This is a genomic window from Streptomyces sp. NPDC030245 (assembly GCF_055572995.1).
This window is the reverse complement of record NZ_JBVICF010000008.1, coordinates 176,880-232,200: the sequence shown is the minus strand read 5'-3', so window position 1 is coordinate 232,200 and position 55,321 is coordinate 176,880. Positions and strand designations below refer to the sequence as shown.

Sequence of the window (55,321 nt, the reverse complement as noted above, 5' to 3'; positions counted from 1 at the left end):
CTGCTGCGGCTCGACGCCGACGGCGTCGTGCAGTACGCGTCGCCGAACGCGCTCTCCGCGTACCACCGCCTCGGCCTCGCGTCGGATCTCGTCGGCCTCCACCTGGGCACGGCGACGGCCGAACTCGCCCCGTCCCGCGGGCCGGTGGACGAGGCCCTGGCCAAGCTCGCGAGCGGCTGGGCGCCGCGCGAGTTCGAGATCGAGGGCGGCGACGGCGTGATCCAGCTGCGCGCGATCCCCCTCAAACCCAAGGGACCGCGCATCGGTTCGCTCGTCCTGGTGCGGGACGTCACCGAACTCCGCCGCCGCGAGCGCGAGTTGATCACCAAAGATGCGACCATCCGGGAGATCCACCACCGGGTGAAGAACAACCTACAGACGGTCGCCGCGCTGCTGCGGTTGCAGGCCCGCCGCATCGACTCGGACAAGGGCCGCGAGGCGCTGGAGGAGGCCGTGCGCCGGGTGGGCTCCATCGCGATCGTCCACGAGACGCTGTCGCAGAATCTCGACGAACGCGTGGAGTTCGACGAGATCGCTGACCGGGTGCTCGCGATGGTCGCCGAGATCTCGCCCGGCAAGGTGGCGGGCCGGCGCACCGGCCGCTTCGGGATCCTGGACGCGGAGGTCGCGACGCCGCTGTCGATGGTGCTCACGGAGATCTTGCAGAACGCTCTGGAGCACGGCTTCCGCGAGGGGGACACCGGCACGGTCGAGGTCTCCGCGGTGCGGGGCGGCACCAGCAAGGAAGCACGGCTGCTGATCACCGTCCAGGACGACGGCATCGGCCTGCCCGAGGACTTCGACCCGCACCGCTCCGGCAATCTCGGCCTGCAGATCGTCCGCACCCTGGTCGAGGGGGAGCTGGGCGGCACCTTCGACATGGTCCGCGCCCCGGAGCGCGGCACGCGGGTCGTCCTGGACATTCCGGTGCGCGCCGACAAGTAGCACCCGCACAGGGAAAAGCAGTGAGCCCCGGACCTGAGTGGTCCGGGGCTCACTGCTCACGTTGCGATGCGCATCGGGGGTACTGCGCGGCTGCGGCTCGGGGGCGGGAGTTGCGTACTCGCTGTACGCGCCGCCAAGCTCAGGCTCGTGGGGGGGTGTGGGCGTCAGGCGCTGGCCTGGCGTGCACGGTTGCGAGCGGCGCGGCGCTTCATCGCACGGCGCTCGTCCTCGCTGAGGCCACCCCAGACGCCGGAGTCCTGGCCGGACTCGAGCGCCCACTGCAGGCACTGCTCCATGACGGGGCAGCGGCGGCAGACGGCCTTGGCTTCCTCGATCTGCAGCAGCGCAGGACCGGTGTTGCCGATGGGGAAGAAGAGCTCGGGGTCTTCCTCGCGGCAAACGGCGTTGTGACGCCAGTCCATGGCTGCTACCTCTCCTTGGTATTACATGCGGGTTGCTTGTGAATGTGAACGCTTTCACGAATCCCCCCGCACGGGAAGGGCCGACGCCCAGTTGCCTGGTGTGGACCTGTGGTGGAGGAGGGGTTCTGGCGATCTGTGGGGCCGATGTTGCGGGCCGTCCCGATCGCCATGTAGAGATTCGCAAACCTCGGCGGCGGATACAACCCCTTCAGGAAAGTTTTTTTTGATTCCTCAGTGTCGGCTGGGTCACAGCCGTACTTCCATGGGGTGGACCCTGGCCTAAACGTTCGAGTGAAAGGACTTTAGCCCCTTCCACTCACACAATCACACGCAGTGCACGGCGTACGCCTGTGAACGTCACGCTCGTCCGGAGCCCCAAGTGGTCACCGTCCATCTGGAGGGGCAGGGGCACCTTCGAATGCAAGGTGAAGTCCGTGAGGTCGTGGAGCGTAACCGCGTGCTTACCGTGCGGTCCGCGCTCCGGTGTCGAGGTCAGGAGCTGGGTGCCGTACCGGGCCACGGCGGCCGTCGACAGCTTCTTCAGACCGAGCACGTCCAAGCCCGTGTCGAAGGAGGCCCGCGGAGACGCGTACAGAGGACGATTGCCCAGGTAGGAGTAGGGGGAGGTGTTGCAGACTATCGACATCACCAGGTCCGTCACCGGGTCCTCGCCCGGCCGCTCCAGGGTGATCATCCCGTGCCGGCGATGGGGCTCGTCGATGAACTGGCGCAGCACCTGGCGCACATAGAGGGCGTGCGTCGAGCGGCGCCCGAGCTCGCGCTGCTGTTCGACTCTGCCGACCACTCCGCCGTCGAAACCGAGACCCGCGCAGAACGTGAACCAGCGCGACGGCACGGCCTCGTCCTCCGTGCCCGGTGTGCCGCCCGCGATGCCGAGGCCCACCGTGCGCTCACTGCCCTCGCGCAGGGCGTCCAGCAGCGCCCCAGTGGCCTCCACGGCGTCGTTGGGCAGCCCCAGGGCGCGCGCGAAGACGTTGGTGGAGCCGCCGGGGACGACGGCCAGCCGGGGGAGGCGGTCCGGATCGGGGCCGTGGTGCAGCAGGCCGTTGACGACCTCGTTGACGGTGCCGTCCCCGCCGAGGGCGACGACCAGCTCGACGTCCTTGCTCTCCGCGGCCTGCCGGCCGAGGTCCCTGGCGTGGCCGCGGTACTCCGTGGTGACCGCGTCGAGCTTCATCTCGCTCGCCAGTGCGTGCACCAGCACATCACGCGTACGCGCACTGGTGGTGGTAGCCGCCGGGTTGACCACGAGGAGTGCACGCATGCGAAGCAGACTACCTAGCGGTCCTGGGACGGCCTAGACCGAGGTGCCGGGGCGGAAGGCCCCGGAGCTACCCTGCTGGGGTGAGTACTGAGCGGAAATCCACCCCCGAAGCCCCGGAGTCGCCCGAGCCGGGCCAGCGACCCGCGCGGGTGACCGCCGCCGCGGCCCTGGTCGCGCTGGAGGGCGTCGCCCTCCTCGCCGGGGGCGTGTACATGCTCGTGATGGGCCTCGCGGGATCGCCCGACGACCCGCGGTCGGCCGAGACCGGCGGCATCACCCTGATCGTCCTCGCGCTGCTCCCGCTGCTCGCCGCGCGCGGGCTCCTGAAGCTGCGCCGGTGGAGCCGCGGACCCGCGATCATCACCCAGATCATGGCGCTGCCGGTGGCGTGGCAGATGCTTCAGGCCGACAGCGTGGCGATCCCGGCCGGCATCGTCCTCGCGATCACGGCTGTCGCCTCGCTCGTCCTCCTGATCAACCCGGCGACGACCGAGGCCCTCGGCATCCAGGGCCCCGGCAACGTACAGGGTCAGAAGTAGGCCGCTCGGGAGACGCCCGGCATCAGGAGCGGCGACCCGCGCGGGACCAGGGAAAAATGAGGCGCTACGGAGAGTGACTACTCCTCGACGAGCAGCTTCTCCCGCAGCTGCGCGAGCGTGCGCGCAAGGAGCCGGGAGACGTGCATCTGCGAGATGCCGACCTCCTGCGCGATCTGCGACTGCGTCATGTTGCCGAAGAAGCGCAGCAGCAGGATGCGCTTCTCGCGCGGGGGCAGGTCCTCCAGGAGGGGCTTGAGCGACTCGCGGTACTCGACGCCCTCCAGGGCCTCGTCCTCGGCGCCCAGGGTGTCCGCGACGGCCGGTGACTCGTCGTCCGTGTCGGGGACGTCCAGGGACAGCGTCGAGTACGCGTTCGCGGACTCCAGGCCCTCCAGGACCTCCTCCTCGGAGATGGCCAGCTTCTCGGCCAGCTCATGCACCGTGGGGGAGCGGCCGTGCAGCTGGGACAGCTCGGCCGTCGCCGTCGTCAGCGCGAGCCGCAGCTCCTGGAGGCGGCGCGGGACGCGGACCGCCCATCCCTTGTCGCGGAAATGCCGCTTGATCTCGCCGACGACCGTCGGGGTCGCGTACGTGGAGAACTCGACGCCGCGCTCCGGGTCGAAGCGGTCCACGGACTTGATCAGGCCGATCGTGGCGACCTGGGTGAGGTCGTCGAGGGGCTCGCCGCGGTTGCGGAAGCGGCGGGCCAGGTGCTCGACGAGCGGCAGGTGCATGCGGACCAGCTGGTTGCGCAGCTCCGCGTACTCCCGACTGCCGCCGTCCAGGGTGCGCAGCTCGATGAACATCGCGCGTGCGCCGCTGCGGTCCTGCGGATCGTGCCGGCCGTGCTGGTGCTCGCTCATGTTTCCCGCCCGTCGCCCGCCGCCCCGGCCGGAGAGCTGCTCGAGCTCGTCCTTGGCGGTCGGCTCTGCCTGCTCCGACACATCGGCCACCCTCAGCGGACCCGGCTGGTCCGGCTCCTCCGGGTGCGGTTTGGCCTGCTGCTCGGGGATTCCGGTGGTCATGCGGCGCATCCCCTCCCTGCCGGCGGCGGGCAGCCCTTGTGTGCCGCGCTCTTCGTCCCGCACCGGCCCGTCCCCGTCCTTCACGCCGGCCCGGGTCCCGCGCCGCGCTTCTTGTAGAGGCTGATCGAGACGGTGTTGTCCTCGGCGACCTTCGAGTCCACCTGGCCCGCGAGGGCCGACAGCACAGTCCAGGCGAAGGTGTCCCGCTCCGGGGCCCGGCCGTCGGTCGTGGGTGCCGAGACCGTCACCTCCAACGAGTCGTCGACGAGCCGGAAGACGCAGCTGAGCACCGAGCCGGGCACGGCCTGCTGGAGCAGGATCGCGCAGGCCTCGTCGACCGCGATGCGGAGGTCCTCGATTTCGTCGAGAGTGAAGTCCAAACGCGCCGCGAGACCGGCAGTCGCCGTCCGCAGCACCGACAGGTAGGCACCCGCAGCAGGAAGGCGGACCTCCACGAAGTCCTGATTCCCGGGCTCGCCTGCGATCTGGGACACCCTCACCTCCAAGGTGGTACAAGCACTTTCGGGGTTCCGGGACCGCCGCCCAGCGGTGGTCCGGACTGCGTCACACGGGTAACGCACCACGTCGTTCTGCGGTGACGCTACCGCGCTCCCCAGCTCCGTGTCCCGGGGACCCCGCCTTGATGCTGTCACTCATAGTAAGCATATGAGTACGGACAGTGGCTAGGGGTCGCGCAAGCCCAATTGGAAACAACAAGCGCCGGGTTGACGTACCCAGGCGTCAGACGATCGAACCGTCCACGAAGCACCAGCGCCAGCTCTCCCCGGGCTCGAAGGTCCTCATCACAGGGTGTGAGGTCTCCTTGAAGTGCGCCGTCGCGTGCTGGAAGGGCGAAGAGTCGCAGCAGCCGACATGACCGCACTCCAGGCACAGCCGCAACTGGACGGGGTGGCTGCCGGCCGCCCGGCACTCCAGACACGTGTCGCTCAGCGGGGCCACCTCGGGGTGCGGCAGCGCCGCGACGTGCGGGCACTCGTTCATGATTGCCAGGTTACGACGGGAACGCGGAGGGCGGAGGGGTCTGCCGATGGATGTATTGCCCTTGGTGGGGCTGATCGCGGCGAGCGCCGTGGTGGCCGGGGCGGCGCGCAGGACCCCGGTGCCGGCGCCGCTGCTCCTGGTCGGAGCGGGGCTCGTCGCCTCGTACGTGCCCGGAGTGCCCGACTACCACCTCGATCCGCACATCGTGCTGCCGCTGATCCTGCCGCCACTGCTGCACACGGCCGCCCTGGAGAGCTCCTATCTGGACCTGCGCGCCAACATCAGACCTGTCGCGCTGCTCTCCGTCGGGTACGTCCTGTTCGCCACGGTCGCCGTCGGCTGGCTCGCCTATCTGCTCGTCCCCGACCTGCCGCTGACCGCCGCACTCGTCCTCGGCGCGGTGATCGCGCCCCCGGACGCGGTCGCCGCGACCGCCATCGCGCGCAGGGTGGGACTGCCCTCACGGATCACCACGATCCTCCAGGGCGAGTCCCTGGTGAACGACGCGACCGCGATCACCGCCTTCAAGGTGGCCCTCGCGGCGGCGGTCGGCGAGGGCGCGAGCTGGTCGGGCGGGGTCCGGGAGTTCCTGATGGCCGCGGTCGGCGGGGTCGGCGTCGGGCTGCTCCTCATGGTGCCGATCCACTGGCTGCGCACCCACCTGAAGGAGACGATGCTGCAAAACACGCTGTCCCTGCTCATCCCCTTCGTCGCGTACGCCGCCGCGGAACAGGTCGGCGCCTCCGGAGTGCTCGCCGTGGTCGTCGTCGCCCTCTACCTCGGCCACCGCTCCTGGCAGGTCGACTTCGAGACGCGGCTCCAGGAGGCCGCGGTGTGGAAGGTCGCCGGGTTCATCCTGGAGTCGGCGGTCTTCGCGCTCATCGGCCTGCAACTGCCCGTGGTGCTCAAGGGGCTCGGCGAGTACAGCGTGGCGCAGGCGGCCTGGTACGCCGTCGGGGTCTTCGTCTTCGTCGTGGTGGCGCGCTTCGTGTGGTCGTATCCGGCGACGTACCTCCCGCGCGTGCTGTCGGCGCGCATCAGGGAGCGCGAGGGCGACATGGACTGGCGGCGGCCGCTGATCGTCAGCTGGGCCGGGATGCGCGGCGTGGTGTCACTGGCCATCGCCTTCTCGATCCCGCTCACCATGGAGGACGGGGAACCCTTCCCGGCGCGCAACCTTGTCTTGTTTCTTACGTTCACCACCGTCATCGGAACGCTCGTCGTGCAGGGTCTCTCGCTGCCCTGGCTGATCCGTGTCCTGAAACTGCCCGGACGTGACGCGCAGGCGCAGACGCTCGCCGAGGCGCAGGCGCAGAACGCCGCCTCAGAGGCCGCGGAGGCCCGGTTGGCGGAACTCATGCAGGACGAGCGCAATGGCCTGCCACAGCCCCTCCAGGACCGTCTGCGCACCGTCCTGGAGCGGCGGCGCAACTCGGTGTGGGAGCGGCTGGGCCAGGCCAACCCGGTGACCGGGGAGTCCGCGGACGAGACCTACCGCCGCCTGGCGCGCGAGGCGATCGCCGCGGAGCGCGAGGTCTTCGTGAAGATGCGGGACGAGCGGCGCATCGACGACGAGATGATGCGGACGCTGCTGCGCAAGCTGGACCTGGAGGAGGCGGCCGCCCACCGGGAGATCGAGGAGTGAGGCGGTCTACTCGGCGCCGGACGCGGCGGCAGGCCCGGCAGGCTTCTCTCGGGCGCCGGTGATCACCGCGGTGAGGCGCGTGCCGGGCGGGAAGACGCCCTCTTCGGAGAGGACGGTCAGGGCGTACAGGAGCTTCGCGACGTAGAGGTGTTCTACGGAGAGACCGATTTCGCGGCCGTGCCGGTCCTCGAAGTCCTCGGCGAAGGCGATGAGCTCCGGTGGGGTGCGGGCGTAACCGCCCCAGTGGAAGCGGTCGTCCAGGCGCCAGTTGGCGGTCGGCCCGCCGAACGTCCGCCGTTGCAGGGCCGCTATGTCGTCGCCCAGGAAGCCGCCTTTGAGCACCGGTATGCCGAGGGCCCGCCGGTCCGGGCCGAGTCCGGCGGCCAGACCCGCGAGGGTGCCGCCGGTGCCGCACGCGACGGCCGCCACGTCGGTGTGCTCGCGCAGCTCCTCGCCGAGGGCCGTGCAGCCCCGCACGGCGAGGGTGTTGCTGCCGCCCTCGGGGATCACGTAGGCGGCCGGGGCGTCGGCCTCGCGCAGAATTGCCGCAAGGGTCTCCGGCTCGGCCTTCCATCGGTACGTGGCCCGGTCGACGAAGTGCAGGCGCATGCCGTCGGCCGCGCAGCGCGTCAGAGACGGGTTGAGGGGGCGCCCGGCGAGTTCGTCGCCGCGGACGACGCCGATCGTGGCGAAGCCCAGGAGGCGGCCCGCCGCGGCGGTGGCGCGCAGGTGGTTGGAGTAGGCGCCGCCGAAGGTGAGGAGAGTGCCGTGGCCGGCGTCGGCGGCGGCCCGCAGGTTCAGGGCGAGCTTGCGGTACTTGTTGCCCGGCAGGTCACGGTGGATCAGGTCGTCCCGCTTGAGGAGCAGCTGGACTCCGCGACGGGCGAAGCGGTCGTCCGTTATGGGCTGCAACGGGGACGGCAGCCGGGGGTGCAGGTCGGACCGGGGGTGCGGGCCGGTGGGCGGGGTGGGACACACCCCGCCATTGTCTCCCGCGGCACGGGGGCCGACAGGGGGGAGCCCTTCGCCGGGGGCTCCCCGGGTGTTCCTCGGCGCCGGGGACCTGCGTGGCCTGCGGGGCCTGTGGGCGTTACTTGAGGCGCTCCCCGATGCGCTCCCGCATCGAGTCCATCGTGAAGCCGCGAGGGTCTATCTTACCCGGCTGCCACTCCAGGTGACCGATCACCGAGCGCTCCGTCCAGCCGTGCACGCGGCACACCGCCGCCGAGGCCTTCTCGATGGCGGCCAGCTGTTCCTCGGGCCACGGGTCCTCGCCGTCGCCGAGGTTCTCGCACTCGAAGCCGTAGAAGTGGCGGTTGCCGTCGGTGTTCGCCTCGTTGTCCGGAGGCAGCCGCTTCTCGGCGATGACCGCGCGCAGGACGTCGTCGTCGCCGAGGCCGGCGTGGTTGGCGCGGCCGTAGCCGACGAGGTGGACGCGGCCGTCCTTGGTGATGACGCCGTGGCAGAGCGGGCCGGGGAGCGAGGCGTAACCGTCGCGGCAGATCTCCACCGTGCGCTCGCTGCCCGAGGTCACGGTGTGGTGGATCACCACACCGTGCACGGGACCCCAGGGCCCCTTGTGGTTGCGGTTGTGGTGCGCCCAGTCGCCGACCTCGACGACGGTCAAGCCTTCGTCCTGCAAGGCCTGTAGAAACGCGCCCGCGGACATGGGTGGGGCCATGACCCCTCCTTTTGCAAGGCGGACGGCCGCCGGTCGCGGCCGCCTCGTATGCCCTGCTTGTACCGGAACTCCGGTGCCCGGACCAGTTGTTCGGAATCGAACCGAGGCCTGTTCGGGCACCGTGCGAGCCGATCCGGTCAGTTGCCGTGCAAGAAGGCGTCCCCGTGCGTCGCGACATGGGACTCCACGGCTTGCAGCGCCTCCTGGGTGGCCTGCGAGGAACCGGTGCCCCGGCGCTCCGCGAAGTACGCGGCGCCGAGCTTCTTCAGGAGGGCGTCGCCGGCCCGCTTCTCCTGGACCTCGTCGATCTTCTGCCTGCCCTGGGTGAGGCCCCGCTGAGCCTGCTCTTTCGCGCGATCCAGGAAGCCTGCCATTGCTGTCTCCTGCCGGTCGGTGCGGTGCGTTTCCCGCGTGGGGTTCAACGGTGTCGCGGATCTTGGAGTTCCCCGCGACTCCCGAGCCCATCAGGCTGCCCGGCGCGACACCTCCCGAGTTGCGCCGAACGGGTGGAAACACCCCGCGTGCCCCGCAGAAGCGTGATCCATTCCCGCTCGTTTGTGTAATGGCGCCGCCACGATCCGTGCTGGAAGGCTTGGGCGGGCACATCACCGCATGCACCGATCACCGCAGGCACCACATCACCGCAGGCAGATCACCGCAGGTATTTCGGGAGGGCAAAGCCATGTCGGTAGGCGAAGAGATCCGGACCGAGTCGGATCAGCCGCAGCAGAGCCTCGGCACATCCGCCGCACGGAATCTGGCCACCACCACCAAATCCGCGCCGCAGATGCAGGAGATCAGCTCCCGCTGGCTGCTGCGGATGCTGCCCTGGGTCCAGGTGCAGGGCGGCACGTACCGGGTGAACCGCAGGCTGAGCTATTCGGTCGGTGACGGCCGGGTGACGTTCGTGAAGACCGGCGACCAGGTGCAGGTCATCCCGGCGGAGCTCGGCGAGCTGCCGGTGCTGCGGGACTTCGACGACCAGGACGTGCTGGGGGAGCTGGCACAGCGCTGCCAGCAGCGCGAGTTCGCCGCGGGCGAGGTCCTGACGTCCTTCGGCAGCCCGGCGGACCAGGTGTTCCTGCTCGCGCACGGCCGCGTCGAGAAGGTCGGCACGGGTCCCTACGGCGACGACACGGTGCTCGAGACGCTCGCCGACGGCTCCTACTTCGGCGAGCAGGCGCTCATCGACTCCGAGACCATCTGGGAGTACACCGCGCGGGCGGTGACCGCGTGCACGGTCCTCGTCCTGCCCCGCCAGGACCTCGAGCAGATCGCGGAGCGCAGCGAATCGCTCCGCGGTCACCTCCACCGGCTGCGGTCCCTCCCGGCGCAGCGCACCAACAATTTCGGCGAGGCGCCCATCGACCTCTCCGCCGGCCATGTCGGCGAGGCCGTGCTGCCGGGCACCTTCGTGGACTACGAATCGGCACCGCGTGAGTACGAGCTGAGCGTCGCCCAGACCGTGCTCCGCGTCCACACACGCGTGGCCGACCTCTACAACCAGCCGATGAACCAGACCGAGCAGCAGTTGCGGCTGACCGTCGAGGCGCTGAAGGAGCGCCAGGAGCACGAGCTGATCAACAACCGCGAGTTCGGCCTCCTGAACAACTGCGAGTACGACCAGCGGATCCAGCCGCACGACGGCGTGCCCAGCCCCGACGACCTGGACGAACTGCTCAGCCGCAGGCGCGGGTCCAAGCTGTTCCTCGCGCACCCGCGCGCGATCTCCGCGTTCGGCCGCGAGCTCAACAAGCGCGGACTCGTCCCCGAGACCATCGACATGGCAGGCAACAGGATTCCCACCTGGCGGGGGGTGCCGATCTTCCCGTGCAACAAGATCCCGGTCACCGAGGCCCGCACCACCTCCATCATCTGCATGCGTACGGGCGAGGAGGAGCAGGGCGTCATCGGTCTGCGCCAGACCGGCATCCCGGACGAGATCGAGCCAAGCCTGTCCGTACGGTTCATGGGCATCAGCGAGCAGGCGATCATCTCCTACCTGGTGTCGACCTACTACTCCGCCGCGGTGCTCGTGCCCGACGCGCTCGGCGTCCTGGAGAACGTCGAGATCGGCCGCTGGACGTGACCCCGCGGCCGTGTCCCCGGGCGCGGCACGGGGTACACCCCCTCCGTACGCGCCCACAGTCCGAGGAACAGCCACCGTCCGCATCCTTCGCGGGGTGAGTCCATGGCGGACACGACGACGGACACGGCAGGCACGACGGCGGGCGCGGTGGTGGACACAGGGGCTGTGCGGGGTGTGCCGGGCGCCGGCCCCGGGGGCGGCGACGGGTGCGAGGCCGTGGAGCTCCTGGCATCGACGCGGGCGCACGTCGATCCGGAGCTGCGCCGGGCGATCGACACGCTGCCCGGGTCGTTGCGCCGGGTCGCGCTCTACCACTTCGGGTGGGAGCACGCGGACGGCACACCGGCCGCCGGACACGCGGGCAAGGCCATCAGGCCCGCCCTCGTGCTCACCGCGGTGCGGGCGCTCGGCGGGGAGCCCGCACTCGCGGTGCGGGCGGCGGCCGCCGTGGAGCTTGTCCACAACTTCACACTGCTGCACGACGACGTGCTGGACCGCGACACCACACGCAGGCACCGGCCCACCGCCTGGACCGTGTTCGGCGTCGCCGACGCGATACTCGCCGGTGACGCCATGCAGGCGCTGGCGCAGCGGCTGCTCGCCGACGACCCCCACCCGGGGGCCGCGGTGGCGGCCGCCCGCCTCGCCACCTGCGTCATGGAGCTCTGCGCGGGGCAGCACGCGGACTGCGAGCTGGAGCGCCGCGGCCCGGACGAGGTCACGCTGGACGAGTGCCTGGCCATGGCCGAGGCGAAGACGGGGGCGTTGCTCGGCTGCGCCTGTGCGCTGGGGGCGGTGTACGCGGGGGTGGGGCGTGAGGAGGTCGACGCGCTGGACGAGTTCGGACGGGAGGCGGGGCTCGCGTTCCAGCTCATCGACGACGTCATCGGGATCTGGGGCGATCCCGAACACACCGGCAAACCGGCGGGCGCCGACCTGGCCTTCCACAAGAAGTCCCTGCCGGTCGTCGCGGCCCTGGCGTCGGGCACGCCGGCCGCGGCCGAACTGGCCGAGCTGTACCGGAGGCCGCCCGGGGGGACGGAGGGAGATCGGGAGAGCGCGGCGTGCGCGGCCCGCGCGGTGGAGAGTGCGGGCGGCCGTGACTGGGCGCAGGTGCACGCGGCGGACCGGATGTCCCGCGCGATCGTGCAGCTCGCGAGGGCGGTTCCGGACCCGGAAGCGGCGGGAGGGCTGCTGGCACTCGCCGAGTTCGTGACGCGGCGTACGCATTGAAGGCGTGCGTTGAGGGGCGCATCGGAAAGCGGACTGGAGGGTTCATTGATGGGCGCGTCGGGAGGGGGTGTTGGGGGCCTTCGGTGGGAGTGGGGGTGATCACTTAGGCTGCAACCGGCAGCCCGCGCCGAAGAGTTGGCGAGTGGGTGGGCGCGCCGTCGGATGCGGGCGAGTGGTGAGGGGCGGGCTATGGGCGTGGCGATCCGGAGAGCCGGAGAAGGTGACCGGGAGGACGTGGTCCGGCTGCTCGACGCGGCGTTCATGCAGGATCCGGTGAGCAGTTGGATCTTCCCGGACGAGGAGGACCGGGTCCGCACCCACGGTGCGTTGATGGGTGCGTTCTTCGACATGGCGCTCAGCGAGGGGTACGTCGACGTCACCGAGGACGGCGCGGCCGTGGCCCTGTGGTGGTCCGTTCCCGCGGGCGAGCACCACGAGGGCGATGACGACGGCCCGGCCCAGCTGCGCCAGGCCGTCGACGCCGACAACGAACGCGTCGAGACGGTCGGCAGGCTGACCGACGCGATCCACCCGACCGACCGCGCGCACGAATACCTCCACCTCATAGCCGTACACCCGGACCGGCAGGGCGAGGGGCTGGGCACGGCACTCGTCACCTCCGTACTGGAACGGTGCGATCGCGAGGGCCTGCACGCCTACCTGGAGGCGAGCAACCCGCGCAGCCGCGACCTGCACGCGCGCCTGGGATTCGCCTTCATGGGGACGACGCTCGATCTGCCCGACGGCCCCCGGATGTGGCCCATGTGGCGCGAGCCGCAGACGGCAGGGGCGCCCACCGACTAGCAGCCGGTCGCAGGGCTGCCCCGGCGGGCCGAACCGCAATACTCTGAGCGGCATGGGCAGCGAAGGGCCACGGCCCGGCCCCGCACCGCAGGACGAGCCGGTGTGCGAGGCCTGCGGAGGGCCGGTGGGTACGGCGATCCGGCGGCGCAAGGTGCTCGGGGTGTTCGTCCCCGTGTGGGGCCCCGGGCCGTGCCGCAACGCGCAGTGTGAGGCGTGCGTCGACGAGGCGGACGCGGAGTCGGCTCGGCCGGGAGGCAGGGCGGGCGGTCGCGCGAGCGCCAGGCGTTCCCGGTCGCGGCACGGCAGGCACGGCAGGAGGTCCGCCGGGCCCGGCGAGAGCGAGGGCAAGTGACGCAGTAAGGGCAAGCCATGCACCTCCCGTCGCCCCGTCGCCCCGTCGCTCGGGCATTTGGTCGGCCCTGATAGTGACGGCGGTAGGGTCCCCGACGGATCGGTGGTGATGCCGGCGGGGGAGGGGTGGGATGAAGGCGCGGTGGGGCGTACTCGCCCTGGCGGGTGCGGTGTTGGCGGGGTGCGGATCGGGTTTCGGTGTCGCCGGTGCGGGGGCGGACGGCGACGCGCTGCCCGCGTATGCGCGGGAGCCCGGAGTGCCACGCGTGCAGAGCGAAGGCGATATTCCGAAACTGCCCCTGGATCGCTATGAGTTGAGCAGCGGAGAGGAGAAGCGTCTGGGGCAGGCGCGTAATCGGTTGCCGCGGAAGTGCATGCGGGCCCTGGGGTTCGACGACTTCCCGCTCGACCCAGGGTTCCCGCTCGGGGTCCGTATGGCGGACTCCTTCACCTCGACGATGGTCCAGGTGTCCCCGTACGGGACGCTCGACCTCGACCGGGCCCGCCGCTGGGGCTACGGCCTCGACCCCGACCGCGCGAAGGCGCTGCAAGCGGAGCTGCGACCGACGGGACGCGAGCTGACGTGGCGGGAGAACGAGGCGCTGTACGGACCCGACACGGGCAAGGGCGGCCGCTCGGTGAGCGGCCGGAAGGTCCCGGAGGGAGGCTGCGCCGCGGAGGCGACGCGGCGGACCACGAAGGCCGTGGCCGACCCGGGGCGCCTCTGGGGTTACGTGCCCCAGCGCATCGAGAAGATCGACAAGGCCGTCGCCGAGGACGGCCGGGTGCGCAAGGCCTTCCGCGACTGGTCGCGCTGCGTCGAGGACAAGGGCTTCAAGCGGTACGAGAACCCGGCGATGGCCTTCAGCGACAAGGCATGGCGGAAGGGGCGCGAAGACGGCAACACCGGGCGTACACCACGGGAGTTGGGCACGGCGGTCGCCGACGTCGAGTGCAACCGGAAGCTGAACACCGCCGGTGTGTGGTGGAGCGTAGCCAACGAGAAGCAGCGCGCGGACCTGCGCCGGAACAAGTCCCGGTACGAGGCCGTGCGCAGGGACCAGGACCGGGTGCGGGCCGAGATCCGCGAGGTGCTCGGCGAGAAGTGATGTGACGTGGTGCGTCGTGGTGTGGTGTGGCGTGCTGGGTCGTGGCGTGGTGTGTCGTGACGTGCGGTGTCACGCTGCGAGGTGACGTCCGCGCGTCCGTCCGTTCGCCCGTTCGCCCGTTCGCCGTGGTGACGGGCCACTCGGGCGTTCCGTTGCCGCGTGATAGACACAGGGGATGACGATCTGCGGTCGGGTGTTCGACGCCGTGCTGAGTGACCTCGACGGCGTGATCCGGTTCTACGACATGGCGGAGCTGGAGGGGCTGGAGCGCGCGGCCGGGCTGCCGGCGGGCAGTACAGCCGAGATCGCCTTCAGGCCGGAGACCGACATGCCGCTGATGCGTGGCGAGATCACCAGGGAGCAGTGGATCGCGGCGATCGCGGACGGACTCGCCGACCGGGTTTCGTGGGTGCGTGGGCACGAGCTCGGGACGGCGCTGGCCGAGACCAAGTTCCGGGCCGACGACGCCGTGGTGGGGCTGTTGCGGCAGGTCCGCGCGGCCGGGCTGCCCGTGCTGCTCGTCACCAACGCGACGCCGTGGCTCGCCGACGATCTCGCCCTGCTCGGTCTCACCGGCCCTGACGGCTGCCTCGACGACGTCATCAGCAGCGCCGACCTCGGCATCGCCAAGCCGGACCGCCGCATCTATGAGACGGCTGCCGAGCGCGCCGGAGTCGCCCCCGACCGCTGCCTCTTCGTGGACGACCGGCAGGAGAACGTGGACGCGGCCGTCGCGCTCGGCATGACCGGCCTGCTCTACCGCGAACCGGCGGAGCTGCGCGCGGCGTTGGTGCCGATGCTCTGAGCGCGGTGGCCGCCACGATGGACGGCACACCGTCGCGGGGTGGACGGGATACCTCATCGGGTGCAGGCTGGCCGGTCGCTCGGCGCGGGCGCTGAAGCATCCTGACGGCACACGGTTGACGCGACCGTACGACGGTGTCGACGACGCGGCCGGCCGTCTACCTTCGGCGCACCGCGTCCAGCGCCGGTGCGATGGCGGCGAAGACCCGGTCCGTCAGTGCGGCCGGGTCCTCCGCTCCGTCCCCCGTGCTCCATCTTTGCAGCACGGCCCCGAAGGCGGACAGGGCGAGGCGCGCCGCGAGTCGGAGGTAGAGGTCCGTCCGTGGGTCCAGACCGAGGCGGTGGGCTAGTTCCTCGGCGAGTTCGTCGCCCCACTGCGCCTGGCGCGCCGGGAAGCGGGCGTGCAGGGCGGGACTTTCGAGTATCAGCTGCGTGATGCGCAGGGCTTGGCCGGGGCCCTTGCCGGGGCCGGCGCAGGTGATCGCGTCGAACCCCCTCCGGGCCAGCAGCCGCAGCGCGGCCGACGTCAGCGCGTACGGGGCGAGTTGGCGCTTGCGTCGGGCCAGGCTCACGCGCCCTACATGGCATTTGGGGTACGAGATGGCATTGAAAGCATCTCTTGACACTCAGTGTCACGCAGGGCAACTTGTGTCGTATGAGTAATCAGCGTGGCTGGACCGCCGAGCAGATCCCTGACCAGAGCAACCGAGTCGCCGTCATCACCGGGGCCAACAGCGGCCTGGGTCTCGCGACCGCACGGGCCTTGGCGCGCAAGGGCGCGCACGTGATCCTCGCCGTGCGCGACGAGACGAAGGGCCGCGCCGCGGTCGAGAGGCTCACCGCCGAGATCCCGGGCGCCACCCTGGAGGTGCGGCGGGTCGACCTCGCGGACCTGGACTCCGTACGCGCCTTCTCCGACAAGCTGCACGCGGATCACGCGCGCCTGGACCTGCTCGTCAACAACGCCGGCCTGATGGCGCCGCCGAAGCGGCTGCTGAGCCCCCAGGGTCACGAGGTGCAGTTCGCCGCCAACCACCTCGGCCACTTCGCGCTCACCGGGCTGCTGCTCGACCTCCTGGAGGCCGGGGACGACCCCCGCGTCGTGACCGTGAGCTCTCCCAACCACCGTCAGGGTCAGCTGTTCTTCGACGACATCAACGGCGAGCGCAAGTATGCGCCGATGGGCTACTACAACCAGTCGAAGCTGGCGAACGCCGTCTTCGGCTGGCAGCTCCACCAGAAGCTGACCGCGGCGGGGAGCCCGGTGCGCAGTCTGCTCGCCCACCCCGGCTACACCGCGACCAACCTCCAGACGGGCTCGCCCGCGGGCATGGTGAAGTTCCTGTTCGGGCGGCTGCTGCTGCCGCTCGCCCAGACGCCGGACCAGGGCGCGCTGCCCACGCTGTTCGCGGCGACCGACCCGAGCGTCACGGGCGGTCAGTTCATCGGCCCCGACGGCATGGCCGAACTGCGCGGTGCCCCGAAGACGGTGGAGCTCGCGCCCCGGGCCGCGGACGCGGAGAGCGGCCGCAGGCTGTGGGACCTCTCGGAGGAACTGACCACCGTGCGCTTCGCGTTCCGCGCCGCCGCCTGACCGGCGCGGGGTGAAGGGCGCGGAGGGTGGGTGGGGATGCCGGTGGGGGCGGATACGCCTGTGCGGGTGGGTGGGCACGATGTGCGGGTGGGGGCGGGCCCGGATGGCAGTCAGGGGTGAGTGAAGGTGACCACGAAGGCCGCGGGCAGCAGCGCCTGGATCCGCCGGTACCGGCCGGGGAGCCCAGGGCGGCGGACCGGGTCGCCTGCGGCTCCTGTTGAATTGCCGGATGGACGAGAACGGAGCGGCCCAAGTCGCCCTCGCGGCACGGTTCGAGGAGCACCGGCCCCGCCTGAACGCGGTGGCCTACCGCATGCTCGGCTCGCTGGGCGAGTCCGAGGACGCGGTGCAGGAGGCGTGGTTCCGGCTGAGCCGCACCGAAGCGGGGCCGGACGCGGGGGAGGTGCGGAACCTGGGCGGCTGGCTGACCACCGTCGTGGGCCGCATCTGCCTCGACCTGCTGCGCACCCGGCAGTCCCGGCGCGAGGACTCCCTGGACGCCTCCATGCAGGCCTTCGGCGAGACGCACGTCCCGGACCCGGTCGTGACGCGCTTCGGCACGGCCGACCCCGAGCAGGAGGTGCTGCTCGCCGACTCGGTGGGCCTCGCGCTCCTCGTCGTACTCGACACGCTCGCGCCCGCCGAACGCCTCGCGTTCGTGCTCCACGACATGTTCGCCGTCCCCTTCGACGACATCGCGCCCATCGTGGAGCGCTCACCGGCCACGACCCGGCAGCTGGCGAGCCGCGCCCGCCGCCGCGTGCGGGGTACGGCGCCCGCGGCGGAGACCGACGTCGCCAAGCAGCGCGAGGTCGTCGAGGCGTGGCTGGCCGCCACGCGCGCCGGTGACTTCGACGCGCTCCTCGAACTCCTCGACCCCGACGTCGTGCTGCGCGCCGACACCGGCGAACTGTCGTCCGGCCTCTCCAAGGTGGTGCGCGGCGCCGCGGCGGTGGCCGGGCAGGCGGCGATGTTCGCGCGGGCCGCCGCGGACCAGCAGATGGTGTTCATCAACGGCATGCCGGGCCTGATCGCCCTCCCCGGCGGCGAGCCGGTCTCGCTCGGCGCCCTCACGGTCGTGGACGGCCGCATCGTGGAGATCGACATCATCGCGGACCGCGAGCGGTTGCGACGCCTGACCCGGGCCCTGACGGGCGCTTGAGCCGTCATCGGGTGGAGGAGGCGGGGGTGGTGGACGCGCCGCTGGTGCGGCGCACCACCCGCAGCAGATAGTCCTTGCGGTGGAGTGGATCGTGGTCCGTCCGTTCGCGCCTCGGGACGGTGCCGCCGCGCACCGGCTGGTAGTGGTCGAAGGCGGACTCCAACTCGCCCTCACCGCGCGTGAGTCCGGGCAGAAGCTGCTCCAGCGCGTGCACCTGCTGCGCGGGGATGTCCCCTTCCAGCCGGTACGAGGCTCCGTCCGTCGTCGGGGAGTGCGGGACGGCGCACAGCCGGGAGAGTACGGGCAGGACTGCCCCCACCGTGTCGGCGGGCACGTCGAGCCGGAAGCGGTGCATCGGCTCGTGCACCACCGTGCCCGCCCTCCGCAGCGCGTCCATCAGGACCAGCGGCGTCAGGTTCCGGAAGTCCCCGGCGGTGCTGGACATGCTCTTGTCGAACGTCCCGTGGGCGTGGCTCTGCCGCGGCCAGTAGCCGGCGTGCGTCATCGTCACCGTGCAGTCGGGGATCTGCCAGCCGTACAGACCCTGGTCCAGCGTCTCCCTGACGGTCTCCTCGACGGCACGGAAGAACGCGTACGGCATCGACCCGAGCTCCACCCCGAGCCGGAACGCCACCCCCGCCCCGACCGGTGCGGGCTCCACCCGCAGCCCGACCGTGGCCAGGAACGGATTGGGGTCCGTGTCGATGATCTCGAAGGCCGCGCCGATGCCGACGACCCGCTCCACGCAGATCGTCGTGGTCTCCCGGAAGGAGACGTTCAGCCCGAAGTCCTCGGCGAGCGTCGCCTGGATGACCTCCTTCTGGACCTCGCCGTAGAGCGAGACCGACACCTCCTGACGGATGTCGTCCTGCCGCAGGCCGATCAGCGGATCCTGCTCGGCGAGCCGGGTGAGCGCGAGGTGCAGGGCGCCGCGGTCGGCGGCGCGCAGCGGGCTGACGACGGTCTCCAGGGTGGGCGGCGCGAAATGCCGCGCACCCGTCTGATCCCCTTCGCGCGGTACGCCGATGACATCCCCGATCCGTACGTCCCCGAGCCCCCGCACCTTCCCGATCTGCCCCGCGCGCACCTCGTCACGCGGCACGTCGGTGCCCTGCTCGAAGACGCTGACGCCGGTGACCTTGCCTTCCGGGAGGCGGTCGCGGACGCGGACGGTGCCCGAGAACATGCGTACGTAGGCGATCTTCTCCCCGGCGGCACCACGCTCGATCTTGAAGACGCTGCCGGATGCGGGAGCGTCGGCGTCCCCGCGGTGTGAGGGCAGCAACTGCCGGATGCCGCCCAGGAGTTCGGGCACGCCCGCCCCGGTGGTGGCCGACCCGAAGAACACGGGGTGCACGAGCGCGCGCCGGGTCTGCCGGGCGAGTTCGGTGCGGAGCCGGTCGTACGAGAGGGACGTCGGGTCGTCGACGTACGCGGCGAGGAGCGCGTCGTCGTGTTCGGCGAGGAGTTCGGCGAGCCGCGCGCCGAAACCTTCGTCCCTCTCTGTGAACGGGGCGAAGCGTGCGTCGCGTGTACCGATACGGGGGACGGACCCCATCGGGACGACGTCGGGGGTCAGCCGCTCGGCGATGTGCCGCAGTACGCCCTTGCGGCGGGCACCGCGGCGGTCCGCCTTGTTCACGAAGATCAGCGTGGGGATGCGCAGCCGGCGCAGTGTCCGCAGCAGGACGCGGGTCTGCGCCTGGACGCCCTCCACGGCGGAGACCACGAGCACGGCGCCGTCGAGCACGCTCAGGACCCGCTCCACCTCGGCGATGAAGTCCGGGTGGCCGGGGGTGTCGATCAGATTGACCGTCGTGCCGCCGACGGAGAAGGAGACGACGGCGGACTTGATGGTGATGCCGCGCTGTCGTTCCAGGGCGAGGGAGTCGGTCCGGGTGGTGCCGTCGTCGACGCGGCCGATCTCGTCGATGACACCGGCGGCGTGCAGGAGCCGCTCGGTCAGGCTGGTCTTACCGGCGTCGATGTGGGCCAGGATGCCCAGGTTCAGAGTGTGCGGGGCAGTTGAATGCACGTGGCGTCATGTCCTTGGGAGAAGAGGCGATTCCTTTCGCGTGGGACATGCACGAACGCCGCATTTCCTTCTCCTTTGCAGATCCGCAGACTCCACCGGACTCTTGTCGGGCTCTTGCTGGGCTCTTGCCGGGCTCTCGCCGGCCCTCCGGCTGCCGCCAGTGCAGCAGGCCCCCGCCGGAGGCGGCAACCGATTTACGCCCCCGAGGCCCCCGAGGCCTCCGCCGCCCCCGGCACCCCGGGCGCTCCCGGCACCCCCGGCGAGAGCGCCGCGATTCGATGCCGTCCGGCCAGCCGCAACACGATCGCCGCGTACCCGCAGAGCATCACCACGTCGACGGCCACCGACATCCCGGCCATGTCCGCGGCCGTCTCGTCGGAGGCGAGGGCGCCGGCGATCGCGGCCGAGACGCCCATCGCCAGCAGGTTGTTGAGCACGTGCAGGCCGATCGCCGCCTCGAGGCCGCCGGTACGGACCGTCAGGACCCCCGCGACCACGCCGAACACCACCAGGTCCGCGAAGCCCCACGGCGTGCCCCAGCCGTGTGCCGCGGCGAACAGGACGGCCTGCGGCAGGACCGCCACCCACGGCGAGCGGCACCAGGCGCCGACCGCCTGGACGAGCCAGCCCCGGAACGCGTACTCCTCGGCCGAGGCCTGGAACGGCACGAGCGCGCACACCATCGCGAGGCCCAGCAGGAAGTCCGGCGCACCGGCCCACTCCGCGCCGTCCGTGCCGCCGCCCGACGCCTCCGGCAGCAGCAACATGACGCCGAGCGAAGCGGTGACCAGCGGCAGCCCGACGGCCATGCACCGGCCGAGCCAGCGCCACCGCAGCCGTCCCGTCACCGACGACAGGGTGCCCGCCGGGCGGCGCTGCGCCCAGCGCGCGGCGAGGAACACCACGGGGGTGATCAGGGCGAGCGACAGCAGGCCCTGGGCCGTCTCGCCGATGCCGCCCCACACGTGGAACCCGTCCTTGCCGACGGGCCGGTCGAGGACCGCTCCCGCGATCTCGCCGAAGAGCAGCACCAGCAGCATCACGACGACGGTGCCGCCGAGCACCAGGCAGGTGCCGGCCAGCGGCCGCCACCAGCGGTGCCGGCCGGTGGACAGGGCGAGGCGGTGGTAGGGGAGCGGCGGCGCGGGGGCGGGCGGCACCGGGGCGTAGGGCGGGTGGGGCCAGGGGGTGTTGTACGTGGGGTGGGGCGGGTGCGGAGGGTGGTGCGGGCCTGGGAGGTGGTGCGGGCCGGGGGAGTGGTGCGGGTGCGGAGAGTGGTGCGGGTGGGGCGTCGTCGTCATGCCCACCAGCTTTCCGTCGGTGCCGGGCCCGGACGTCGGCCGCCCGTACGATCCCGCTCTCCAACCAGCGATAGACACGTCCCCGGCAACCAGGGATAGACACGCCCCCGGCCCCATCGCGCCAACCGCTCCGGGGCGGGCGGGTGAGGCCCCTCCGTATCATCGTGGCCGATATGGACCGGATACGTAACTGGCTGCTGCCCGTCCTGCTGGCGATCCAGCAGCTGGCCTACTGGCCGGGCCGCGCGCTGCGCGAGGACGCTCCGGTCGGGCCGGGCCAGCTCGTCGCGGCGCTCACCGTCGCGGTCGTGATCACCGCGGCGCTCGGTGTACGCCGCCACCGTCCGGTCGTCTCGGCCGTCACCGTCGAGGCAGCCCTCGTCGCCTGCCTCCTTCTGCCGGAGGACGCGACGCTGCTGCACGCGTTGAGTCTGCTGGTCGCCCTGTACTCGGTCGCGGTGCGCTGTCCGGGGCGGACGGTCGCCGTCGTCGGCACCGCCCTCGCCGTCTGCGAGGCGGGGCGCTCGGCCCTGCTGCTCGACTCGGCGGTCGAGGCCTGCGGCGAGGCCGTGATCAACTGCGTGCTCTTCCTGACCGTCGCGGGGCTCGGGCGCAGCCGCCGCCGCTGGCTCGCCGGGCGCCGGGCCGCCGCGCGGGACCTGGCGCGGGCCGAGTCCGAACGGGCCCGCGCCGCCCTCACCGAACGCGAGCGGCTCGCCCGCGAACTGCACGACGTCAGCGCCCACCACCTCACCTCGGTGGTGGTCACCGCCGACGCCGCGCTCCGGCTCGGCGACGGCCGGCCCGAACTGACCGCGCAGGCACTGGAGTTCGCCGCGGAGTCCGGGCGCGAGACGCTGGCGGCGCTGCACCGCCTGGTGGCGCTGATGCGGACCTCGGCGGCGGACGAGGAGAGCGCCCTGGCGGACCGCGTCGACGAACTCGCCGCCGGTTTCGCCCGCCTGGGCCCGCGCCCCGCCGTGGACGTGGCGCCGGAGCCGGCGGCGCTGACGGGACCGGTCGCCGACGCGGCGTTCGGCATCGTGCGCGAGGCCCTCACGAACGCCCTCCGGTACGCGCCCGGAGCGGTGGTCCGCGTCCGCATCCACACCACGGAGCCCGACGGCACGCTGGACCTCACGGTCGAGGACGACGGCCCCGCCCACGAGGCCCCCGGCACGCCCGTCGCGGCCGCCCGCCAGGGCCTCGGCTCCGGCCGCGGCACGGCAGGCATGCGGGAGCGGGCGGCGGCCCTCGGCGGCACACTGACCTCCGGCCCACGCCGGGACGCCCCGGGCTGGTCGGTACGCGCCCGCCTCCCGCACGCCGCGGGCCTCGTACGCGACCGACCCACGAGCGACCCGGCGCTGCCGGAGGCCCCGGACTGGTCGGCGAGCGCCTGTCTCCCGCGAGCTGCGGGGTCTTTGCGCGGGCGACCCGCGAGCGGTCCTGTGGGGCCGGAGGGACCGAAGGGTCGGGGTCCGTCGGTGGGTGCTTGTCTTCCGCGCGCCGCGGGGCCTGCGAGTGGCGGGCCCGTGAGGGACCCTGTGCTGTCGGAGGGGTCGGGCTGGTCCGGGGGTGCTCGTCTGTCACGCCGGGCGGGGTTGTTGCGTGGCCGGTCGGTGAGCGGTCCTGTGGTGCCGGAGGGGCCGGGGCTGTCGGTGCGTGCTTGTCTGCCGCGCGTCGCGGGGTTCTTGCGTGGTCGGTCCGAGAGGGACCCTGTGCTGCCGGGTGGCTCGGACCGGTCGGTGCGCGCGTGCCTCCCGCGACGCGCGAGGGCTTCGCGTGGCCGGTCCATGAACGACCCTGTGTCGCCGGAGGCTTCGGATCGGTCGGTGGCTGTTTGGCTTTCACGCCGAGCGGGGTCCTTGCGTGGCCGGCCCGTGAGCGGTCCTGTGGTGCCGGAGGGGCCGGGCCGGGCGGGCTCGGTCGTGGGTGCTCGGCTCTCTCGCCGAGCGGGGGAACTGTGGCGTCGGGGTGCGGCGCACCCCGCCCTGCGGGGGCTGGATCTGTCCGATGTGGCGGTTGCTCTTGCCGTTGCCGTGTTGCCGGTCTTCGCGGTTCTCGTCGATGAGCCCGCGGCGGCCGGGCTCTCCCTCGCGCCCGCCGTCGCGCACGCGCTCCCGCTGCTGTGGCGGCGCCGGGCGCCCTGGGCGGTGCTGGGCGCGGTCCTCGCCACGGCGTTGCTCGGGCCGCTCGGCCTCGCGGTCGGAGTGCTGTCGCCCGCGGTGGCGCTGTGCCTGGTGGTGGCGGGCGGGGTCGGGGAGTGCGTCGCGGTGTACGCGGTGGGGGCGTTCGCCGGTCCGGCGCGCGTGACGTGGCTCGCGGCCGGGGTGGCGGCGGTCGGTCTGTCCCTGACCTCCATCGCCCTCGCGTCGGCCGACGGGATGGCGGACCTCGAAGAGGACGGCGGTACCGGCCTCCTCCTCTTCCTGTGCGCGGTGCTCAGCGTGTGCTTCCTGCCGCCGATGGCCGCGGTCTGGGGCCTCGGCGCGGTCGTCAGGACGCGGCGCGAACGCGTCAGGGCCTGGGAGGACCACGCCCTCACCGCGACGGTGTGGTCGGCCGTCGCCGAGGCCCACCAGGAGCGCCGCCGCATCGCAGCGGAACTGCGCGGAGAGGTCCTGCGCCACGCGCACGCGGTGGTCGCGCGGGCGGAGGCGGGCGACCTGCCCGGCGTCGCGGCCGGGGCCCGGGCGGCCCTGTCGTCGATGCGGGACCTGCTGGCGGCGCTGCGAGAGGTGACGGCACCCGGCGGCGTACACGAGCCGCTCCCGCAGCCGGTCCCGGTGGAGCCCGCACGTCAGACGGCGTGAGTCCACAGCAGAGCCCACAGCGGAGAGCCCGCAGCCGAGAGCCGAAGGAGAGAGCTCATCAACACCGAGCCCGAACGCACCCCCACCCGAGTGCTCGTCGTCGACGACCAGGCGGTGGTCCGTGCCGGCTTCGCAGCGATCGTCGACGCGGAGCCGGACCTGCACGTCGTGGCCGAGGCGGAGGACGGTGCCCGTGCGGTGCGGCTCGCGGCCGAACTCGCCCCGGACGTCGTCCTGATGGACATCCGCATGCCGGGGATGGACGGCCTGACGGCGACCCGCCTGCTCACGTCGGCGTCCGGCACGTCCGGCGCGTCCGGTACGTCCGCCACGTCCGCCCCGCGCGTCCTCGTCCTGACCACCTTCGACCAGGACGCCTACGTCCACGACGCCCTGCGCGCCGGCGCCTCCGGTTTCCTCCTGAAGGACGCGCAGCCCGAGGAACTCCTCGCCGGCATCCGCACCGTCGCCGCGGGCGAGGCGATGCTCGCCCCCACCGTGACCCGCCGCCTCATCGACGCGTTCGCCGGTACGGCCCCCGCACCCGACCCCGAACTCCTGGACGCCCTCACTCCCCGCGAGCACGAAGTCCTGACCCTGGTGGCCGCGGGCCACACGAACGCGGAGATCGGGACCGCGCTCGGCGTCACGACCGGCACGGTGAAGTCGCACGTCAACGCGGTGCTCGGCAAGTTGGGCCTGCGCGACCGCGTCCAGGCCACGATCCTCGCGTACGACCTGGGCCTCGCCCGACCGCGGACCCGCTGAAACGCCGACAGCACCCGGCTCCGCGCGGATGCCGGGTGCTGTCGGTGAACGCGAAAGCGACGCGGTGCGTCAGGCCTTCTTCGTCTCCCAGAAGATCTTGTCGATCTGGGCGATGTAGTCCAGCGCCTTCTGGCCCGTGGCCGGGTCCGTCGACGCCTTCGCGGCCGAGAGGGCCTTGAGGGTGTCGTTGACCAGCTGGTGCAGCTCCGGGTACTTCTCGAAGTGCGGGGGCTTGAAGTAGTCGCTCCACAGCACGGAGACGTGGTGCTTCGCGAGCTCGGCGCGCTGCTCCTTGATGACCACGGCGCGCGCCTGGAAGTGCGCGTCGTCGTTGGCGGCCATCTTCTCCTGCACGGCCTTGACCGACTCCGCCTCGATACGGGCCTGGGCCGGGTCGTACACACCGCAGGGCAGGTCGCAGTGGGCGCTGACCTTCACCTTGGGGGCAAACAGGCGGGAAAGCATGTTGCTGTCCTCCTCGTGATCGTCTTCTCAGGTGGGACATTACTCCGTGAGAGACGTGTTTTCGCGAGTGCCCCCTTGGGCTTAGGACAAAAGTCCAGGGTCAGACTGGGACTGGTGGAGGATAGGACCGGGGAGGTGCCGGTGATGCCGGAGCTGTCGCAGGAGAGCGAGCGCGGGAGGGCCGTCGTGCCGTGGGGTGCCGCTGAGGTGACGGGCCCTTCGATGGTGCCGACGCTGCACCACGGGGACCGGCTGCTCGTGCAGTGGGGGGCACGGGTGCGTCCGGGTGACGTGGTGATCCTGTGCCACCCCTTCCAGCAGGACCTGTTGGTGGTCAAGCGGGCCAAGGAGCGGCGCGGGGGCGGCTGGTGGGTGCTCGGCGACAACGCGTTCGCGGGCGGCGACAGCACGGACTACGGCGTCGTCCCCGAGGAGCTCGTCCTCGGCAGGGTGCGCTTCCGCTACCGGCCGCCGGCGCCCGGCCGCCGCTCGCCCTTCGCGCTGGTGCGCTGGGCGCTGGGCGCGGTGCGGCCGGTGCCGCCGGACCGCTCCGTCTCCAGGCGCTTCCGGGCGCGGTAGGCGGCGACGTTGGCGCGGGTCGCGCAGCGGTCCGAGCAGTAGCGCCGGGAGCGGTTCGTGGACGTGTCGAGGTAGGCGTTGCGGCACGGCGCCGCCTCGCACAGGCCGAGGCGGTCCACGCCGTGCTCGGTGAGGTGGAAGGCGAGGCCCATCGCGGCGATCGCGGCGTACCCGGCCGTCGCGTTCGACGGGTGGTCCGCCAGGTGCAGGTGCCACAGCGGGCGGTCGTCGTCGTCCCGGTGGTCGTGGCCCGAGATCTGCGGGCTGACGGGGAACTCCAGGAGCAGTGAGTTCAGCAGGTCGACCGCGAGCGTCTCGTCGCCGCCGTCCGCCGCCTCGAAGACCGCCCGGAGCCTGGCCCGCACGGAACGGAAGCGCGTGACGTCGGAGTCCGTCGCGCGGCGCGCCATCTGCGTGCTCGGCCCGAACAGCTCCCTGACCGCCTCGACGGACGTCAGGGTGTCCTTGTTGCGGCCCGGCTCCTCGCTGTTGACCAGGCGTACGGCGTAGTCCGAGTAATAGGCCAGTTCCACTTGTAGTCCTTACGAGGGCGGGCTATGGTCATTCCCATCGGCCGGTAATGGCCGATTGCGGTACCAGGGTATTACGTGTCGTACGTACTGGAGGGCTTCTCATGACGGAAACGGGGACCGGAACCGACGCCGGCGCCGCGCTCGGCACCGACTGGCGCGCCTGGCAGGACAGCTGGGACCGGCAGCAGCAGTGGTACCTTCCCGACCGCGAGGAGCGGTTCCGGATCATGCTCGACATGGTCGAGGCCACGGTCGGCACCGCGCCGCGCGTCCTCGATCTGGCGTGCGGTACGGGAAGTATTACGGACCGGCTGCTCAAGAGGTTCCCGGACGCGACCAGCGTCGGCGTCGACCTCGACCCCGCGCTGCTCACCATCGCCGAGGGCACCTTCGCCGGGGACGACCGGGTCACCTTCGTCACCGCCGACCTGAAGGACCCCGACTGGACCGCCGCGCTGCCGCACGACTCGTACGACGCCGTGCTCACCGCGACCGCGCTGCACTGGCTGTTCAGCGAGCCGCTCGCCGCGCTGTACGGGCAGGTCGCCGGGCTCGTCCGCGACGGCGGTGTCTTCATGAACGCCGATCACATGCCCGATCCGGCCACCCCGCGGCTGAACGCCGCCGAGAGTGCCTATCGGCATCGGCAGATGGACCGGGCCAAGGCCGAGGGGGTCCTCGACTGGAAGGAGTGGTGGCAGCTCGCGGCGCAGGACCCGGTCCTGGCCGGCCCCACCGCCAAGCGGTTCGAGATCTACGGGGAGCACGCGGACGGGGACATGCCCTCCGCGGAGTGGCATGCGCGGACGCTGCGTGAGGCGGGGTTCGCGGAGGCGCGGCCGGTCTGGGCCTCGCCCTCGGATGCGGTGGTTCTTGGTCTCAAGTAGGCCATCGACGGAAGGGGCGGTACGGACCAGTGATCCGTACCGCCCCTTCCGTGCGTTCCCGGGCGCGGGTCCGCCGTGGTTGCTCGCGCGGTTCCCCGCGCCCCTTACGGGGCGCTGCTACAGCACCTTCGACAGGAACGACTGCGTCCGCTCCTGCTGCGGGTTCGTCAGGACGTCGCGCGGGTTGCCCGACTCGACCACCACGCCGCCGTCCATGAAGACGAGGCTGTCGCCGACCTCGCGGGCGAAGCCCATCTCGTGTGTGACGACGACCATCGTCATGCCGGTCTCGGCGAGGTCCCGCATGACGTCGAGCACGTCGCCGACCAGCTCGGGGTCGAGCGCCGACGTCGGCTCGTCGAACAGCATCAGCTTCGGGTCCATCGCCAGCGCGCGGGCGATCGCCACGCGCTGCTGCTGGCCGCCGGAGAGCTGCGACGGGTAGTTGCCCGCCTTGTCGGCGAGGCCCACGCGCTCCAGGAGCTGGCCCGCGCGCTCCCGCGCCTCGGCCTTCGCGACGCCCTTGACCTGGACCGGCGCCTCCATGACGTTCTCCAGCGCCGTCATGTGCGGGAAGAGGTTGAAGCGCTGGAAGACCATGCCGATGTCCCGGCGCTTGAGGGCGACCTCGCTGTCCTTCAGCTCGTACAGCTTGTCGCCCTTCTGGCGGTAGCCGACCAGCTCCCCGTCGACGTACAGCCGCCCGGCGTTGATCTTCTCCAGGTGGTTGATGCAGCGCAGGAACGTCGACTTGCCGGAGCCGGACGGGCCGATGAGGCAGAAGACCTCACCCGTCTTGACCTCCAGGTCGATGCCCTTGAGGACCTCTACGTTGCCGAAGGACTTGTGGACGCCTTCGGACTTCACCATGGCGGTCATGGATTCACCTCACCCCCGGCGAGCGCAGGGACAGCATGTTGGCCTTGATCTTCTGCCACGGGGTGGCGGGCAGCGAGCGCGACGAACCGCGCGCGTAGTAACGCTCCAGGTAGAACTGACCGACGCTGAGGATCGACGTCATGATCAGGTACCAGCAGGCGGCGAGCAGCAGCGTCTCCACCGTCGCGCCGGACGACGTGCCGATGTCCTGGGCGTACTTGAGGAGCTCGTAGTACTGGACGGCGGCGACCAGCGACGTCGTCTTCAGCATGTTGATGAACTCGTTGCCCGTCGGCGGCACGACGACGCGCATCGCCTGCGGAAGGACCACGCGGCGCAGCGTCTTGTTGTGGCTCATGCCGAGCGCGTGCGCCGCCTCGGTCTGGCCCTCGTCGACCGAGAGCAGGCCGGCGCGGCAGATCTCCGCCATGTACGCGGCCTCGTTGAGGCCGAGGCCGAGCAGCGCCGTCAGGAACGGCGTCATGAAGTCCGACCACTCGTCCTTGTAGACCGGGCCGAGGTTGATGTAGTCGAAGACGAAGCCGAGGTTGAACCAGACGAAGAGCTGGACCAGGACCGGCGTACCGCGGAAGAACCAGATGTAGAACCAGGCGATCGACGAGGTCACCGGGTTCTTCGACAGGCGCATGACCGAGAGGAGCACACCGCCGACGACGCCGATGAGCATCGAGAGGAAGGTGAGGATCAGCGTCTCGCGGACACCCTTGAGGATGCGCTCGTCGAAGAAGTTGTCGGGGATCGCGCCCCAGTTGATGTCGCCCTGCGAGAAGGCGTAGACGATCGAGGCGAGCACGCCGATCGCCAGGACCGCGGCGATGTAACGGCCGAAGTGCCGGACCGGGATGGCCCTGATGGCCTCCGCCGGGCGGGCCGCGGGGACGTCGTCCGCCGGGCCCTTCTTGGAGATGTCTGGGGTCACGAGAGTGGCCTTTCAGCGACTGGGAGGGGGAGGGGCGGGGTCACTTGCCGCCGTTGATCTTGGCTTCCTCGACCGCGCCGTCCTCGACGCCCCACTTCTTGATGATCTTTTCGTAGTCGCCGTTCTTGATGATCGCGTTCAGCGCGGCCTGGATCGCGTCGCGCAGCTCGGGGTTCTTCTTGGAGACGGCGATGCCGTACGGAGCCGCCTCGACCTGCTCGCCGACCAGTTGGAAGTCCTTGCCGCCGCCCGAGGTCTTCACCGCGTACGCGGCCACGGGGAAGTCGGACGAACCCGCGTCGGCGCCGCCGGAGCGCAGCCGGGTCTGGGCCTGCTGGTCGTTGTCGAACTGCTCGATGGTGATCTTCTTGCCGCCCTTGCACTTCTTCGACTCGGCCTTGGCCAGGTCGTGCGAGACGGTGCCGCGCTGGACCACGATCTTCTTGCCGCAGAGGTCCGCCCAGGTCTTGATCCCCTGGTCGTCGCCCTTCTTGGTGTAGATCGAGACGCCCGCCGTGAAGTAGTCGACGAAGTCGACGCCGTCGCCGACCTTCTTGCCGGTCTCCTCGTCGATGCCTTCCTGGCGGTTCTTGGTGTCGGTCATGGCCGACATCGCGATCTGGTAGCGCTTGGAGCGCAGACCGCCGAGGAGGGTGTCGAAGGTTCCGTTCTCGAACTCGAACTTCACACCGAGCTGCTTGCCCAGCGCCTCGCCCAGATCCGGGTCGATGCCGACCGTGTTGCCGGACTTGTCCTTGAACTCGACCGGCGGGTAGGCGATGTCGGACCCGACCTTGATGACGCCCTTGTCGCGGATGTCCTTGGGCAGCTTGTCGGCGAGCGGGGCGTTGCTGACCGTGTCGCTCTCCTTGTCGTTGGTCTGGTCGCCGCAGCCGGAAAGCAGCAGCGAACCGACGACCGCGATCGTGCCGACCGCCGCAATCCGGGACTTCGCGGACTTCGCTGCGGTCTTACGACAAATGGAGCGTGCGGTCATGGTGGGTCCTCCGGCGGATGAGGGAGTTGCCGATGGGTCGGGCACACACCTTCGGGTGTCGCGACCTCGTGTGATGACGGCATCTTGCCATTCGGACCGTCCGATTCTGGGTGCCGGAGATGTCAAAATCGGATAACGGGCTCGCCTCGAAACGCAACATCCCGGTACGGCGGGGATGTAAGGGGGCCGGAGCGAATCACCGTTAACCAATCGGTAACCGGCGTATCTCGCGATGTGGACGATTGGCGCCCGACCGGGCCGCGAAATACCTTATTCGGAGAATGGGAAGGAATCGGGCATTCCCCAGTGACGCTCGTCCCGGCCTCCAGGGACTTCTGCTGAGCATGCTGCAACCAATGTCACTCGCCCGTGCCCACCGCCTTCGGGTACAAAGGTTGGCTACACCCCTCATCCGGGGCTCAGGGCGCGTGTGCGGCGCGCCCGCGTGTCCGTACCTCCCTCCGCCGACAGGCGGGGAACGGACACGGTGCCCGCCCACTTCTCAACCGGGAGTGGACACCCTCAACTGATGAATAAGACTTAAGGGGTCAGACAAGTGGCAGCGGAGATCGTCAATCCTCGCAGCGACAGCAGTACGGATCATGAGGGCCCCGCGGGTGCGGCCGAGCCCTTCGATCCGGCGTTTGCGCTGCACCGCGGCGGCAAGATGGCCGTGCAGGCCACCGTGCCGGTCCGCGACAAGGACGACCTGTCCCTGGCTTACACGCCCGGCGTCGCGAAAGTGTGCAGCGCGATCGCCGAGCGGCCGGAGCTCGTCCACGACTACACGTGGAAATCGAATGTGGTCGCCGTGGTGACCGACGGGACCGCGGTGCTCGGTCTCGGCGACATCGGCGCCGAGGCCTCCCTCCCCGTGATGGAGGGCAAGGCCATCCTGTTCAAGCAGTTCGGCGGCGTGGACGCGGTGCCGATCGCGCTCGCGACGACGGACGCCGACGAAATCGTCGAGACGGTGGTGCGGCTCGCCCCCTCCTTCGGTGGCGTCAACCTGGAGGACATCTCGGCGCCGCGGTGCTTCGAGATCGAGCGCAAGCTCCAGGAGCGGCTCGACATCCCCGTCTTCCACGACGACCAGCACGGCACGGCTGTCGTGACGCTCGCCGCGCTGCGGAACGCGGCGAAGCTCACCGGGCGCACGCTCGGTGAACTGCGCGCCGTGATCTCCGGCGCCGGCGCGGCCGGTGTCGCCATCGCCAAGTTCCTGCTGGAGGCGGGGCTCGGCGACGTGGCGGTCGCGGACCGCAAGGGCATCGTCAGCCGGGACCGGGACGACCTCACCCCGGTCAAGCGGGAGCTCGCCGAGCTGACCAACAAGGCCGGGATCAGCGGCTCGCTGGAGGCCGCCCTCGACGGTGCCGACGTGTTCATCGGCGTCTCGGGCGGCACCGTCCCCGAGCCGGCCGTCGCCTCCATGGCGCCCAACTCCTTCGTGTTCGCCATGGCCAACCCGAACCCCGAGGTCCACCCGGACGTCGCGCACAAGTACGCGGCCGTGGTCGCGACCGGCCGTTCGGACTACCCGAACCAGATCAACAACGTGCTGGCCTTCCCCGGCATCTTCGCGGGCGCGCTCCAGGTGCGGGCCTCCCGCATCACCGAGGGCATGAAGATCGCCGCGGCCGACGCCCTCGCGGACGTCGTCGGGGACGAGCTCGCCGCGGACTACGTGATCCCGTCGCCGTTCGACGAGCGGGTCGCCCCGGCCGTGACGGCCGCGGTCGCCGCCGCCGCCCGGGCGGAGGGCGTCGCCCGCAGCTGACCCGACGCGACGCGCCACACACCGCGCCCCCTGCCGCCACATCGCGCGGCAGGGGGCGCGGTGTTTGGTGGGCGGGGTGTCGGGTGTTGGGGCGCGGTGTGTGTCACAGCCGTACGTGGTTCCGCCGGGGCGGCCGTCGCGCCTAGGGTCGCCTCATGTTCGCTGCCTACGCTGCTCGTATCGACCGTGACCAGCCGCTCGACGGCCTCGAGTTGGGGGAGCGGCCCGCCCCCGAGGCGCGCTCCGGCTGGTCGACCGTGAACGTCAGGGCCGCCTCCCTCAACCACCACGATCTCTGGTCCCTGCGCGGGGTCGGCCTGCCCGAGGAGAAGCTGCCGATGATCCTCGGCTGTGACGCCGCAGGGATCGACGAGGACGGCAACGAGGTCGTCCTCCACTCGGTCATCGGCCAGACCGGCCACGGCGTCGGCCCCCGCGAGGGCCGCTCCATCCTCACGGAGAAATACCAGGGCACCTTCGCCGAGCAGGTCGCCGTCCCCACCTGGAACGTGCTGCCCAAGCCGAAGGAGCTGTCCTTCGCGGAGGCCGCCTGCCTGCCGACCGCATGGCTGACCGCCTACCGCATGCTGTTCACCAACGCCGGTGTACGGCCCGGGGACTCGGTCCTCGTGCAGGGCGCCGGCGGCGGCGTCGCCACGGCCGCGATCGTCCTCGGCAAGGCGGCGGGACTGCGGGTCTTCGCCACGAGCCGGGACGAGGCCAAGCGCAAGCGCGCGCTCGAACTGGGCGCGGTGGAGGCGGTCGAGTCGGGCGCGCGGCTCCCGGAGCGCGTGGACGCCGTCATCGAGACGGTGGGCGCGGCGACCTGGTCCCACTCGGTCAAGTCGCTGAAGCCCGGCGGCACGCTGGTCATCTCGGGGGCGACGAGCGGCGACCGCCCCTCGCACGCCGAGCTCACCCGCATCTTCTTCCTGGAACTGAAGGTCGTCGGCTCGACCATGGGCACCAAGGACGAGCTGGAGGACCTGCTGGCCTTCTGCGCGGCCACGGGTGTCCGGCCGGTGATCGACGAGGTGCTGCCCCTGGACCGGGCCCGCGAGGGCTTCGAGCGACTGGAGTCCGGCGACCTGTTCGGAAAGATCGTGCTGGAGGTCTGAGGGCTGGGAGCCGACGTCCCGATGTCTGTCAACTTGGGTTGACGAGCGCTTGCATGTCAACGTAAGTTGACATGCATGACCGAAGCAACGGATCTCGCCGAGCGCGCGGGCGATCACGACCCACGGGTCGGGCTGCGGGCCGTCACCGCGCTGCGGAAGCTGGTGGAGCAGTTGGAGGCCGTGCAGGTGCGCAGTGCGCGCCGGCAGGGCTGGTCGTGGCAGGAGATCGCCGCGGAGCTCGGAGTGAGCAGGCAGGCCGTGCACAAGAAGTACGGGAGGCAGTGATGTTCGAGCGGTTCACCGAGGAGTCCCGCGCCGTGGTCCTGGGCGCCACCGGGCAGGCCGAGCGGGTGGGGTCCTCCGCGGTCGACGACGGGCACATGCTGCTGGCCCTGCTCGCGCGGGTCGGCCAGGGGGCCACCAGCCGCGCCTCGTTCGCGCTGACCGCCCTGGGGGCGGCGGACCGACGCGAGTCGATCGAACGGGCCCTCGCCGAGGCGCGGCGCAGGGGCGGACTCTCGCAGGCCGACACCGAAGCGCTCGCCGGCCTCGGTGTCGACGTCGAGGAGATCGTCGCCCGTGTGGAAGAGGCGCACGGGGCCGGGGCGCTGGCCGGCTCGCGCACGGGCGGACGGCGCCCAGGCCTGAAGGCCCGGCTCGGCCGACTGCCCTTCACCCGGGACGCCAAGGAGGTCCTCGTGAAGTCCCTGCGCATCGCGAGCGCGCGGCGCGACCGGGTCATCGGGGGCCATCACATCCTCCTGGCGCTCACGGTCCGCCCCGGTGTCACCTCGGAGGTCCTCGCGGACCACGGGGTGACGTACACGGAACTGGAGCGGGTTCTCTTCGCCGGGGTCTCCTGACCCCGGCGGGGCCCAGGTCCAGGCCCAGGCCCAAGCCCAGGTCCGGTCCAGGTCCAAGCCGCGGCCGGGTCCGGGGGAGGGTCTCCGGCCCGGGTCAGCGGCCGGGTGCCCGCAGTGATGCTCCGATGTGTGCCGCCGCCTGCGACAAGTGGCGGCGGGCCTCGCGGAGCTGGGATTCCGTCACTCCGTGGTCGCGGGCCGCGTCCCGGATGTCGTCGCGGAAGCGGTCCAGGAGGCGGTCGAGGTCTCTGCCGGGGTCGCCGGTGAGGTCCTCGCGGGCCCAGTCCGGGGTGTAGTCCACGGGGATGTCCTCGCGGGCGGCGCTGAACTTGGGGCCGGGGCCGGGGCTGGTGCTAGTGCTGGTGCTGCTGGTGTCGGGCCTGGCGTCAGTTTTGGTGGTGGGGGTGGTGGGGGCCGTGGTGTTGTGGGTCCCGGCGCCGGTGCCAGGCTTTGTGTCGGATCCGTTGGCGGAGTCCGTGCCTGCGCCGAAGGTCTTGGCGAAGTCCATTCCGAGGCCGCCGAACTCCTTGGCCAGTTCGCTCAGGCCCTCGCGCACGCCCGTCGGCCAGTCGCCTCGCGCGAAGTGGTCCTGCACCTGCTCCTGCACGCGCCTGGCGATCCGCTGGACCTCCTCCTGGGCGTCCTTGGCCTGGCGGCGCGCCCGCTGGGCCTCCTCGCGGGCCCTGCGGCTCTCGTCCTTCGCGCGCCGCGCCTGCTCCTTCCACTCCTGCCTCGCGCGCTTGAACTCCTCCTTCGCCTGGTGCCAGCTCTCCTTGTCGCCCCAGGTGCCGTCGAAGAAGTCGCTCGGGTCCGGGAAGGGCTTGCCGGGGGCCGAACTGCCCGAGGATCGCGCCTCCTTGGCGGCGGCGCGCATCTCGCGGCGCAGCTCACCGGCGGCGCCCTGGACGCCGTCACGGATCTCGGCGGCGAGCTCGGCGACCGACTCGCGGATCTCCAGCTCCAGATCGGCCAGCTCACCGCTGCGGCCGGCCAGCTCGGCGCGGCCCGCGTCCGTGATCGCGTACACCTTCCGGCCGCCCTCGGTGGTGTGGGTGACCAGGCCCTCCGCCTCCAGCTTCGCGAGGCGGGGGTAGACCGTGCCTGCCGAAGGTGCGTACAACCCCTGGAAGCGCTCTTCGAGGAGGCGGATCACCTCATAGCCGTGGCGCGGTGCCTCGTCGAGCAGCTTGAGCAGGTAGAGGCGCAGGCGGCCGTGGGCGAACACGGGGGGCATGTCAGAGCACCTTCTTGTCGGTCGGGCCGTCGGTCGGGCCTTGGGTCGGGTCGTCGGTGGGGCCGTCGGTGTCGGCCGGGGTCACGTCCAGGGGGACCTCGTCGTATGGATCTTCCTTCATCGGTCCTCCCACTGGGTCATCCGTGGGTTCGTCCAACGGCTCTTCCAACGGCTCTTCCTCCGTCTGTGGCCTGCGCAGCAGTGCGATGGAGCCGGACACCGTCGTCGCCTTGAGCCGTCCGCGGCCGGTGCCCAGCCGGCCCGTGATCCGCTTGGCGCCCCACTGCCCGCCGACCCGCAGATCCTCGAAGGCGTTCGACACCGCGCCGCTCGCCGTGTCCACCTCGACCTCCGCGTCCGCCGGGTGCGGCAACCGGATCGCTATCTCGCCCGACACGCTCGTCAGGGCCACATCCGTCGGGGTGCCCGCCGGGTCGAGGTCCACGATCATCGAGCCGCTCACCGAGTCGGCCCGGACCGCGGGGCCCGCGGCCTCGACGACCGTGAGGCTTCCGGAGACGGAGTTGAAGCGGAGGGCGCCGGTGACGCCCTGCGCCTCCACGCTTCCGGAGACCGTGTCCGCGCGGACCTGGCCGGCGAGGCCGAGCAGTGTCGTGTCACCGGTGACGCCCTTCACCTCCACCCGGCCCTCGACGCCGGAGACCACGGCGCCCGCGCCGACCACTCCCACCTCGACGCCGGTCGCGAAGGGCACGGCGAGGGAGACCACCGCGCTGCGGCGCCAGCCCTTGCGGTCGAGCCACTTGAGGAAGCCCTTCCAGGGCAGGTCGTCATAGGCGACGGTGAGGACGCCCTCCTCCAGGGTCACCCGCAGGGGTGGGCCCTCGATCTCGGAGACCTCCAGGCGGGCGGAGGCTTCGTCCGTGCCCACCACGTTCACCATGCCGTTGACCACGCGGACGTGGAGTGCTGTCACCGGGGCGTCGAACGTGAGCTTCCTGGGCTCGGCGACGGACCACTCGGACATGGGCTGACCTCCTTGGCGGGCCGGACGCGACGCGCCATATCGCGTCTCTGTCATTCACGATATATCGCGGCTCCGCGAAGTCAAGACACCCGACGGGTGAACCGCTCGTCCGAGCTGTCACATGGACACGTCGATGTGGCATCTGCGCCGATTGATCCCTGATTGATCCCATCTGTCCTAGCGTGGAGCCATGTCGTCCCATGCCTCTTCGCCCGATTCCGCCGGGTTCGCCACGGCCGCCGGCGCGTTGCTGCTCTGCCGGGCCGAGCCCGACGCCGTCGAGACCGTCGCCCGACTGCTCCGCGAGCGGATGCTGCTCGTGGAGGCCGGTCGCGGCTGGAGCGTGCTGGTGCCCGAGGGCAAGCCGTGGCTGCAAGGGGATGGAGGGGATAGAGGGGATGGAGGGGCCGACGGTGTGGAGCCCGTCGACCGGGTGCTGACCGGGTGGGCCACCGCGCTCGCCGTCGGCTCCGGCTGGCCCGTGCTGGCCCTGTGGTGGGACGGCGACCGCTCCGGCTACACCCTCGCCGCCGGCTTCCGGCGGACCGTCGGGTACGAGTGGCTGGCGAACGGGACACCCCTCGGGGAGGACGAGGCGATGCGCACGTTCGCCGCGCGCCTCGGCCTCGATCCCGTACTCGACGTGCAGTCCCTCGAAGCGCTCGCCCGGCCCGACACGGAGGCCGACGCCCGCGCCAGGATGCGCGGGCTCCTCGCCGTCCTCACCCGCACGGGCCTCGCCCTCCCGCCGGGCCTCGGCCCCTGCGAACCGGCCGACCGGCTGCGCGAGGTGGCACGCGTCCAGCAGGGTGTCCGGCAGGTCGAGTGGCCCGGGTGGCGGGACGCCGTGCGGGCGGAGTTCACCGTGGTGGAGCAGGGGCCGCTCGGGCCCTGGGTGCGGGGCCCCAGGGCGCGGGCCCTGGCGGCGGTGCAGGTCGCGGCCGGGCTGCCGCTGGCGGTATGGGCGGTGCGGCGGCGCAGCGCGGGCTGGGCCACGGCGGCCGCGCTGCTGCTGGTGCAGGGGGCCGGGGGTCTGGCGTACGACAGGGTGCGGGCGCGGGCCTGATCTGAGGTGCGCGGGGGCGGGGTCGCTCAGGGGCGGCGGACCGCGTCCAAGGTCAGGGCGAGGAGGCGGGCCGGCTGGGCCGGGTCCGAGGTGGTGCGTGCCGTGGACAGGGCGATGCCCACCACCAGTTGGAGCAGGTCGGAGGCTGCCAGGTCCGGGCGGGCCGTGCCGGAGTCCTGGGCCCGGGTGAGGAGCCGGTGTGCCGCGTCCTGGATCCGCTGGTGGCAGTCGAAGCCGAGGGCGTCCGGCTGCTCCGCCTCCTCGATGAGCAGGGCGCTGCCCAGGCCCTGGTTCACGCGCGCGTGGTCCAGGAAGGCGCGCAGCCACTCGGCCAGCGCCTCGTCGGGAGAGTCGGGAGAGTCGGCCGCGAACAGTTCCTCCGCGCGTGCGCACAGGGTGTCGATGCGGTCCTTGAGCACCGCGGTCAGGAGCGCGGGACGGGTGGGGAAGTGGCGGTAGAGCGTGCCGGGGCCGACCCCTGCGCGGCGGGCGATCTCGTTCAGGGAGGCATCGGGGCCGGCCTCGGCGAACGCGTCCCGTGCCGCGGTGACGATCCGCTCGCGGTTGCGCCGGGCGTCCGCGCGCGGCTGCCGGTCTGCGGAAGCTTCCCGAGAGTTCGTCATCGGGCCATCCTCGCTCGCCGCGGCGCCCGGGGCTAGTCAACCGGAGAGGTTCTCCGTATTGTGGCGCGGGTTAAGCGGAGAGGTTCTCCGGTTGAGGTGCTCGGGGAAGGGCAGGGGTGGCTTGTGAGTGGCAGTGGCAACGGCGGTGCCAACGGCAACGGCAGTGGCAGTGGCAATGGCAATGGCAATGACGTCATGGCGCGGGACGGGCTCGGGCGCGTGGGGGTGTGGACCCTGGCCTTCGAAGGGCACAGCACGGCGCGCGTGCGGGAGGCCGCCGCCGAGATCGAGGAGCTGGGCTACGGGGCCCTATGGTTCGGCGAGGCCTTCGGGCGGGACACCGTGGGGCAGGCGTGGCTGCTGCTGTCCGCGACCCGGCGCATCGTCGTCGCCTCGGGCATCGCCAACATCGCCTTCCGGGACCCGGTGGCCATGGCGACGGCGGAGCGCACGCTCGGCGAGGCCTTTCCGGGGCGCTATCTGCTCGGGCTCGGCGGTCACCGGGTGGACGACGCCGGCGTCGAGGTCGACGGCTGTCGCGTGCCCGCGCGCGGGAAGGCGCTTTCGACGATGCGCCGCTATCTGGACTCCATGGACGCCGTCCCGGCGCACGGGCCGCTCCCCGGCCCCGCCCCGCGCCGTGTCCTGGCCGCGCTCGGCCCGAAGATGCTGGCGCTGGCCGCTGAGCGCACCTGGGGCGCCCACCCGTACTTCGTTCCCGTGGAGCACACGGCGCTGGCCCGCGAGATCATGGGGCCGGACGCGTTCCTCGGCGTCGAGCAGGCCGTGGTCCTCGACACCGACGTCGGCCGGGCGCGCGAGGTGGCCGCCCGCCACGTGGCGGGCTACGTCACGCACGCCCCGCACCAGGCGGCAAACGTGCGCCGCATGGGCTTCGGTGACGAAGACATCGCGGGCGGACGCCCGAGCCGTCGTCTCGTCGACGCGATCGTCGCCCACGGAGACGTCGACGTGCTCCACGCGCGCGTGCGGGCCCACCTCGACGCGGGCGCCGACCACGTCTGCGTACAGGTCCTGACGGGCGGTCCCGCCGCCCTGCCGCTGCCGCAGTGGCGGGAGCTGGCCCCCGCCCTGCTCGGCGGGTGACCAGCGGGCGACCAGTGGTGACTACTCGTCCTCGTCCTCGTCGTCCAGCCGCGCCAGCCACGTCGCCAGGCGCTCCACCGGCACCTCGAAGTCCGGGTTGAGGTCCACGAAGGTGCGGAGCTGTTCGGCGAGCCACTCGAAAGTGACCTCTTCCTCGCCGCGCCGCTTCTCCAGCTCCTCGATGCCACGGTCGGTGAAGTACAACTGATGCTCCTGTAGCGGACGGTTTGTGACGGCTTACGGACGGCTCGCGGACGGCTTGTGGGCGGCTTACGGATGGGCTCTGCACAAGACGCACGTACGACTGTGTCCGCTTCATGGTAGGCCGTGCGCGGACCGTTCCCCCTGGCCGGTTTCATGCGCCGTTCGAGGGGCGCCTGCAACCATGCGGGCCACTGTCCTCGTCGCAGACCGAGCAGGCGAGGGTACGAAGGGTGAGCTGCGCGGAGAGCGGGGGACCGTGGCGGGACATGTCCAGCGGATCGAACTGCCCGGCGGGAAGGTCGTGCACGCGCGGATCGGCGCGTCCGGCCGCCACGGCGAGGACGACGAGGACGTCGGCGTGCTCGACACCGCCGTCGCCCGGGTCGAGGAGCTCGGCGAGCTGATCCGCGGTGTCGGCGGCTCCGTGCTCGACGCCGCGGCGGCGGCCCGGCCCGACGAGGCCAGCGTCACCTTCGGCGTGGAGCTCAGCGCCAAGCCCGGCAAGGTGATCGCCGTACTCGCGGAGGGCGAGGCCAAGGCGTCCGTGCAGGTCACGCTCACGTGGCGGCTGGACCGCGCGCGCTCAGGCAGCACCCCGCAGGACGACACCCCCGCCACCTCATCGACCCCCGCCACCCCATCCACCCCATCCACCCCATCCACCCCTGCCACCCCATCCGCCCCCGTCATCCCCCCGGCCCCCACCACCCCACCAACCCCCACCACCCCCCATGCCTGAGCCCGCCCCCCGGCTCGACGCCCTCGCGCAGGCCGCCACCGTGCATCTCATGGCGGCGGACGGCGACGGTGCGTACGGCACGGAGTCGGCCATGTGGGGGAGTGGATTTTTCGTCGCGCCCGGGTGGGTGCTGACCTGCGCCCATGTTCTGCGGCCGTATCTCGCCAGGGACCGCGCGCGGACGTTCGCCGTGCGCGGCACCGACCTCAACGACGGCATCCCCGTCCCGGCCCGCCTCGCGCACTGGCTCATCGGCGATCCCGAGCGGGCCGTGCTGCCGCCCGAGGAGGACCTCGCCCTCGTCCGGCTCCTCGACGACACCGTGGAGCACGAGTGCGTGTGGCTCGCCGACCGTGCCGTACGCCCCTTCGGTGACGTCGTCGCGTACGGCTACCGGCCCGACGAGAACGAGAGCAGCGCGGGCGCCAAACCCTGGAGCGCCGATGCCGAGATCAACGTCCGCGACGACGGCGCCGGGCTGCGCTTCAAGCCCGACATCGCCTTCCCCAAGGGGGTCTCCGGCGGTCCGCTGCTCGATCCGCGCACCGGCGCCGTCGTCGGCGTCATCAAGTCGCGCCGCAGGGAGCGCGACGGCGGCATGGCCGTCGCGACGCTCGCGCTGCGCCAGTTCGGCGACGCCTACCGCGAGGTGACGGCCGCCCACGACCGCTGGCACGGCACCGCGCCGCGCGTCATCACCGGCGACAACTGGATCGACGAACAGCAGCGCCTGCCCGGGACGGAGCGGCGCCCGGGACCCGACCAGTGGACCCCCAAGGACCGCCGCGCCGCGCTCGGCCTCCTCGCCCGGCTGCCCGCCCCGGGAGCCGCACCGTCCGTCGCCAAGATCGTGCGCAAGGTGCGGGGGCGCAGGCCGCCCGGTGCCGTGCCCGCGCTGCTCACCTGGCGCGACGGGCACGGACTGCTCTACGACAGCGCCCTGCCCGAGGACGCCCTGACGTTCCTGCACTACCTGCGGCTCGTCGCCGCGTACGTCCGCAGCCGCGGCGGCGACGCGGAGCGCCTTGAGGAGTGGGTCGCCGAGCGGCTCCGGGAGGACGACCGCGTCCATCTGCACGCCCTGGTCACCGACGCCCGGCTGCCCGACGGGCTGCTCCCCGACCCCGGCGGCCCGGACCGCGCCGCCGTGCCCTACCCGGGTCCCGGCGAGGGCCCCACGGTCACCGTCCTGCTCGACCCGGTGATCAGCGTGACACCCGCCCGCTTCCACTGGCAGATCTGGATCAACCACGGGGAGCGGCAGGGCGAAGGGGAGTACGAAGGCGCGTACGGCGACACGGAGCTGGCCGCCGAGGACTACTCCGGAGAGGGCTTCCTGCCCGGCGAGCTCGTCCAAGCGCTGCGCACGCCCCTCGGCAGGACGCTGCACCGGCTGGACGGCGAGGGACCGCCCGTACCGCTCGAATTCGCCCTGCCCGCCGAACACTTCGACACACAGGTGCACCGCTGGCAGTTCGACGACATCGCGAAGCTGTACGCCACCGAGCGGCTCGGCACGCAGCGCCGCGTCGTCCTGCGCGACCTGGCACGCCGCGCCGACCCGGACAACCCCGACTGGCACGACCGCTGGCGCTCGGTCGCCGCCGCCCGCGAACTGGCGCCCGCGCGCGTACCCGAGCGGGACACCAGGCCGCAGGCCAGGCACTTCCAGAAACTGCCGCACACCGTCATCCCCGTGATGTGCCGGCCCGCCGGGCGCGGCGTCGGACGCGACGCCATGCGGCTGGCCCTCGGCAGTGGGCACGGCGTCGTGCTCTGGCACATCGAGGGGCACGCCACCCGCGGCTGCCAGGACACCTGCGACGACCTGCACGCGGGCGTGGAGCAGCTGCTCGGCAGGCTCGGCTCGGTCGCCGAACTCCCCGACCGGATCCGGCACATCCGGCAGGACATCAGCAGGGGCAGGGACGACCGGCACTGGGCGGAACCCCTCGCCCTGCTGTACGACGACCCGCGGCGGCCGCTGCCGCCCGAGGACACGATGCCGGCGGACTCGCCGTGAGGAGGACCCGCGCGGGCACGCGCGCGGTGGCGAGGGCGCGATCGTGGGTACGTTTCCACCGACCGTCGACGAGGAGCACGCAGTGAGCGGATGGTTCATCTACGAAGGGGTCGGTGGTCCGGATCCGGACAGGATCCGACGGCTGCCGAAGCCGCCGCCCTGGCGCGCCTTCGACGCCGAACCGGTGCCCTACGACGTCCCCGACATCGACTCCGCGACGCGCCGCCGCCTCGGCGACAGCGACGTCCCCATGTCCGTGCAGGGCGCCGAGGCACTCGAACTCATCAACGCCGCCCTCTACCTGCGACGCCCCCTCCTCGTCACCGGCGAGCCCGGCTCCGGCAAGAGCACCCTCGCGCACTCCCTCGCGTACGAACTGGGGCTCGGCCGCGTCCTTCAGTGGGCCATCGTCAGCCGCAGCGAACTGAAGGACGGCCTCTACACGTACGACGCGATCGGCCGCCTCCAGGACAACCAGCTCGGCCGCGACCACGCCGAGGACATCGGCCGCTATCTTCGGCTCGGCCCGCTCGGTACCGCCCTCATCGCCTCCGACCGGCCCCGCGTCCTGCTCATCGACGAGCTCGACAAGAGCGACATCGACCTGCCCAACGACCTCCTGAACGTCCTGGAGGAGGGCGAGTTCGGCATCCCCGAGCTGGAGCGGATCGCCGACCGGCCGGGCCAGGAGACCGTGCAGGTCCTCACCGACGACGGGCGCCGCGTCCCCGTCACCCGCGGCCGGGTGCGCTGCCGCGCCTTCCCCGTCACCGTCCTGACCAGCAACCGCGAGCGCGAGTTCCCCGGACCGCTGCTGCGCCGCTGCGTGCCGCTCGACCTCGAACCACCCCGCGACCAGCGGCTCGCCGCGATGGTCCTCGCGCACTTCGGGACGGGGGCGTACGACACGAACATCGACCTCGTCGACCAGTTCACGGACGCCGAGGCCGACGGCGCGCTGCGCCCCACCGACCAGCTCCTGAACGCCATCTTCCTCGCCCAGCACGCCGCCCGGCAGCAGCCGGAGCGGCGCGAGGAGATCGCCGGGCTGCTCATGCGGCCCCTGGACCGCGGGCCGCGGTGACGCCATGACCGCAGCCCCGCACCGCACGGACGCCGCGAGCGACGCGCTCACGGCGCTCGTCGCACGGCTGCGGGACGCCGAGCTCGCACCCACCGTGCGGGAGCTGGCCGACTCCCTGTGGCTCGCGGCGCAGGTCGCCGCGTGCGACGAGGGCGACGTGGGTGACGGGGCGCGCCGACCGGAAGCGGACCGGGCACGGCGGGGGGCGCGGTCCGGCGACGTGCCCGGCGAAAGCGACCCGCACTGGACGCCCGCCCCGCCGACGCCCGCACCCCACCCGCCGCCCCGTCCCGCGCCCCGCTCCCGCCTCGTCGTGCCCGTCGAGGACGGCGGCGGCCCCGAACGGCCCGGCGGCGTCCCCGTGCAGGTGCCCGCCGCCGCGGTGCTGCCCGACCCGCTCGCCCTGCAACGCGCGCTGCGGCCCCTCCAGCGGTACCGGCCGCCCGTCCGGCCCGTCCCGCGCGACCTCGACGAACAGGCCACGGCGGAGCGGGCCGCCGACACCGGGCTCGTGGTCCCCGTGCTGCGGCACGCGCGGCGGCGCGAGGCGCGGCTGCTGCTCGTGATGGACCTGTCGACCTCGACGGTCGTGTGGGAGCAGGCCCTCGGCGAGTTACGTCACGTGTGCGAGCGGTCCGGGGCCTTCCGCGAGGTGCAGGTGCAGTTCCTGCACGAGGGCGCCGACGGACGTCCCGGGTACGCGGCGACCGCCCGGCCCGGCGCCGCGCTTCAGGACCCCGGGCGCCTCAGCGACCCCACGGGCAGCCGGCTGACGCTCGTCCTCAGCGACTGCGCGGGCCCGATGTGGCGCGGCGGTCTGATGCAGCGGCTCCTGTACCGGTGGGGTTCGCTCGCGCCGGTCGCCGTGGTGCAGCCGCTGCCGCAGCGGATGTGGCGGCGTACGCACCTGCCCGCGCGGCGGGGGCACCTGCACCGCTGGGAAGGGCCCGCAGGACACCTGGAGTTCGAACCCGCGGGCGGCGACGCGCGGGGGCGGGCTCGCCGTGGCATCCCCGTGCCGGTGCTCGCCCTGCGCCGGTCCGCCGTGGAGGGCTGGGCCAGGCTCGTGTCGGGGGCGACCGGGCAGTCCCTGGAGGCGGCCGCGGGCCTCGCCGAGGCCGGACACGGGCCGTCCGCCGCGCCCGTGCGGGCCCGGCAGGAGGTCGGCGGCGCGGAACGGGTGCGGGCGTTCCGGCGCACCGCGTCGCCCGCGGCCTGGCAGCTCGCCGTGTACCTGTCGGCGGTGCCGACGATCCTGCCGGTGATGCAGCTCGTGCAGCGCGCGATGCTGGCGGGCAGCGGGCCCGAGGTCCTCGCCGAAGTGCTGCTCGGCGGGCTCCTGAAACGCAGCGAGCGGGACGACGACCCCGAGGTGCTCGCCTACCAGTTCCTCGACGGCGTCGAGGAGGAGCTCATCGGGCACCTCGCGCCGGACGACGCGCGGCTGCTTCAGAAGCACTGCTCGGACTACCTGGAGCGGCGGTTCGGCCGCAGCGTCCACAACTTCCCCGCCACGGCGGTCGCGCTGCTCGGCGACGCGGGGGAGCCCGCGCAGCCGCCGGGCACCGGCGGCGAGGCGGACCACCCCGGCCTGCGGGCCTTCGCCGAAGTGTCCGGGGAGGTGCTGCGGCGGTTCCTGCCGAGGACGCGGACGGAGGCCGACCGGAACCCCGGCGCGGGCGACGCGACGGCACTGCGGGCGGCGGCCCGCGCGGCCCGCGAACGGTACGCGCAGGGGCGGCAGGCACGTGAACTGGACCGTGCCGTGGACCTCCTGGAGGCGGCGGTCGGGGCCGCGCCGGCCGGTGCGGGGCGCGACGCCGTCCTGGCCGAGCTGGGCGAGACGCTGTTCCTGCGGTGGACGGCGCGGCGGAGCGTGGCGGACCTGCGCGAGGCGCTGCGGGCCGTGGCCACGATCGCGGACCGGCCCCCGCAGACGCGGCTTTTGCTCGGCGCGGTGCTCATGGAGATCGCCGAGGAGGTGGAGCGCGCGGGCACGGTCGCGGCCGCGCTGCCCGAGGAGGTGCGGGCGCGGGCGGCCCGCCTCGCCGCCGGCCCGCCGCGCGGCCCCCGTGGGACGCGCGGGGCGCTCTGGGCCGAATACCTCCTCCTGAACGACGCGACAGCCGAATTCCTCCCGCTCCCCGCCCACCCCGGCGACGACCCCGCCCACCCCGGCTGGCCCGCCCAACGCGCCCTGGCGGAGACACTGGGCCGCTTGGCGGTGGTGACGGCGCGGCTGGTGGAGGGGGGTGTGCGGGTCGAGGTAGCGGGTTCCGGGGCGGGGGGTGCGCCGGGCTCCGGCGGTACGCCTGGCGGGCAGGGCCCCGGGCCCGGCCCCGGTCCGACCCCGGACGGCACTCCGGGCAGCGGCTCACGTCCCGGTGCCGCGCCGGGCTCGGGCGCGGGTTCGGGCGGCCGGGGGGCCGGGCCGGGTTCCGGGGGGCCCGGTGGTGCCCTGGGCTCCGGCGCCGCCTTCGGTGGGCAGCGGCCCCCGGCCGGGCAGGGCAGCCGGTCGGGAGCGGGTGAAGGGGCAGGGGCCGGGCAAGGGCTCTGGGGCGGGGCGGGGGTCGGAGCGGGGCGTGGTGGGGTGTTCGGGGGGCGGGTCGTGGAGGGTGGGCCCGGGCGTGGGGGGCTCGCGGACACCTTTGGGGGTGCCTCCGGGGGGCCGCGGGTCGACTTCAGCGGTGGGGTCTTCCTCGGGCCGGTGGCCGGGGGAGCGGGCGGGGACGGTGCCGGGCAGCGTCCCGCTCCCCGTGCGGGCCACCTCGACCTCGGCGACGCCGCCTTTCGGGGCAGCACGCTGGGGCGGCCCCGCCACGGCGTGGACGGCCCCCGCCCGCAGGACGTGTACGTCGACTTCATGCGCCGCGCCGTCGACACCGCCGGCGTGCTGACCCTCGGCCCCGACCCGGCCGACGGATTCCTGCTGCGGGGACGGCTGCGCAAGCGGCTGGCGCGGCACTGCACGGGGCGGGGCGAGATCGCGCGGGAGGGCGGCGACCGGGGCGCCCCGGACGGCACCGCCATCGCCGCCGACGCCTGCGACGACCTCCAGGAGGCCCTGGCGCGCGGCACCTTCGCCGCCGACGAGCGCAGCCTGGCCTGGCTCGACCTCGCGGAGGCGCTTCAGCTCGCCTGGTGCCACGACGCCGACGAGGGCGGGCAGCGGCTCATCCGCACCGCCCTGGAAGAGGCGCTGGAAGCGGCCGACGGGGACCACGGCCTGACCCTCGCCTGTCACGTGCGCGGCGCTGACGTGTACTGGGCGCGCCACCTCGCCACGGGCCTGCCCGTCCACCGCCAACTGGCCATCGAGGGCTGGACGAAGGCCCTCCCCCTGACGGCGCGGGACGACCCGAGCCGGGTCGTGCTGCTGTCCCGGCTCGGCACCGCCCTCGCCCAGCGCGGCGTCGCGACGGCCTCCGTGGCGGACACCGACGACGCCGTACGCCAGCTGCGCGAGGCCGTCGACACGACACCGCCGCGCGACCCGGGCCGGGACGAGCGCCGGATGCAGCTGGCCAACGCGTACATCGCCCGCTTCCACGTCCAGCGGACGCTCGCCGACCTGTACGAGGCCGAATGGCTCCTGGGCGCGGTCGCCCGCAACGTCACCGACCCCGTGCTCGCCGCGTACTGCCTGCTGCGGCGCGGCGAGGTGGCCGCGCAGATCTTCGCCCGCACCGGCCTCTCGGCGCAGCTCCACTGGGCGGCCGAGTACTACCGCGAGGCGGCCGCGACGGCCGTGGCCGCCGGCGAACCGTCGCTCGCCGCCGAGGCCCACCAGTCGTACGCCGAGGCCCTCGAAGAGCTCGGGGACCCGGAGCGGGCGCTGACGGAGTACCGCGAGGCCCGACGGCTGCTGCCCGAGTACGGCCCCCGCGCCACCTACGTCCGCGCCGACGAGATCCACGCCGCCATCACCCGCCTCGCGGCCCGCCTGCGCGAAAAGTGACCGAAGGTGAGCGAAGGGCGGGCGAACGCCGGTGGGCCCGGCGCCGAGTCCAGAGAACTCGGGGCCGGGCCCACCCACGTACGACCGACGGGGCCTACGCCTCGAAGACCTCGCTGATCAGCTGGTCCTGCTCGGCCTGGTGACGCTTGGCCGAACCGACCGCCGGGGACGAGCTGTGCGGCCGCGAGATGCGGCGCAGGCGCTCGCCGTGCGGGATGTCCGCGCCGACCGCCAGGTCCAGGTGGTCGATGAGGTTGAGGGCGATGAAGGGCCACGCGCCCTGGTTCGCCGGCTCCTCCTGCGCCCACAGGTACTTCTCGGCGTTCGGGTACTTGGCGATCTCCGCCTGGAGCTCCGCACCCGGCAGCGGGTACAGGCGCTCGATGCGGATGATGGCCGTGTCGTCGGCGCCGCGCTTCTGGCGCTCGGCCTCCAGGTCGTAGTACAGCTTGCCCGCGCAGAAGACGACCTTGCGGACCGCCGACGCCTCGACGTGGCTGTCGCCGATGACCGGACGGAAGCCGCCCGTCGTGAACTCCTCCGTCTTCGAGGCCGCCGCCTTGAGGCGCAGCATCGACTTCGGGGTGAAGACCACCAGCGGCTTGTGGTGCGGGTTGTGCACCTGCCACCGCAGGAGGTGGAAGTAGTTCGACGGGAGGGTCGGCATCGCGACCGTCATGTTGTTCTGCGCGCACAGCTGGAGGAAGCGCTCGATGCGGGCGGACGAGTGGTCCGGGCCCTGGCCCTCGTAGCCGTGGGGCAGGAGCAGCGTGACACCGGAGTGCTGGTTCCACTTCTGCTCGGCGGCGGAGATGTACTCGTCCACCACCGTCTGCGCGCCGTTGACGAAGTCACCGAACTGCGCTTCCCACATGACGAGCGACTCGGGGCGGGCCAGCGAGTAGCCGTACTCGAAGCCCATCACCGCGTACTCGGACAGGAGCGAGTCGTAGACGTTGTAGCGCGCCTGGTCCTCGGAGAGGTACATCAGCGGCGTGTAGTCCTCGCCCGTCGCGCGGTCGATGAGGACCGCGTGGCGCTGGCCGAACGTGCCGCGGCGGGAGTCCTGGCCCGACAGGCGGACCGGGGTGCCCTCCAGGAGCAGCGAGCCGATGGCGAGGGTCTCGCCCATGCCCCAGTCGATCGTGCCCTCTTCGACCATCGTCGCGCGGCGCTGGAGCTGCGGCAGCAGACGCGGGTGGACGGTGACCCGGTCGGGGATGTTGACCTGGGACTCGGCGATCCGCTTGACGACCTCCTGGGAGATCGCGGTCTCGACGTGCACCGGGAACTCGGCCTGCGGGGCCGGCACATCGGCCTGCGCCGGCTGCGAGACGGCCTCGCGGACCTCGGTGAAGACCTTCTCCAGCTGGCCCTGGAAGTCCTGAAGCGCCTGCTCGGCCTCTTCCAGGGTGATGTCGCCGCGACCGATGAGGGACTCGGTGTAGAGCTTGCGCACCGAGCGCTTCTTGTCGATCAGGTCGTACATCAGCGGCTGCGTGAACGCCGGGTTGTCCGACTCGTTGTGCCCGCGGCGGCGGTAGCAGATGAGGTCGATGACCACGTCCTTGTTGAACGCCTGGCGGAACTCGAAGGCGAGGCGCGCGACGCGGACGACGGCCTCGGGGTCGTCGCCGTTCACGTGGAAGATCGGCGCCTCGATCATGCGGGCCACGTCGGTGGCGTACATGGAGGAGCGCGACGACTCCGGGGCGGCGGTGAAGCCGACCTGGTTGTTGATGACGATGTGGACCGTGCCGCCCGTGCGGTAGCCGCGCAGCTGCGACATGTTGAGCGTCTCGGCGACCACACCCTGGCCCGCGAAGGCCGCGTCACCGTGCAGGGCGACGGGCAGGACCGTGAAGTCCGTGCCGCCCTTGTTGATGATGTCCTGCTTGGCGCGGACGATGCCCTCGATGACCGGGTCGACCGTCTCCAGGTGGGACGGGTTCGCGGCCAGCGAGACCTTGATCTGCTCGCCGTCCAGGCCGGTGAAGGTGCCCTCGGCGCCCAGGTGGTACTTCACGTCGCCGGAGCCGTGCATGGACTTGGGGTCCATGTTGCCCTCGAACTCGCGGAAGATCTGGGCGTACGACTTGCCGACGATGTTGGCGAGGACGTTCAGGCGGCCGCGGTGGGCCATACCGATGACGACCTCGTCCAGACGCGACTCGGCGGCGCTGTCGAGCACGGCGTCGAGCAGCGGGATGACGGACTCGCCGCCCTCCAGGGAGAAGCGCTTCTGGCCGACGTACTTCGTCTGGAGGAAGGTCTCGAAGGCCTCCGCCGAGTTCAGGCGGCGCAGGATGCGCAGCTGCTCCTCGCGCTCGGGCTTGGTGGCGTGGGTCCGCTCGATGCGGTCCTGGAGCCACTTGCGCTGCTTCGGGTCCTGGATGTGCATGAACTCGACGCCGGTGGTGCGGCAGTACGAGTCGCGCAGCACGCCGAGGACGTCGCGCAGCTTCATCATCGACTTGCCGGCGAAGCCGCCGACCGCGAACTCCCGCTCCAGGTCCCACAGGGTGAGGCCGTGCTCGGTGATGTCCAGGTCGGGGTGCTTGCGCTGCTTGTACTCCAGCGGGTCCGTGTCGGCCATGACGTGGCCGCGGACGCGGTAGGAGTGGATCAGCTCGAAGACGCGGGCGGCCTTCGTGACGTCGTCGTCGTGCGAGGCGTCGATGTCCTTGAGCCAGCGGACCGGCTCGTAGGGGATGCGGAGCGCCTTGAAGATCTCGTCGTAGAAGTCGTTCTCGCCGAGGAGGAGGTTCGCGACGATGCGCAGGAACTCGCCGGAGGCGGCGCCCTGGATGACCCGGTGGTCGTAGGTCGACGTGAGCGTCATGACCTTCGAGATGCCGAGCTTGTTCAGGGTGTCCTGGGAGGTGCCCTGGAACTCCGCGGGGTAGTCCATCGAGCCGACGCCCATGATGACCGACTGGCCGGGCATCAGACGCGGGACCGAGTGGACGGTGCCGAGGCCGCCGGGGTTGGTCAGGGAGACCGTGACGCCGGTGAAGTCCTCCATCGTCAGCTTGTTGTCGCGGGCGCGGCGGACGATGTCCTCGTAGGCCTGCCAGAACTCGAAGAAGTTCAGCGTCTCGGCCTTCTTGATGCCCGCGACCACGAGCTGGCGGTCGCCGTTGGGCTTCACCAGGTCGATGGCGAGGCCGAAGTTGATGTGCTCCGGCTTGACCAGGGTCGGCTTGCCGTCCTTCTCCTGGAAGGAGTAGTTCATCGACGGCATGGCCTTGATGGCCTGCACCATCGCGTACCCGATGAGGTGCGTGAAGGAGATCTTCCCGCCGCGGGCGCGCTTGAGGTGGTTGTTGATGACGATGCGGTTGTCGAAGAGCAGCTTCACCGGGACCGCGCGGACCGACGTCGCCGTCGGGACCTCGATCGAGGCGTTCATGTTCTTCGCGACCGCGGCGGCGGGGCCGCGCAGCGTCACGTACTCGGGACCGGCCGGAGCCTCGGTCGCCGGCTCCGCCTTCGCGGCCGCGGGCTTCGCGGCGGGCGCCGGAGCGGCGGCCGCGGGCTTCGCGGGAGCGGCCGGTGCCTGCGCCTGGGGAGCGGCGGGGGCGGCCTGGGCCGCGGGCTTCGCCGGGGCGGCGGGCGCGGCAGGGGCGGGAGCACTGGTGGCCGCGGCCCCCGCGGCCGCGTCACCCGCCGGCTTCGCCGGGGCGGCGGCTACGGAAGCGCCCACCCCTGGCTTGTAGTCGGCGAAGAAGTCCCACCAGGCTCGGTCGACCGAATTCGGGTCCTGGAGGTACTGCTGATAGATCTCGTCGACGAGCCACTCATTGGGACCGAAGGCGGCGGCAGGGTCCTTGCCCTGCCCGTCTTGGTCGGTCGAGATGCTCGAGTTACTGGGGGACTGTGGCGACACGGCGGTAACCGCCCTCTTCCGCTTCACAAGGTGATGGACAGCGGAAATAAAGGCTACGCCTCCGAAGCCGCGAGGTGCAGACCGGGCCCGGCATCCGTCGCGTAAGTCACACTGGAACATTGGTTTCGGCGCTGTGAATGGCGGGAAACAAGCGAGGTTCCGCAACGCCAGATGGCCGCGCGGGTACGTCCGTGGGACGTCTACGCGCGGCGGCGGCCCCCGGGTGCCCAAGAACGGCACCCTTGAATCGCTTTCACTCGAACCCTACGTCAACTTCACGCCTCGGGCAGGCCCGGCAGAGTGACCTGGATACGGCAGCCGCGAGGGGATTCGGCCACCCCGATGTGGCCGCCGTGCAGATCGACGGCCCAGCGCGCGATGGCCAGGCCGAGACCGGTCCCGCCGTCGTTGCCCGAGCCCTTCACGGGGGCGCCGGCGTGGCTGCCGCGGTTGAAGCGCTCGAAGACGCGGTGCCACTCCGACTCCGGGATGCCGGGGCCCTCGTCGAGGACTTCCAGGTCCAGGGACTCGGGGTAGGGGCCGCGCCGGGCCCGCACCGTCACGCGCCCGTGCGGCGGGCTGTGCTTGACCGCGTTGTCGATGAGGTTGGCCACGACCTGGTGGAGCCGCTCCGCGTCCGCGTGGGCCGTCAGCTCCGGCGGCGACACGTCGAGGTGCAGATGCACGTCCGTACGCGTATGACTGCCGGAGCCCGACGCGATGCCCGCGCGCGCGGAGGCCACCATGTTGGCCTCCTTCAGGACACCCGACAGATACGGCCACACCTCGAAGCGGCGGGCCTTGAGCGGCACGACGCCGTTGTCCAGGCGGGAGAGGTCCAGAAGCGTCTCGACGAGGCGGCCCAGGCGCTCGGTCTGCTTCAGGGCCGTGCGCATCGTCTCGGGATCGGCGGCCGAGACGCCGTCGACGACGTTCTCCAGGACGGCGCGCAGGGCGGCGATGGGGGTGCGCAGCTCATGGCTGACGTTGGCCACGAGCTCCTTGCGCTGGGTGTCCTGGGCCTCCAGGTCGTCCGCCATGGCGTTGATGGTGGAGGCCACGTCGCCCAGCTCGTCGCGCCGGTCCGCGCCGCGCGCCCGCCGCGTGTAGTCGCCGTGCGAGACGGCGCGGGCCACCGCGTTCATCTCGTCCAGCGGGGCGGTGAGGCTGTGCGCGACGAACTGCGTGATGAGGAGCGTGGCGATCACCGAGAAGACGGTGATGAAGCGCAGCTCGGTCTTGGTCTTCATGGCCACGAGGAGCAGCCCCGTGGTGATGAACACCGAGACGACCACGAGGGCGCCGAGCTTGGTCTTGATGGAGAACGGCCGCAGCTCTCCGAAGGGCCCGCTCACGGCAGGACCGGCCTCACGGCGACGGGGTCTCTAGGGCGTAGCCCACGCCGTGGACCGTGCGGATCCGCTCCGCCCCGATCTTCCGGCGCAGCGCCTTGATGTGGCTGTCGACCGTGCGGGTGCCGGACGCGTCGGCCCAGTCCCACACCTCCGCGAGCAGCTGCTCGCGGGAGAGGACGGCGCGCGGGGTGTTGGCCAGACAGACCAGCAGGTCGAACTCCGTGGGCGTCAGGTGGACGTCCTCGCTGCGCACCCGCACACGCCGCTGGGCGTGGTCGATCTCCAGTTCACCGAGGCGCAGGATGCCGCTGCGGGGGGTGGTCGCGGCCAGCGCGGCCCGCTCGACCCGGCGCAGCAGGACGTGCACGCGGGCCGCGAGCTCCCGCATGGAGAACGGCTTGGTCATGTAGTCGTCGGCGCCGACCCCGAGCCCGACCAGCATGTCCGTCTCGTCGTCACGCGCGGTGAGCATGAGGACCGGGACGGGGCGCTGGGCCTGCACCCGGCGGCACACCTCCAGGCCGTCGAAGCCCGGCAGCATGATGTCGAGGATGAGCAGGTCGGGCTGCCAGGCCTGGGCGGTGTCGACCGCCGAAGGGCCGTCGCCGGCCGTTTGCACAACAAAACCCTCGGCGCGGAGCCGGGCGGCGATGGCGTCGACGATCGTCGGGTCGTCCTCGACCACCAGCACCCGGCGCTGGGCGCCCGGCGTCGCCGCCGTGGCGCCGTTCTGGGAGGTGTGTGTCTGCTCCATCGCCCGCCCCTGACACTGATCGCTTGTGTTCGGTCAGCAGAGTACGGGTCGCGAAGGGCCCTCGGCTACGCAGCCCTGACGCCGAGGTGGACCACGTCCGGGACGCCTCGGGCAACGGGGATCTCTTCGGTTCGTACCCTCTGGAATCCGGCATTCCGTAGAGCGTCGTCGAAAGCGGACGACGGCTGGGCGGACCACACGGCGAGCACTCCGCCGGGGTTCAGACGGGCTTTGCAGGCGGCCAGACCGGCAGGCGAGTAAAGGGAGTTGTTGCCCTCCGTCACCGTCCAGCCGGGGCCGTTGTCGATGTCGAGACAGAGCGCGTCGTACGTGTCCGTGGTGCCGAAGAGGTGGGCGACGAGGTCCGTGTGAAGAATTTGCGCACGTGGGTCGGTGAGCGCCGTCGCGGTCAGTTCGGCGAGGGGTCCCTCGCGGTGCCAGCCGATGATCGCCTCCTCGCGTTCGACGACGTCGACGCGGCCCCAGCGGGGGTCCGCGACGGCGTGCGCGAGCGAGAAGCCGACGCCGAGGCCGCCGATGAGGAGGGTGGGGTCCGGGCGGCCGTCGAGGGCGTCGCGGGCCGCGTCGACGAGCAGGCGCTCGGAGCGGCCGTCGCTGGTGTCCATCAGGAAACAGCCGTTGGCGATGATCTGGAGCAGCTCACCGTGGCGCCGCAGGACGACCTCGCCGTGGGGGCCCTCGCGCCGGTCGAGCACGACGGGGGCGGTGGTGTGGGTGTGCATGGCCCACAGAATATTTCCGGGGCGCCCGCCTGCAGGGGGTTCTCCGGCCTCCCGGCCGTGGACGTGCGCGACGCAGGAGCGGCCCCTCGGGTTGCCGTGTGAGACGCACCTCACGTGGCGCCCGTCATAGACAGCGCTCGAAAAGAGGGCAAAGGGTGGGGTGGGACGGAAGGAGCGCCTCACCCGTGAACCAGAGCGTGCGGCCCGTCGGGGCCGCGTCCGACGCGGAGACGCCGGGCACCCTGAGCGGCATACCGCGGCAGTCGACGCGTTGGCCCCCGGTGGGGGAGGCGCCCGGGCAGTTGGAGGGGCCCGGGCGGTCGGAGGGGCCCGGGCGGTCGGAGTGCCCCGAGCGGTCGGAGCGCCCCGAGTGGTCGGTGGCGGCCCGCGAGCGGTTGGCGGAGGGTCCCGAACAGCCGGCGGCGGGGCCCGCGTGGTCGGCGGCGGGTCATGAGCGGGCGGCGAAGAGGCGGGCTCCCGGGGTGGCTGTCCGGTGGCTTCGGCCCTGGTTGCTTCTGCCCACTCCCGTCGGCACGCCCTTCACCTTTGGGTACGCCCTCGTGCTCGCCGCCACCTCGCTGTTCGCGCGGCACGCCGACCCGGACGTCGTGGACACGCTCCTCCACGGTTCGAGCACCGACGTGGCGCACCTCGCGCACAGCCCCGTCCTCGTCCTGGTCGCGAGCGCCCTGTGGATCGCGGGCGGCATCACGTCCCCGTACGCCATCGGCTTCCTGCTGGTGCTCACCGCGCTGGAGCGCCGCATCGGCGGCCTGCGCACCGCCGGTGTCTTCCTCCTCGGCCACGTCGTCGCCACCCTCGCGACGGAGGTCCCCGTCGGCCTCTCGGTCCTCGCGGGCCATCTGCCGGACAGCTCGCTGCACCGGCTCGACTACGGCATCAGCTTCGGGGTGGCCGCGAGCGTCGGTGCGCTCGCGGGGCTGCTCACGCCGTGGCTGCGCTGGCCCGTCCTCGTCGGCTTCGGCGGGATGCTGGTCGACGACCTGATCGCGTTCGCCGACCCGATGACGAACTGGGGGCACCTGCTCGCGCTGCTCGTCGGCGTCGCCACCTGGCCGTTGCTCAGGCGTCGGCCGGGCGCGGCGCGCGGCGCATCGGCCACAGGGTCGGGCCGCCGCCCGGCAGCCGCACCTCGCCGAGCACCGTGAAGCCGAAATGCTCGTAGACGGGGAGGTTCTCCGGCTTGGATGACTCCAGGTAGACCGGCAGGCCCGCGGCGTCGGCGCGGGCCAGGCCCGAGCGTAGGAGGGCGGCTCCGTGGCCCTGGCCCTGGGCGGCGGGGTCGGCGCCGAGCACCGCCAGGTACCAGTGCGGCTCCTCGGGGCCGTGTCCGGCGGCGGCCGCGGTGGCCTCGCGGAACAGCGGGGCCCGGTCGCCCATTATCTCCGCGAGCTCCTCGACGGTCTCCGCGTCGGGGACGGCCTTGTCCTGCGCGCCCGGCGGCACCCAGAAGGCGGCCGCCGCGGCGGTCCGCTCGCAGACGCCGTGGGGGCCGTACTGCCGGGTGAGGAGCGTGGCGAAGTAGCGGCCGAGCCCCGCCTCGCGGGTGGCCGCGTCGGGGAAGAACCAGCGCATCATCGGGTCGTCGTCGAAGGCGAGGGCCAGGGTGCGGCCGATCGTCGCGGCGTCGTCGGTGGTCGCGGGCTGCGGGGTGGGCCGGGCCGCCTCGGGGGCGTTGGTGGTCGGCATGCGGTCATTCTGCCCCTGTTGATCTTGGCGGTCGGGGGCAGGGGGCGCCCCGTCCCTGTGCGGCGCCCTCGCCCGGCCCTGCCCCGCGCCTTGTGTGCCGTTTGCTGCCGCCTGTCTTGGAGTTGGGTGCCGGCTGGCTGTGGCTGGGCGCGCAGTTCCCCGCGCCCCTGAGGCGGCACCTTCGCCCCCCGTC

At 72.1% G+C, this 55,321-nt stretch carries 51 protein-coding genes (1 of these 51 running past the window's edge); 26 read left to right on the top strand and 25 right to left on the bottom strand.

The features are described 5' to 3' along the window. Positions 1-945: the 3' portion of a sensor histidine kinase gene (locus ACZ4Z4_RS22645; RefSeq protein ID WP_468330465.1), read on the top strand. 522 nt of this gene lie to the left of the window's left edge; the window shows 945 of its 1,467 coding nt (coding positions 523-1,467); the start codon falls outside the window, past its left edge; it ends in the stop codon at positions 943-945. A gap of 164 nt (positions 946-1,109) precedes the next feature. Here the strand turns inward: ACZ4Z4_RS22645 and ACZ4Z4_RS22640 are convergent, their stop codons facing one another. Further along, positions 1,110-1,367, bottom strand: a complete 258-nt coding sequence (locus ACZ4Z4_RS22640; protein ID WP_016639615.1) for a WhiB family transcriptional regulator — start codon at positions 1,365-1,367, stop codon at positions 1,110-1,112. Between the two features lie 316 nt (positions 1,368-1,683). Beyond that, positions 1,684-2,652, bottom strand: a complete 969-nt coding sequence (locus tag ACZ4Z4_RS22635) for a diacylglycerol/lipid kinase family protein (RefSeq protein ID WP_468329965.1) — start codon at positions 2,650-2,652, stop codon at positions 1,684-1,686. Positions 2,653-2,732: 80 nt separating this feature from the next. Here ACZ4Z4_RS22635 and ACZ4Z4_RS22630 point away from each other — a divergent pair, with 80 nt between their 5' ends. Continuing rightward, a complete protein-coding gene (locus ACZ4Z4_RS22630; RefSeq protein ID WP_468329962.1) occupies positions 2,733-3,191 on the top strand; it encodes a hypothetical protein in 459 nt (152 codons plus the stop codon). Positions 3,192-3,268: 77 nt separating this feature from the next. On the opposite strand, the gene ACZ4Z4_RS22625 is transcribed toward ACZ4Z4_RS22630, so the two are convergent. From ACZ4Z4_RS22625 to ACZ4Z4_RS22615, 3 genes are all read right to left on the bottom strand, one after another. Then, positions 3,269-4,279 carry an RNA polymerase sigma factor SigF gene (locus ACZ4Z4_RS22625; protein WP_468330462.1) on the bottom strand — a complete coding sequence of 337 codons (1,011 nt, stop codon included), beginning with the start codon at positions 4,277-4,279 and terminating at the stop codon, positions 3,269-3,271. A gap of 17 nt (positions 4,280-4,296) precedes the next feature. Then, complete coding sequence (locus ACZ4Z4_RS22620; protein ID WP_468329959.1) at positions 4,297-4,710, bottom strand: ATP-binding protein; 414 nt, start codon at positions 4,708-4,710, stop codon at positions 4,297-4,299. 247 nt (positions 4,711-4,957) lie between these two features. Then, complete coding sequence (locus ACZ4Z4_RS22615) at positions 4,958-5,218, bottom strand: UBP-type zinc finger domain-containing protein (protein WP_362996288.1); 261 nt, start codon at positions 5,216-5,218, stop codon at positions 4,958-4,960. Between the two features lie 46 nt (positions 5,219-5,264). Here ACZ4Z4_RS22615 and ACZ4Z4_RS22610 point away from each other — a divergent pair, with 46 nt between their 5' ends. Continuing rightward, a complete protein-coding gene (locus ACZ4Z4_RS22610; protein WP_468329955.1) occupies positions 5,265-6,863 on the top strand; it encodes a Na+/H+ antiporter in 1,599 nt (532 codons plus the stop codon). A gap of 6 nt (positions 6,864-6,869) precedes the next feature. On the opposite strand, the gene ACZ4Z4_RS22605 is transcribed toward ACZ4Z4_RS22610, so the two are convergent. The 3 genes from ACZ4Z4_RS22605 to ACZ4Z4_RS22595 form a co-directional block, all read right to left on the bottom strand. Further along, positions 6,870-7,841 (bottom strand): 1-aminocyclopropane-1-carboxylate deaminase/D-cysteine desulfhydrase, encoded by a 972-nt coding sequence (locus ACZ4Z4_RS22605; protein ID WP_468329952.1) that lies wholly within the window; start codon positions 7,839-7,841, stop codon positions 6,870-6,872. A 112-nt stretch (positions 7,842-7,953) separates the two neighbouring features. Further along, the gene (locus ACZ4Z4_RS22600; protein WP_468329949.1) at positions 7,954-8,544 is read right to left on the bottom strand and encodes an N-acetylmuramoyl-L-alanine amidase; all 591 of its coding nucleotides are present in this window, start codon (positions 8,542-8,544) and stop codon (positions 7,954-7,956) included. Positions 8,545-8,681: 137 nt separating this feature from the next. After that, positions 8,682-8,918, bottom strand: a complete 237-nt coding sequence (locus ACZ4Z4_RS22595; protein WP_468329946.1) for a hypothetical protein — start codon at positions 8,916-8,918, stop codon at positions 8,682-8,684. Between the two features lie 308 nt (positions 8,919-9,226). Here ACZ4Z4_RS22595 and ACZ4Z4_RS22590 point away from each other — a divergent pair, with 308 nt between their 5' ends. The 6 genes from ACZ4Z4_RS22590 to ACZ4Z4_RS22565 all read left to right on the top strand — a co-directional run bounded on the left by ACZ4Z4_RS22590 (position 9,227) and on the right by ACZ4Z4_RS22565 (position 14,935). Continuing rightward, complete coding sequence (locus ACZ4Z4_RS22590; RefSeq protein WP_468329943.1) at positions 9,227-10,633, top strand: family 2B encapsulin nanocompartment shell protein; 1,407 nt, start codon at positions 9,227-9,229, stop codon at positions 10,631-10,633. Between the two features lie 102 nt (positions 10,634-10,735). After that, on the top strand, positions 10,736-11,866 hold the full coding sequence (locus ACZ4Z4_RS22585) for a family 2 encapsulin nanocompartment cargo protein polyprenyl transferase (RefSeq protein ID WP_468329941.1): 1,131 nt from the start codon (positions 10,736-10,738) through the stop codon (positions 11,864-11,866). A gap of 189 nt (positions 11,867-12,055) precedes the next feature. Continuing rightward, on the top strand, positions 12,056-12,670 hold the full coding sequence (locus ACZ4Z4_RS22580; RefSeq protein ID WP_468329938.1) for a GNAT family N-acetyltransferase: 615 nt from the start codon (positions 12,056-12,058) through the stop codon (positions 12,668-12,670). Positions 12,671-12,722: 52 nt separating this feature from the next. Beyond that, a complete protein-coding gene (locus tag ACZ4Z4_RS22575; RefSeq protein WP_468329935.1) occupies positions 12,723-13,022 on the top strand; it encodes a hypothetical protein in 300 nt (99 codons plus the stop codon). Positions 13,023-13,152: 130 nt separating this feature from the next. Beyond that, positions 13,153-14,130 carry a hypothetical protein gene (locus ACZ4Z4_RS22570; RefSeq protein WP_468329932.1) on the top strand — a complete coding sequence of 326 codons (978 nt, stop codon included), beginning with the start codon at positions 13,153-13,155 and terminating at the stop codon, positions 14,128-14,130. Positions 14,131-14,305: 175 nt separating this feature from the next. Continuing rightward, positions 14,306-14,935, top strand: coding sequence for an HAD-IA family hydrolase (locus ACZ4Z4_RS22565; RefSeq protein ID WP_468329929.1), 630 nt, complete (start codon positions 14,306-14,308; stop codon positions 14,933-14,935). 157 nt (positions 14,936-15,092) lie between these two features. Here ACZ4Z4_RS22565 and ACZ4Z4_RS22560 read toward each other — a convergent pair whose 3' ends face one another. Further along, a complete protein-coding gene (locus tag ACZ4Z4_RS22560) occupies positions 15,093-15,506 on the bottom strand; it encodes an acyl-CoA-like ligand-binding transcription factor (RefSeq protein ID WP_468329926.1) in 414 nt (137 codons plus the stop codon). 83 nt (positions 15,507-15,589) lie between these two features. Between ACZ4Z4_RS22560 and ACZ4Z4_RS22555 the strand changes: the two genes are divergently transcribed. Together ACZ4Z4_RS22555 and ACZ4Z4_RS22550 are read left to right on the top strand one after the other, a co-directional pair. Continuing rightward, positions 15,590-16,528: an oxidoreductase gene (locus tag ACZ4Z4_RS22555; RefSeq protein ID WP_468329923.1), complete on the top strand. Its 939-nt coding sequence runs from the start codon at positions 15,590-15,592 to the stop codon at positions 16,526-16,528. A 229-nt stretch (positions 16,529-16,757) separates the two neighbouring features. Next, a complete protein-coding gene (locus ACZ4Z4_RS22550) occupies positions 16,758-17,690 on the top strand; it encodes a sigma-70 family RNA polymerase sigma factor (RefSeq protein WP_468329920.1) in 933 nt (310 codons plus the stop codon). Positions 17,691-17,694: 4 nt separating this feature from the next. Here the strand turns inward: ACZ4Z4_RS22550 and ACZ4Z4_RS22545 are convergent, their stop codons facing one another. Both ACZ4Z4_RS22545 and ACZ4Z4_RS22540 read right to left on the bottom strand, forming a co-directional pair. Next, positions 17,695-19,725, bottom strand: a complete 2,031-nt coding sequence (locus tag ACZ4Z4_RS22545) for a GTP-binding protein (protein ID WP_468329917.1) — start codon at positions 19,723-19,725, stop codon at positions 17,695-17,697. 194 nt (positions 19,726-19,919) lie between these two features. Further along, the gene (locus ACZ4Z4_RS22540; protein ID WP_468329914.1) at positions 19,920-21,026 is read right to left on the bottom strand and encodes a lysostaphin resistance A-like protein; all 1,107 of its coding nucleotides are present in this window, start codon (positions 21,024-21,026) and stop codon (positions 19,920-19,922) included. Positions 21,027-21,199: 173 nt separating this feature from the next. On the opposite strand from ACZ4Z4_RS22540, the gene ACZ4Z4_RS22535 reads away from it, so the two are divergent. Beyond that, entirely contained in the window at positions 21,200-23,842 is a 2,643-nt protein-coding gene (locus tag ACZ4Z4_RS22535; protein WP_468329911.1) for a sensor histidine kinase, read from the top strand. Positions 23,843-23,932: 90 nt separating this feature from the next. Next, positions 23,933-24,610, top strand: a complete 678-nt coding sequence (locus tag ACZ4Z4_RS22530) for a response regulator (protein WP_468329908.1) — start codon at positions 23,933-23,935, stop codon at positions 24,608-24,610. 69 nt (positions 24,611-24,679) lie between these two features. Here ACZ4Z4_RS22530 and sodN read toward each other — a convergent pair whose 3' ends face one another. Further along, on the bottom strand, positions 24,680-25,075 hold the full coding sequence (sodN, locus tag ACZ4Z4_RS22525; RefSeq protein ID WP_187811750.1) for a superoxide dismutase, Ni: 396 nt from the start codon (positions 25,073-25,075) through the stop codon (positions 24,680-24,682). A 144-nt stretch (positions 25,076-25,219) separates the two neighbouring features. Between sodN and sodX the strand changes: the two genes are divergently transcribed. After that, positions 25,220-25,654: a nickel-type superoxide dismutase maturation protease gene (gene sodX, locus ACZ4Z4_RS22520; protein WP_468330459.1), complete on the top strand. Its 435-nt coding sequence runs from the start codon at positions 25,220-25,222 to the stop codon at positions 25,652-25,654. Here the strand turns inward: sodX and ACZ4Z4_RS22515 are convergent. Beyond that, a complete protein-coding gene (locus tag ACZ4Z4_RS22515) occupies positions 25,537-26,187 on the bottom strand; it encodes a CGNR zinc finger domain-containing protein (RefSeq protein ID WP_468329905.1) in 651 nt (216 codons plus the stop codon). The two genes, sodX and ACZ4Z4_RS22515, sit on opposite strands and share 118 nt — an antisense overlap. 101 nt (positions 26,188-26,288) lie before the next feature. Between ACZ4Z4_RS22515 and ACZ4Z4_RS22510 the strand changes: the two genes are divergently transcribed. Then, positions 26,289-27,074 (top strand): methyltransferase, encoded by a 786-nt coding sequence (locus ACZ4Z4_RS22510; RefSeq protein ID WP_468329902.1) that lies wholly within the window; start codon positions 26,289-26,291, stop codon positions 27,072-27,074. A gap of 117 nt (positions 27,075-27,191) precedes the next feature. Here ACZ4Z4_RS22510 and ACZ4Z4_RS22505 read toward each other — a convergent pair whose 3' ends face one another. From ACZ4Z4_RS22505 to ACZ4Z4_RS22495, 3 genes are read right to left on the bottom strand one after another with little or no spacing between them, the layout of a single operon-like run. Beyond that, positions 27,192-27,953 (bottom strand): amino acid ABC transporter ATP-binding protein, encoded by a 762-nt coding sequence (locus ACZ4Z4_RS22505; protein WP_150172160.1) that lies wholly within the window; start codon positions 27,951-27,953, stop codon positions 27,192-27,194. 4 nt (positions 27,954-27,957) lie between these two features. Then, positions 27,958-28,893, bottom strand: a complete 936-nt coding sequence (locus ACZ4Z4_RS22500) for an amino acid ABC transporter permease (protein WP_468329899.1) — start codon at positions 28,891-28,893, stop codon at positions 27,958-27,960. A 40-nt stretch (positions 28,894-28,933) separates the two neighbouring features. Then, positions 28,934-29,890: an ABC transporter substrate-binding protein gene (locus tag ACZ4Z4_RS22495; RefSeq protein ID WP_468329896.1), complete on the bottom strand. Its 957-nt coding sequence runs from the start codon at positions 29,888-29,890 to the stop codon at positions 28,934-28,936. Positions 29,891-30,446: 556 nt separating this feature from the next. Here ACZ4Z4_RS22495 and ACZ4Z4_RS22490 point away from each other — a divergent pair. The 4 genes from ACZ4Z4_RS22490 to ACZ4Z4_RS22475 all read left to right on the top strand — a co-directional run bounded on the left by ACZ4Z4_RS22490 (position 30,447) and on the right by ACZ4Z4_RS22475 (position 33,651). After that, positions 30,447-31,670, top strand: a complete 1,224-nt coding sequence (locus tag ACZ4Z4_RS22490; RefSeq protein WP_468329893.1) for an NAD(P)-dependent malic enzyme — start codon at positions 30,447-30,449, stop codon at positions 31,668-31,670. Positions 31,671-31,825: 155 nt separating this feature from the next. Then, positions 31,826-32,788 carry a zinc-binding dehydrogenase gene (locus ACZ4Z4_RS22485; RefSeq protein WP_468329889.1) on the top strand — a complete coding sequence of 321 codons (963 nt, stop codon included), beginning with the start codon at positions 31,826-31,828 and terminating at the stop codon, positions 32,786-32,788. A 75-nt stretch (positions 32,789-32,863) separates the two neighbouring features. Next, the gene (locus ACZ4Z4_RS22480) at positions 32,864-33,073 is read left to right on the top strand and encodes a helix-turn-helix domain-containing protein (protein ID WP_468329886.1); all 210 of its coding nucleotides are present in this window, start codon (positions 32,864-32,866) and stop codon (positions 33,071-33,073) included. After that, positions 33,073-33,651 (top strand): Clp protease N-terminal domain-containing protein, encoded by a 579-nt coding sequence (locus ACZ4Z4_RS22475; protein ID WP_468329883.1) that lies wholly within the window; start codon positions 33,073-33,075, stop codon positions 33,649-33,651. Before ACZ4Z4_RS22480 ends, ACZ4Z4_RS22475 begins: the two co-directional genes overlap by 1 nt. 94 nt (positions 33,652-33,745) lie before the next feature. Here ACZ4Z4_RS22475 and ACZ4Z4_RS22470 read toward each other — a convergent pair whose 3' ends face one another. Together ACZ4Z4_RS22470 and ACZ4Z4_RS22465 are read right to left on the bottom strand one after the other, a co-directional pair. Further along, positions 33,746-34,885, bottom strand: coding sequence for a helix-turn-helix transcriptional regulator (locus ACZ4Z4_RS22470; RefSeq protein WP_468329880.1), 1,140 nt, complete (start codon positions 34,883-34,885; stop codon positions 33,746-33,748). 1 nt (position 34,886) lies between these two features. After that, entirely contained in the window at positions 34,887-35,873 is a 987-nt protein-coding gene (locus tag ACZ4Z4_RS22465; RefSeq protein ID WP_468329877.1) for a DUF4097 family beta strand repeat-containing protein, read from the bottom strand. 190 nt (positions 35,874-36,063) lie between these two features. Here ACZ4Z4_RS22465 and ACZ4Z4_RS22460 point away from each other — a divergent pair, with 190 nt between their 5' ends. Next, positions 36,064-36,939 (top strand): hypothetical protein, encoded by an 876-nt coding sequence (locus ACZ4Z4_RS22460; protein ID WP_468329874.1) that lies wholly within the window; start codon positions 36,064-36,066, stop codon positions 36,937-36,939. Positions 36,940-36,965: 26 nt separating this feature from the next. Here the strand turns inward: ACZ4Z4_RS22460 and ACZ4Z4_RS22455 are convergent, their stop codons facing one another. Then, positions 36,966-37,562, bottom strand: coding sequence for a TetR/AcrR family transcriptional regulator (locus ACZ4Z4_RS22455; RefSeq protein WP_468329871.1), 597 nt, complete (start codon positions 37,560-37,562; stop codon positions 36,966-36,968). 195 nt (positions 37,563-37,757) lie between these two features. Between ACZ4Z4_RS22455 and ACZ4Z4_RS22450 the strand changes: the two genes are divergently transcribed. Then, on the top strand, positions 37,758-38,669 hold the full coding sequence (locus ACZ4Z4_RS22450) for a TIGR03620 family F420-dependent LLM class oxidoreductase (RefSeq protein ID WP_468329868.1): 912 nt from the start codon (positions 37,758-37,760) through the stop codon (positions 38,667-38,669). Between the two features lie 21 nt (positions 38,670-38,690). Here ACZ4Z4_RS22450 and ACZ4Z4_RS22445 read toward each other — a convergent pair whose 3' ends face one another. After that, positions 38,691-38,873 (bottom strand): DUF6104 family protein, encoded by a 183-nt coding sequence (locus ACZ4Z4_RS22445; protein ID WP_003961784.1) that lies wholly within the window; start codon positions 38,871-38,873, stop codon positions 38,691-38,693. A 256-nt stretch (positions 38,874-39,129) separates the two neighbouring features. Between ACZ4Z4_RS22445 and ACZ4Z4_RS22440 the strand changes: the two genes are divergently transcribed. The 4 genes from ACZ4Z4_RS22440 to ACZ4Z4_RS22425 all read left to right on the top strand — a co-directional run bounded on the left by ACZ4Z4_RS22440 (position 39,130) and on the right by ACZ4Z4_RS22425 (position 46,677). Next, on the top strand, positions 39,130-39,612 hold the full coding sequence (locus tag ACZ4Z4_RS22440) for a CU044_2847 family protein (RefSeq protein ID WP_468329865.1): 483 nt from the start codon (positions 39,130-39,132) through the stop codon (positions 39,610-39,612). Continuing rightward, positions 39,605-41,635 carry a VMAP-C domain-containing protein gene (locus ACZ4Z4_RS22435; RefSeq protein WP_468329862.1) on the top strand — a complete coding sequence of 677 codons (2,031 nt, stop codon included), beginning with the start codon at positions 39,605-39,607 and terminating at the stop codon, positions 41,633-41,635. Before ACZ4Z4_RS22440 ends, ACZ4Z4_RS22435 begins: the two co-directional genes overlap by 8 nt. Positions 41,636-41,717: 82 nt before the next feature. After that, positions 41,718-42,719 (top strand): AAA family ATPase, encoded by a 1,002-nt coding sequence (locus tag ACZ4Z4_RS22430; protein ID WP_468329859.1) that lies wholly within the window; start codon positions 41,718-41,720, stop codon positions 42,717-42,719. A 4-nt stretch (positions 42,720-42,723) separates the two neighbouring features. Further along, complete coding sequence (locus ACZ4Z4_RS22425; protein WP_468329856.1) at positions 42,724-46,677, top strand: SAV_2336 N-terminal domain-related protein; 3,954 nt, start codon at positions 42,724-42,726, stop codon at positions 46,675-46,677. A 94-nt stretch (positions 46,678-46,771) separates the two neighbouring features. Here the strand turns inward: ACZ4Z4_RS22425 and ACZ4Z4_RS22420 are convergent, their stop codons facing one another. The 4 genes from ACZ4Z4_RS22420 to ACZ4Z4_RS22405 form a co-directional block, all read right to left on the bottom strand. Further along, entirely contained in the window at positions 46,772-50,566 is a 3,795-nt protein-coding gene (locus tag ACZ4Z4_RS22420; protein ID WP_468329853.1) for a multifunctional oxoglutarate decarboxylase/oxoglutarate dehydrogenase thiamine pyrophosphate-binding subunit/dihydrolipoyllysine-residue succinyltransferase subunit, read from the bottom strand. Between the two features lie 275 nt (positions 50,567-50,841). Continuing rightward, positions 50,842-51,921, bottom strand: coding sequence for a HAMP domain-containing sensor histidine kinase (locus ACZ4Z4_RS22415; protein ID WP_362990136.1), 1,080 nt, complete (start codon positions 51,919-51,921; stop codon positions 50,842-50,844). A gap of 13 nt (positions 51,922-51,934) precedes the next feature. Then, complete coding sequence (locus tag ACZ4Z4_RS22410; RefSeq protein WP_362990138.1) at positions 51,935-52,675, bottom strand: response regulator transcription factor; 741 nt, start codon at positions 52,673-52,675, stop codon at positions 51,935-51,937. A 65-nt stretch (positions 52,676-52,740) separates the two neighbouring features. Then, entirely contained in the window at positions 52,741-53,418 is a 678-nt protein-coding gene (locus tag ACZ4Z4_RS22405; RefSeq protein WP_468329849.1) for a spermidine synthase family protein, read from the bottom strand. Between the two features lie 377 nt (positions 53,419-53,795). Here ACZ4Z4_RS22405 and ACZ4Z4_RS22400 point away from each other — a divergent pair, with 377 nt between their 5' ends. Beyond that, the gene (locus tag ACZ4Z4_RS22400) at positions 53,796-54,587 is read left to right on the top strand and encodes a rhomboid-like protein (RefSeq protein ID WP_468330456.1); all 792 of its coding nucleotides are present in this window, start codon (positions 53,796-53,798) and stop codon (positions 54,585-54,587) included. On the opposite strand, the gene ACZ4Z4_RS22395 is transcribed toward ACZ4Z4_RS22400, so the two are convergent. Further along, positions 54,502-55,128 carry a GNAT family N-acetyltransferase gene (locus ACZ4Z4_RS22395; RefSeq protein ID WP_468329846.1) on the bottom strand — a complete coding sequence of 209 codons (627 nt, stop codon included), beginning with the start codon at positions 55,126-55,128 and terminating at the stop codon, positions 54,502-54,504. The genes ACZ4Z4_RS22400 and ACZ4Z4_RS22395 overlap by 86 nt on opposite strands. Between the last annotated feature and the right edge of the window lie 193 nt (positions 55,129-55,321).

What these genes read in the sequence shown, in the direction of transcription:
- ACZ4Z4_RS22460 (WP_468329874.1), top strand. Translation starts at nt 36,064, where the DNA reads ATGTCGTCCCATGCCTCTTCGCCCGATTCCGCCGGGTTCGCCACGGCC.
- ACZ4Z4_RS22480 (WP_468329886.1), top strand. Translation starts at nt 32,864, where the DNA reads ATGACCGAAGCAACGGATCTCGCCGAGCGCGCGGGCGATCACGACCCA.
- ACZ4Z4_RS22435 (WP_468329862.1), top strand. Translation starts at nt 39,605, where the DNA reads ATGCCTGAGCCCGCCCCCCGGCTCGACGCCCTCGCGCAGGCCGCCACC.
- ACZ4Z4_RS22535 (WP_468329911.1), top strand. Translation starts at nt 21,200, where the DNA reads ATGGACCGGATACGTAACTGGCTGCTGCCCGTCCTGCTGGCGATCCAG.
- ACZ4Z4_RS22450 (WP_468329868.1), top strand. Translation starts at nt 37,758, where the DNA reads ATGGCGCGGGACGGGCTCGGGCGCGTGGGGGTGTGGACCCTGGCCTTC.
- ACZ4Z4_RS22455 (WP_468329871.1), bottom strand. Translation starts at nt 37,562, where the DNA reads ATGACGAACTCTCGGGAAGCTTCCGCAGACCGGCAGCCGCGCGCGGAC.
- ACZ4Z4_RS22575 (WP_468329935.1), top strand. Translation starts at nt 12,723, where the DNA reads ATGGGCAGCGAAGGGCCACGGCCCGGCCCCGCACCGCAGGACGAGCCG.
- ACZ4Z4_RS22580 (WP_468329938.1), top strand. Translation starts at nt 12,056, where the DNA reads ATGGGCGTGGCGATCCGGAGAGCCGGAGAAGGTGACCGGGAGGACGTG.
- ACZ4Z4_RS22510 (WP_468329902.1), top strand. Translation starts at nt 26,289, where the DNA reads ATGACGGAAACGGGGACCGGAACCGACGCCGGCGCCGCGCTCGGCACC.
- sodN (WP_187811750.1), bottom strand. Translation starts at nt 25,075, where the DNA reads ATGCTTTCCCGCCTGTTTGCCCCCAAGGTGAAGGTCAGCGCCCACTGC.
- sodX (WP_468330459.1), top strand. Translation starts at nt 25,220, where the DNA reads ATGCCGGAGCTGTCGCAGGAGAGCGAGCGCGGGAGGGCCGTCGTGCCG.
- ACZ4Z4_RS22425 (WP_468329856.1), top strand. Translation starts at nt 42,724, where the DNA reads ATGACCGCAGCCCCGCACCGCACGGACGCCGCGAGCGACGCGCTCACG.
- ACZ4Z4_RS22555 (WP_468329923.1), top strand. Translation starts at nt 15,590, where the DNA reads ATGAGTAATCAGCGTGGCTGGACCGCCGAGCAGATCCCTGACCAGAGC.
- ACZ4Z4_RS22410 (WP_362990138.1), bottom strand. Translation starts at nt 52,675, where the DNA reads ATGGAGCAGACACACACCTCCCAGAACGGCGCCACGGCGGCGACGCCG.
- ACZ4Z4_RS22570 (WP_468329932.1), top strand. Translation starts at nt 13,153, where the DNA reads ATGAAGGCGCGGTGGGGCGTACTCGCCCTGGCGGGTGCGGTGTTGGCG.
- ACZ4Z4_RS22475 (WP_468329883.1), top strand. Translation starts at nt 33,073, where the DNA reads ATGTTCGAGCGGTTCACCGAGGAGTCCCGCGCCGTGGTCCTGGGCGCC.
- ACZ4Z4_RS22495 (WP_468329896.1), bottom strand. Translation starts at nt 29,890, where the DNA reads ATGACCGCACGCTCCATTTGTCGTAAGACCGCAGCGAAGTCCGCGAAG.
- ACZ4Z4_RS22485 (WP_468329889.1), top strand. Translation starts at nt 31,826, where the DNA reads ATGTTCGCTGCCTACGCTGCTCGTATCGACCGTGACCAGCCGCTCGAC.
- ACZ4Z4_RS22585 (WP_468329941.1), top strand. Translation starts at nt 10,736, where the DNA reads ATGGCGGACACGACGACGGACACGGCAGGCACGACGGCGGGCGCGGTG.
- ACZ4Z4_RS22595 (WP_468329946.1), bottom strand. Translation starts at nt 8,918, where the DNA reads ATGGCAGGCTTCCTGGATCGCGCGAAAGAGCAGGCTCAGCGGGGCCTC.
- ACZ4Z4_RS22565 (WP_468329929.1), top strand. Translation starts at nt 14,306, where the DNA reads ATGACGATCTGCGGTCGGGTGTTCGACGCCGTGCTGAGTGACCTCGAC.
- ACZ4Z4_RS22465 (WP_468329877.1), bottom strand. Translation starts at nt 35,873, where the DNA reads ATGTCCGAGTGGTCCGTCGCCGAGCCCAGGAAGCTCACGTTCGACGCC.
- ACZ4Z4_RS22470 (WP_468329880.1), bottom strand. Translation starts at nt 34,885, where the DNA reads ATGCCCCCCGTGTTCGCCCACGGCCGCCTGCGCCTCTACCTGCTCAAG.
- ACZ4Z4_RS22505 (WP_150172160.1), bottom strand. Translation starts at nt 27,953, where the DNA reads ATGACCGCCATGGTGAAGTCCGAAGGCGTCCACAAGTCCTTCGGCAAC.
- ACZ4Z4_RS22640 (WP_016639615.1), bottom strand. Translation starts at nt 1,367, where the DNA reads ATGGACTGGCGTCACAACGCCGTTTGCCGCGAGGAAGACCCCGAGCTC.
- ACZ4Z4_RS22395 (WP_468329846.1), bottom strand. Translation starts at nt 55,128, where the DNA reads ATGCCGACCACCAACGCCCCCGAGGCGGCCCGGCCCACCCCGCAGCCC.
- ACZ4Z4_RS22540 (WP_468329914.1), bottom strand. Translation starts at nt 21,026, where the DNA reads ATGACGACGACGCCCCACCCGCACCACTCTCCGCACCCGCACCACTCC.
- ACZ4Z4_RS22550 (WP_468329920.1), top strand. Translation starts at nt 16,758, where the DNA reads ATGGACGAGAACGGAGCGGCCCAAGTCGCCCTCGCGGCACGGTTCGAG.
- ACZ4Z4_RS22600 (WP_468329949.1), bottom strand. Translation starts at nt 8,544, where the DNA reads ATGGCCCCACCCATGTCCGCGGGCGCGTTTCTACAGGCCTTGCAGGAC.
- ACZ4Z4_RS22405 (WP_468329849.1), bottom strand. Translation starts at nt 53,418, where the DNA reads ATGCACACCCACACCACCGCCCCCGTCGTGCTCGACCGGCGCGAGGGC.
- ACZ4Z4_RS22615 (WP_362996288.1), bottom strand. Translation starts at nt 5,218, where the DNA reads ATGAACGAGTGCCCGCACGTCGCGGCGCTGCCGCACCCCGAGGTGGCC.
- ACZ4Z4_RS22610 (WP_468329955.1), top strand. Translation starts at nt 5,265, where the DNA reads ATGGATGTATTGCCCTTGGTGGGGCTGATCGCGGCGAGCGCCGTGGTG.
- ACZ4Z4_RS22635 (WP_468329965.1), bottom strand. Translation starts at nt 2,652, where the DNA reads ATGCGTGCACTCCTCGTGGTCAACCCGGCGGCTACCACCACCAGTGCG.
- ACZ4Z4_RS22590 (WP_468329943.1), top strand. Translation starts at nt 9,227, where the DNA reads ATGTCGGTAGGCGAAGAGATCCGGACCGAGTCGGATCAGCCGCAGCAG.